This window comes from Rhodococcus sp. NPDC078407 (assembly GCF_044542515.1).
Classification (GTDB): domain Bacteria; phylum Actinomycetota; class Actinomycetes; order Mycobacteriales; family Mycobacteriaceae; genus Rhodococcoides.
In genome coordinates this window covers 1-56673 of the sequence record NZ_JBITUQ010000015.1, presented here as the reverse complement: position 1 = coordinate 56673, position 56673 = coordinate 1, and the positions used below count along the sequence as shown (strand labels likewise).

The following is a 56673-nucleotide window of genomic DNA, read 5'->3' as shown; positions in this document are numbered from 1 at the left end:
AAGATGCCGTAGGCAGCGTCGTCGGCGGTGGCGGCGTACTCGTGGCCCTGCTCGTCCCAGCGGGTCGGGATATGAGTGGCGGTTTTCGCGGTGACGGTTTCGACCTTGCCGAGTATGCCTTCGAGCACGTAATTCCAGTGGCAGAACATGTCGACGACGATGCCGCCGCCGTCCTCGGCTCGGTAGTTCCAGCTGGGGCGTTGGGCGGGCTGACCGTCGCCCTCGAAGACCCAGTAGCCGAATTCGCCTCGTAGGGAGAGGATGCGGCCGAAGAATCCCTCGTCGACGAGCCTCTTGAGCTTGACCAGTCCGGGGAGATAGAGCTTGTCGTGCACGACGCCGGCCGTGATGCCCGCGTTCTGCCCGATGCGGGCCAGTTCGATGGCTTGTGTCAGCGTTTCGGCTGTCGGCTTCTCGGTGAAGATGTGCTTGCCGGCTTTCATCGCCGACGACAGTGCCTCGGCGCGTCGCGAGGTGACCTGGGCGTCGAAGTAGATATCGATGGACGCGTCATCGATGACGGATGCGCTGTCGGTGGTGTACTCGGCGATACCGTGCCGGTTGCAGAGCTCCTGAAGCTTGGCTTCGTTGCGGCCGACCAGGATCGGCTCCACCTGGATGCGCGTGCCGTCGTCGAGGAGGAGTCCACCGGCGTCACGGATGGGCAGGATGGATCGAAGGAGATGCTGACGGTAGCCCATGCGTCCGGTGACGCCGTTCATGGCGATACGCAAGGTACGGGTTGGTGTGGGCATGAGAGATTGCCTTTTCTGTGCACTGATGACGAAGGACGTGGGACGACGGCGAGCCATGACGGATGGGGCCGTATCGACGGTGTTGCGGAAAGTCCACTACGCGTCGTGGGGGAAAATCAGCTTCGGAATGCGCTTTCCAAGCTATGCTGTCGAGGTCGATCGGTCAAGTGGTGACCGTCGATCGCAATGATTTCGCAGGGGGTGAGGGGTACATGGCCGCAGTACGACTTAGCGATGTTGCCGCGGCGGCAGGCGTCTCGCAGGCCACAGCGTCGCGGGTGCTCAACGGCTCGTCACGAGTACCCGGCGAGGGTGTGGCCGATCGCGTGCGCGCGGCAGCGGCCGATCTCGGCTACATCGCCAACGCTCAGGCCCAGGCGCTGGCCCGGTCATCGACGGGCTTGATCGGTCTCGTGGTGCACGATGTGGCCGACCCCTACTTCTCGTCCATCGTTCGCGGCGTGCAGAACGAGGCGCGCGACGCGGCCAAGCTGGTGCTCTTGGCAAGTACCGAGCGCGATTTCGCTCTCGAACGGCAGTCGGTCGCCACCTTCATCTCGCATCGCGCCGACGCCATCATCCTGGCCGGCTCGAGGCAGAGCGGCGACTTGGACCGAGCATTGGAACAGGAGTTCGCGGCATATCGCGACAACGGCGGCAGGGTAGTGGTGATCGGACAACCGGTGCCGTTCGCCTCTGCGGTCGAACCGGAGAACTTCGCCGCATCTGCGGCTTTGGCGCAGGCCCTGCACGAGCACGGCCATCGTCGCTTTGCCATCATCGGCGGCCCTGGAAACATCCGGACCTCAGCCGATCGTCGCAACGGCTTCGTCGAGACGCTGTGCACATACGGCGTTACACCGGAAATCGAAGTGGCCGGGGACTTCTCGCGAGACGGTGGCTACAGCGCCGCGCGACGCCTGGCGGCTGCACTCGAGCTCTCCCCCGGCCACGGCGTTCCACCGTGCGTATTCGCAGTCACCGACGTCATGGCCATCGGAGCAATCGCAGCCTGGCGTGAGCTGGGCCTGAGCGTGCCGGAAGACGTCTGCATAGCCGGGTTCGACGATATCCCCACGCTGCGCGATCACTCCCCGAGCCTGACCACCGTCGCTCTCTCGTTGGTTGATATCGGCGAGCGAGCCGTTCGACTCGCCCTCGATCCGGAAAGTCACCCGGGAAGCCGGGAGTGGGCACCGGGCACCGTCGTCCTGCGGCGTAGCACCGCTCTGAACAGCTGATTGTCCGAATTGCTTGACACTGTGGGCGCGATCACACTACGTTGGGCGTCAGCTTCGGAAAGCGCATTCCAGCGGGAGTAGACGGACCCGCCTCCTACTAGATCGAGGACTCCATATGACGACAACATCGTCGGTCGAAGTCCGTTCTGCCACTGCGTCGGTTCCTCAACCCGCACCGACCCGTCGTCGACGGTTCCCTTCGCTCCGCAATACCTGGTCCGGCCTCTGGCGACCCCTGGCCCTCGTGGCCGTGCTGATCGCCGCCTGGTGGGCCGTCACCGCCTCCGAACTCGTTGCGCCCTATATCCTTCCGTAACCCGGTGACACGTGGTCGACGATGGTGGACAACGCGTCCTACCTCGCCGGTCACACCTGGGTGACCACCTACGAAACCATCGCCGGCTTCGTCATCGCCTCGGTGGTCGGCATCGCCGTCGCGGTGGTGATGATCTACTCGTCCTCGATCGAGAAGACGATGTACCCGCTCATCCTGTTCGCGCAGGTGATCCCGAAGATCGCCATCGCGCCCCTGTTCGTCGTGTGGCTCGGCTTCGGCCCCAGCCCCAAGATCCTCGTGGCCGTCCTGATGGCGTTCTTCCCCATCGTCATCGCTGGAATGGCGGGATTGCGTTCCGTCGATCCCGAGATCCTCGAACTCACCTCGACGATGGGCGCAAGCAAGTGGAAGACGTTCTGCAAGGTTCGTTTTCCCGCGTCCTTGCCCCAGCTGATGTCCGGCCTGAAGATCGCCGCAACACTTGCGGTGACCGGAGCGGTGGTCGGTGAATTCGTCGGCGCCAACGAAGGTCTGGGGTACGTGATCCTCCAGGCCAACGGAAACATAGACACAGCAATGCTTTTCGCTGCACTCATCATCATGTCCCTACTGGGAATCCTCCTCTTCCTGATCATCGAAATCGCCGAGAAATTCCTCATCCCCTGGCACGCATCGCGTCGCTCCACCGCGTCCGTCGGCGCTGTATGACCCGCATGCCCTCCCTACCTCGAAGGACACATTCCATGAAGCTCAAGAACGTTCTGGTGGCGACCGTCGCGTCGTCCGCTCTGGTACTCGCCGGATGCAGCGGAGGAGGTGGCGGCGAGGAAAAGGCCCCTGGCACCGACGGTGAGACCACCGCAACCTCGCTGATGCTCAACTGGTACCCCTACGGCGAGCACGCCCCGTTCTACTACGGCGTGCAGGAGGGAATCTTCGCCGAGCACGGTATCGACCTCACCATCACCGCCGGCCAAGGATCCACCAAGACCGCCCAGGCTGCGGGCTCGAACCAAACCGATTTCGGCTGGGCCGACACCGCGGCCGTGATGTCCAACATCGACAAGGGCGTGAAGGTCAAAAGCCTCGGTGTATTCCTGCAGACGACGCCGTCGGCCGTGCAGGTCTACGCGGACGGACCGATCCAAACCACCGCCGACCTCGCAGGCAAGACCATCGCCGTGTCCGCCGGCGACGCCCCCACCACCACATTCCCCATCTTCCTCGACCGCGCCGGCGTTCCCGAGGACCAGGTTCAGCAGCAGAGTCTGGACTCCGCAGGCAAGATCGCCGCGATGCTCTCGGGTCAGGTCGACGGTCTCATCGGCTTCGCACACGACCAGGGGCCCAACATCGCGAACAAGTCCGGACGCGAGATGCGCTATCTCCGCTACTCCGATGAGGGTCTGAACTTCTACAGCAACGGCCTCATCGCCAACACGTCGACCATCGAGAACTCGCCGGAGCTCGCTCAGGCGATGGTCGACGCCACCCGCGAGTCGTTCGAGGCAGCCATCGCCAATCCCGAAGCGGCCGTAGCGTCGATGGTCGGTAAGGACCCGCAGACTCCGCCGGAGTCGGTGCTGCTGCAGCAATGGCAGGAGACGATCCCTCTGCTCACGACGGAGAACACCGAAGGAATGGCACCGGGCGTCAACAGTGACGAGGACTGGGCCAACACCATCAGCATCCTCAGCGACGCCGGACTCACCGAGACCGGAGCCGAGTCGTCGACGTACTGGGACTCCGATCTCGCGCGTAATCACCGACGATGTCTGCGCGCGAGCGGTAGGCGAGTTCGGCATCCGACCCGGCGTGGCCCATCAGCCGCACCGTGTCGAGGTGAAGCACACACGGTCGACGTTCGGCCCGCACCGCGGCGACGGCGGTATCGACCGTTCGCATCAACGCGACCGGATCCTCGCCGTCGGCCCGCACGTACTCGATCGACGGGAAACGGCGGAGTGAGTGCGCTGTCCACCCTCGCGGCGATCGGGTACTGATGCCGATTCCGTTGTCCTCACACACGAACAGGATCGGCATGGGAACGGACTGGTACGAACAGTAGGCAGCCGAGTTGAGCGCGCCCACCGTCGTCGAATGGTTGGCCGAGGCGTCACCGAAGCTGCACACCACCACGGCGCTCTCGGGCCACGGGGTTCGATGTCCCAACACCTTTGCCCGGCCGAGCGCGAAGGCCAGGCCGACCGCACGCGGAACCTGCGAACCGATGGTCGATGTCTGCGGAACAATTCCGAGGGCCGGATGCCCGAACACCTTGTGGCGACCACCGGACATGGGATCGTCGGTGGACGCGACCAGACTCGCCAGCACGTCCCGGATCGGGTTGCATCCCGGACACTGTTGTGCGCGTGCGGCATAGAAGCCACCCGAGCGGTAGTGCAGCAAGGCCGGGTCGGTGACTTCGGTTGCAGCCCCGACGGCCGAGTTCGCCTCGTGCCCGGACGACCCGATGGTGTAGTAACCGACCCCAGCGGCCTGCAGCCAGCGGGCCGCGAAGTCGAGATGCCTACTGACGAGCTGGGCATCGAAGTACCGAAGCAGACGATCCGGATCGCCGACGACCGACCCACCGCGGCGGGTGGAGCGAACCTGCGTCAGGAAGTACTCGTCGATCGCTTCGGCCACGCGCACACCCTTGCTTCCATCGAGCTTGTCTCCCCCGAGCCGATCTGCGCAATCAGCTCAGGGCGATCATATCCATCGGAGAACCGAGCAACCGGCCGACGAGAGCAAGGAATTGCGATCCCTGCTGACCGTCCACGAGACGATGATCGAACGACAGGGACAGCGTCGTCACGGACCGCAATGCAACGCCGCCCTCGTGTTCCCACGGCATTCGGCGGATCGAACCGAAGCACAGGATTGCCGCTTCGCCAGGATTGAGAATAGGCGTCCCGGCGTCGATCCCGAACACGCCGACATTGGTGATCGTGATCGTGCCGTCGGCGAGATCGGCCGGACTGCTCTTGCCTTCCTTGGCAGTACGCGTCAGGTCTGCCAGTGCCCGCGCGATGTCCACCAACGACAGTTCGTGTGCGTCCTTGATGTTCGGCACCATCAAGCCGCGCGGAGTCGCCGCAGCGATACCGAGGTTGACGTAGTGCTTGGTGACGATCTCCTGAGCCGCCTCGTCCCAGGACGAGTTGAGGGACGGATTCGATTTCAGCGCAACGAGGACGGCTTTGGCGACCAGAGCCAGCGGAGTCAGCCGAACGTCCGCGAAGTGGGACGAAGACCGGAGAGACTCCAGCAGAGTCAAGGTCTCGGTGACGTCCACGGTCACGAACTCGGTGACGTGCGGGGCGGTGAATGCACTGCGCACCATCGCATCCGCCGTGTGCTTGCGCACTCCCTTGATCGGTGTGCGCTCTTCGCGGCCGCGCCGCGGAAGCGTCTGCCCGGCCCCTGCGTTCTGCCCGGCCCTTGCGTCCTGCCCGGCTACTGCGTCCTGCCCTGCTACTGCGCCATCCCTGTGCGGTGTTGAATCGGCTTCCAGTGTCGACTCGCCCTGCAGTGTCGACTCGCCCTGCAGGTACGACTCCACGTCCGCCCGGGTGACATCGCCGCGGGCTCCGGTGGCGGGTACCTCGGACAGGTCGACGGCGTTGTCCTTGGCAATCTTCCGGACCGGCGGTGCGGCCAGCGGCTTTCCGTTCTGCCCGTTCGGTGAGGCAGTGACCGGTGGTGTTCCCCGGCCTCCGCGTCGACTCGACCCTTCCTTCGCCACGCCATAGCCGACGAGAACCGGGACGCGTTCGTCACTGTCTTCGGCCGGGCTTGCTTCCTCCACACCTGGTGCTGCTGTCTCATCTTCACTGTCGCCACCGACGCTGATGTCGATGATCGGCACTCCGACCTCGACGGTGTCGCCCTCGGCGACATGCAGCGCTGCAACAACACCCGCGAAGGGTGAGGGAAGCTCGACGGCGGCCTTGGCTGTTTCCACCTCGGCGATGTTTTGATTCAACTCGATGGTGTCACCGACCGCGACGAGCCAGGTCAGCAGGTCGGCCTCGGTGAGACCCTCCCCGAGATCGGGCAGCGGAAAGCTCTTGATGGTGGGCATCGTGGAATCCTGTTCGGTGTCGGTGTCGGTCGGCGGCGGTAGGCGCAAGGTCAGTGGGAGCGGCAGCGGTCGACCGCGTCGAGAATCCGATCGACATCGGGAAGGTAGAACTTCTCGAGCTTGGACGCGGGGTACGGGGTCCCGAACCCGCCGACGCGCAGTACCGGTGCCTCCAGGTTGTAGAAGCACCGTTCCGAAATCCGTGCGGCAATTTCGGATCCGATACCCATGAACACCGGAGCCTCGTGTGTGACGACCAACCTGCCGGTCTTGCGTACCGAAGCCTCGACGGTCTCGAAGTCGATCGGAGACAGCGAGCGCAGATCGATGACTTCGATCGAGATTCCCTCGTGGGCAGCAACTTCGGCGGCCTTGCGCGCAGTGGCGACGAGCGGGCCGTACGCGATGAGGGTGACGTCGGTGCCCTCGGAGACCACGCGTGCCCGATGCAGCGGGTACGACGCGTCGGCGTCGAGGTCGATCGGGCTCTTCTCCCAGTATCGACGCTTCGGCTCGAAGAACAGCACCGGATCGTCACTGGCGATGGCCTGCTGAATCATCGAGTAGCCGTCCGCGGCATTGCTGCAGGTGACGACGCGAAGGCCGGCAGTCTGCGCGAAATAGCCTTCAGGAGACTCGGAGTGGTGCTCGACGGCACCGATTCCGCCGCCGTAGGGCACCCGGATGGTCATCGGAATTTTCACGTTGCCACTCGTGCGGTAGTGCAACTTGGCCACTTGCGAGACGATCTGATCGAAGGCCGGGTAGATGAAGCCGTCGAATTGGATCTCGCACACCGGCCGGAATCCCCGCATCGCCAGTCCGACGGCGGTGCCGATGATGCCCGATTCGGCCAAGGGCATATCGAGCACCCGGCCGGGACCGAAGTCCTTCTGCAGCCCGTCGGTGATGCGGAAGACGCCGCCCAGCTTGCCGATGTCCTCACCCATCAGCAGCACCTTGGGGTCGTTCTCCATCGCACGACGAAGACCGGCATTGATGGCCTTGCCCAACGGAAGACTGGTGGGCCGCTGCGGCGCAACAGTGTCGACGGTGGTCATGACGTAGCTCCTTCGAATCCGGCCTGGTACGAAGCGAATTGGGTTCGTTCGTCGTCCAGGAGGGGGTGCGGATCTGCGTAGACGTTGTCGAACACCGACATCGCTTCCGGCTCGACGGTGTCGAGGCAACCGCGCCGCAACTCAGCGGCAACCTCGTCGGCGGTGCGCTTCACCGAGGCAGCGAATTCGTCGTCGAACACGCCGATTCGCCTCAGCAACTTCTCGATTCGATCGATCGGATCCTTGGCGCGCCATTCGTCGTCGGTGGCACCCGAGCGGTATCGCGTCGGATCGTCCGAGGTCGTGTGCGGCCCCATACGGTAGGTGACGGCCTCGATGAGCGTCGGGCCACTGCCCTCTCGGGCGCGCGCCAGGGCTGCTCTGGTCACGGCCAACACGGCGAGCACGTCGTTGCCGTCGACGCGGACCGACGGAATTCCGTATCCCTCACCGCGAGCGGCGATCGTCGCTTTGGTCTGCACCGTCACCGGTTCCGAGATGGCCCACTGGTTGTTCTGGCAGAAGAACACCACCGGTGCGTGGAAGCTCGCCGCGAAACCGAGCGCCTCCGAAATGTCACCCTGACTGGTCGCGCCGTCCCCGAAGTAGGTGATAGCCGCACCCTCGGCACCTTCCAACTGCATACCGATGGCGTATCCGGTCGCGTGCAGGCCCTGCGATCCGACGATGATCGCCGGTGTCGTCATGCGGTACTCGTACGGGTCCCACCCGGACAGCGTCGATCCGCGCCAGAACCTCAGCATCCGGGTGGGATCGACTCCGCGGCAGTAGGCGACGCCGTGTTCGCGGTAGCTGGCGAACACGAAGTCCTCGGTGTCCAGTGCGCGAGCCGAACCGACCTGCGCCGCTTCCTGTCCGAGCAACGGTGCCCACAGACCCAGCTCGCCCTGTCGTTGCAGTGCGGTCGCCTCGGTGTCGATGCGCCGGACGACCACGAGATCGCGGTACATCTCCATCATCGCGGCGGTGTCGATGTCCGCGACGAGAGGCGAGTAGGTCCCGTTGCGGACCACGGTTCCAGATTCTTTGATCAGTTGTACCAGCGAGGTGGTGTTCATGTTCGTGGCACTCTCCGTCGTGGTGTGATGTCTTTCACAAGCACACCACCGACATCCACCCTGCACAAGCTATGACTTCACAACTGCGCAGTGTGCACAATATTGGGTAACGACCGAGCTACAGGAAGTGCGCAATGACCGATCTGGACAAGACCGACGCCCGACTCCTTCTCGCCCTGTGCGCCAGACCACGCGCCACCGGCGTCGAACTCGCCACCACGTTGGGCCTGTCACGCAACACCGTGCAGGCGCGCCTCGGTCGATGGGACGACAAGGGGTCACTCACCCCGATCGACCACCGCATTCCCCCGAAATCGTTGGGACGGCCACTGCAGGCCTTCGTCACGGCCCGAGTCAACCAACACACTCTGGCTGCAGTCACCGAGCATCTGCGCACGATTCCGGAAGTGCTCGAGGTGTTCGGACTGTCCGGAGCTGCCGACATGCACATTCGAATAGCAGCCGTCGACGCCGACGACCTCTACCGCATCGCGGGTCTCATTCTCGATATCCCCGGAGTCGAGCGCACCAACATGTCCATCGCGATGAGCGAATTGATCCAGTACCGCACCAAGCCGTTGCTGCAACAGCTCGCCGAGGACGGTGGTCGCTGAGCAGCCCGACCATTCGGACCCGGCCGATGCGGGATGCACCGTGCACCATGCACATTCTCGACGACGGCGGTTGACCACCGTGCACCTTCGCGACACTCTGTGACGGACAAAGACTTCCGGGTGCCACCACTCTCGGGTACCGCCTACTCATCACCGAAAGAGACCGACTGTGTCCGTCGTTGCCGACCGTCCCGCCGTACCCACCCCGAACACCGTCCTACCATCGGGGGTCTTCGATCGTCCCGACATGCCGCACGGCCTCGCACACGAACGCGTCGTGTTCTGTCAGGATCCCGACACCGGTCTACGTGCGATCATCGCGGTCCACTCCACGGCGCTCGGACCGGCGTTGGGCGGAACTCGCTTCTACCCTTACGCATCCGAGCAGGACGCGTTGACCGACGTACTGCGACTTTCCCGCGGAATGACGTACAAGGCCGCCGTCGCGGGAATCGATCTCGGCGGCGGAAAAGCAGTGATCATCGGCAACCCCAATGTCATCAAGACCCCGACGCTGCTGAACGCTTACGGCCGGTTCGTCGACTCGCTCGGCGGAACCTACGTGACGGCAGGCGATGTGGGCACCAACAGCGACGATCTCGACATCATCGCCGAGGAAACAGCGCACGTCGTCGGCAAGAACACCGCGGCGGGAGGCACCGGCGACAGCGGCCCGCAGACGGCACTCGGGGTGTTTCTCTCGCTCCGGGCGGCAGCCGAATCAGTCTGGGGTTCCGATGATCTGACCGGCAAGCGCGTCGGTGTCGAGGGTGCCGGCAAAGTGGGCTACAACCTCGTCGGCCTGCTTCGTGACGCCGGTGCCGAGGTGATCGTCAGCGACTCCTACGCACCCGCACTCGATCGTATCGCCCAGGACTTCCCCGGCGTCACCATCGAATCCGACATCATCGGTGCCGCCATCGACGTGTACGCACCGTGCGCCATGGGTGCCACGCTCGACGCGTCGTCGGTGGCCCGATTGTCGGCATCCATCGTCTGCGGCGCGGCCAACAATCAACTGCTCACACCCGATGTCGAAGAGATCCTGGCTGCGCGCGGAATCGTGTGGGTACCCGACTACGTCGCCAACGCCGGTGGCCTGATTCAAGTGGAAGGTGAACTGCGCGGACGGGATTCGGCCCAGGTGATGGCCGCGATCGCCAAGATCCGCGACACCGTTGCCGGCATCTTCGCCATCGCCCGCGCCGAGGGCATCCTGCTGGGAGCGGCGGCCGATCGCATGGCCGAGAACCGAATCGCCGCCGCCCGGGGCTGAGAACAGACGGGCACGCATCGCTCCACTCCAGGCTCGACGTCCAGATTCCCACGGACCCGAGCGCGGAGTGGAGCGTCGCGTGCACTTGACTACCGAAGAGCGATGTACTTGGTCTCGAGGTATTCCTCGATGCCCTCCGACCCACCCTCGCGGCCGAAGCCCGATTCCTTGACACCGCCGAACGGCGCGGCGGCGTCGGAGATGGCACCTCGATTGACCCCGACCATTCCGGTGTCCAATGCCGCCGACACCCGCAGGGCGCGGTCGAGGCTCTCGGAATAGAAGTAGGCGACCAACCCGTATCGGGTGTCGTTCGCTGCCGCGACGGCCTCGTCCTCGGTGTCGAAACCGATGATTGCCGCGACAGGTCCGAAGATCTCGTCCTGCAACAGATGTGCGTCCGCAGGGATGCGATCGAGAACCGTGGGCGCGTAGAAGAACCCGGGACCGTCGATCGTCGTGCCTCCAGTGCGCACCCGGGCACCCTTGTCCACCGCGTCGTCGACCAGCGCGGTGACCGTTCGGCGTTGCTTGTCGTTGACGAGGGGTCCGATGTCGGTGCCGTCTGCGTCACCCGGCCCGACCGTCAGGGCCTCGATCCGCGCGGTCAACTTGTCGGTGAACTCCTCGAGAACGGAGTTCGCGACGTACAGGCGGTTGGCTGCCGTGCACGCCTCGCCGCCGTTGCGCATCTTGGCCAGCATCGCCCCGTCGACGGCCGCGTCGATGTCGGCGTCGTCGAACACGATGAAGGGAGCGTTGCCGCCGAGCTCCATCGACGTTCGCAGTAGCCGGTCGGCGGCATTGCGTACCAACAGCTTCCCCACTCCGGTCGACCCGGTGAAGGTGACCTTCCGCAGCCTCGCGTCGTTCATCAACGGTCCGGTGACTGCCGCGGCGTCGGATGCCGGGAGTATCGACAGCACGCCAGCAGGCAGACCCGCGTCGGCGAACATCTGCCCGAGCAGAAGCATCGTGAGCGGAGTGTCCTCGGCAGGCTTGACGATGACGGTGCACCCGGCAGCCAGAGCCGGCCCGATCTTGCGTGTTCCCATGGCCAACGGGAAGTTCCACGGCGTGATGGCCAGCACCGGGCCGACGGGAACCTTGGTCACCAGAATCTGGCCGTTCCCTGCCGGCGCTCGGGTGGATCTGCCACCGATCCGAACGGCTTCCTCGCTGAACCAACGTAAGAACTCGCCGCCGTAGTTCACTTCACCGCGGCTCTCCGCCAACGACTTCCCCATTTCGAGGGTCATCAACAGTGCAAAATCGTCCGAACGCTCCTGCACCAGATCGAAGGCACGTCGCAGAATCTCTGCTCGCTCCCGTGGAGGCGTCGCCGCCCACGCCGGTTGCGCCGCGGCCGCCATATCGAGCGCGGTGATTCCGTCGGCCGCCCCTGCGTCGGCGACGGTGGTCAATTCTTCACCGGTCGCCGGATTCAGCACGGCGAATCGCGCGCCCGACGCCGACGGAGCCTGCGCGCCGCCCAGCCACAGATCGGTGGGCAGCGAGGCAATCACATCATGGGCCGACATCTCAGTTGCCCTCGGCCACGCGGCGCAGCGCGTCTTCGAGGACGGTGAGCGCGTCTCCGAGCAATTCGTCGGAAATCACCAAGGGCGGCAGCAACCGGATGACGTTGCCATAGGTGCCGCACGTCAGAACGATCACGCCGGCATCGAGTGCCGCAGCGGCAACGGCTTTGGTGGCCGCGGGATTGGGCTCGCGCCCTCCCGGGACGACGAGCTCGAGCGCGAGCATGGCTCCGCGGCCACGAACCTCACCGATGATGCCGACCTCGGACGCCAGCGCGTGCATCCGTTCGAGCACGATGCGTTCGATGTCGCGCGCACGGGAGTTGAGTTGCAAGGTCTCCATCTGCTCGATGGATGCCAGCGCAGCGGCGCAGGCGACGGGGTTGCCGCCGTAGGTTCCGCCGAGCCCACCGGGATGCACCGCGTCGATGAGATCGGCGCGACCGGTGACCGCGGCCAGCGGCATCCCGCCCGCGATGCCCTTGGCCATGGTGATCAGGTCCGGAACCACGTTCTCGTGTTCGCTGGCGAACCACGCTCCGGTGCGGGTGAATCCGGACTGGACTTCGTCGGCGATGAACACCACGCCGTTCTGCCGCGCCCAGTCCGCGAGGGCCGGAAGAAATCCCTCGGCCGGAACGACGAAGCCGCCCTCGCCCTGGATCGGCTCGATCAGGATGGCCGCGAGATTATCGGCACCGACCTGCTTTTCGATGGCCGAGATCGCCCGCGCCGCGGCCTGCGCGCCGGTGACCGCGGAGCCGTCGGAATTCAGACCCTCGCGGAACGGGTAGGACATCGGAGCGCGGTAGATCTCCGGAGCGAACGGCCCGAACCCGCTCTTGTACGGCATCGACTTCGCCGTCAGTGCCATCGTCAGGTTGGTGCGGCCGTGGTACGCGTGATCGAACACGACGACCGCCGACTTTCCGGTGGCATGCCGGGCGATCTTGACCGCGTTCTCGACCGCCTCGGCACCACTGTTGAACAGGACGCTGCGCTTGTCGTGATCGCCGGGAGTCAACTCGGCCAGCTTCTCGGCGACCGCAATGTACCCCTCGTACGGTGCGATCATGAAGCACGTGTGGGTGAAGTGCGCGACCTGATCCTGCACGGCGGCAACAACAGCCGCGTTCGAGGCACCGACAGTCGTCACGGCAATTCCCGCACCGAGATCGATCAACGAGTTACCGTCCACATCGACGACCACACCGCCGTCCGCGTCGGCCACGTAGACCGGCAGGGTCGACGCCACTCCCGCACCGACGACGGCTTTGCGGCGTTCCGCCAATGCCGACGACTTGGGACCGGGGAACGCGGTGACGATCTTGCGTTCCTGCGGAAGTCGGTACTCGATCGAGGACATGGGCGCACCTTTCATCTGGACTGGTCCCGCAAGTATGCGACTGCTCGGCCCCTGGGTCTGCTGCCTTTTCGTCCATCTCGAGAAGCGATTGCACGCCGTTTCGGCCACCCGGGGATTACAGTGCAACGTGTGAGTGTGCACATGTCCTGGCTGCTGCGGCAGCGACATCTTCGACTGAGTCATCGCGGCGGACCCGAACGCAGTTCTGCGTCCATCACCTTCGCGCAGGCGACCGAGCTCACCGATCCCAGCCCGTGGCTTTCGGGTGGCGAATTGATTCTGACGACCGGGCTGGGCTTCGACTCCGACGGTCCCGCGCTCGGCACCTATGTCCGCACCCTGGCGACCGCGGGCGTCGCCTGCCTCGGATTCGGAATCGGACTGTCGCACAGCGTGATTCCCCCTCACCTTCTCGACGCAGCAAATGACGTCGGCCTTCCGGTCGTGGAGGTTCCGTACGACACACCGTTCGCTGCAGTCATTCGTGCTGTCATGAAGCGAATCTCGGAACAGGAGTACGAGGAGGTCGTTCGCGCGGCGGCTGTACAGAACCGCATCACCCGGGCAGCCCTGCACGGTGGCGTCGACGCGATAGTCCGCGAACTCGCCGTTGCCACATCGACATCGGTGGCTTTGATCGGCCGCCGCACGGATGCGTTCCACCCGACCGACGCATCCGACCTCGTAGAGCAGGCCCGCGACATCGCCCACAGCATCCGCCCGTCGGCGTCGCCGGCCACGGTCTCGGTGAGTGAACCGGGGCGAACGGTGAGCCTGCATTCCGTGCCGATCACCGGCAGCGCACCGACGTTCCTGGCCATCCGGACCGCCGGACCGATGACCGGCGTGGAGCAGATACTGCTCGGGCACGCCGTCTCACTGATCACACTCGAACTCGAGAAGCCGGCGCGCCTGCGAGCCGAACAGTCCAGGCTCAACACGGTGGCCCTCGGTCTGCTGCTCGACGGGCATCTGTCGATCCACGACGACGCAGACGTACCCAGCTATCTCAGCGATGCTGCCGACGACGATGCACACATTCGCGTTGCGGTGTTCCGCGGACTGCCCGGGCGCATCGTCGAAGCAGTCGATGCCGAATGTCGGGTTCGAGTGCGGCCCACCTTCGCCCGGACGACCGACACCGGTTGTGCACTCTTGCTGCGCGGCTCGGACGACGCCACCTTCCTGACCCGCCTGATGGATTCGCTACCTCGATCCACGTGTGCCGGCCTGAGCTCGCGTCTGCACATCACCGAGTCCCCGGCGGCGCTGCGACAGGCCTCCCTCGCGTGTGCGGCTGCCGGATCCCACGACCGCGTCGTCGAATTCACCGGGTCGATGCTGCTGGCATCGGAACCGGTACAGGAGTCGTTGCGCGCCATGGCCGCGGTGACCATCGCCGTCCTGGCCGAGTACGACCGCATCCACACCGCCGATCTGGTGGCGTCGCTCAGGGCCTTCCTCGAGGCGAACGGACATTGGGAAACCGCTGCCGCCCAGCTGTCGGTTCATCGTCACACGCTTCGAAACCGCATCACGCGCTGCGAGGAACTGCTCGCGGTGGATCTGACGTCGGCGAGAGTGCGCGCGGAGTTGCTGCTCTCCCTTCTCGCAGCGTGAGCGAAACCCCGAAGGGTCAGTCGCCCAATCGGAGTGGGGCGATGGCATCGAAGACGTCGCCCGGTCCCGGATTGCCCTCTGCCGATGCGCCGCCCAGGTGGTGCACGACGCCCCACACCGCGTTGAGGGCCGTGTGGATCGCGCCCTCTGCCCACCCCGCAGTCCACGAGATGTCGTCGCCGGCCAGGAAGATCCCCCGGTGCCGGGGGTCGAGCTCGTCCTGCACGAAGTGGGTGAACAATCTTTCCTGATACCTGTAGTGCCCCGGCAGATTCGCCTTGAACGCGCCCATGAAATCGCGTTCGGTCTCCCACGACAGCGTCACCGGGGTCGAGATGATGTGACTGCGGAAGTCGACACCTGGATAGATCTCTTCGAGTGACCGCAGAATGATGTTCATGCGCTCGGTCGGGTCGAGGGCCAGGAGCTTGAGCGAATCGTCGGACCAGGTGTAGGACAGACAGATCAGTCCCGGCTTGCCCTCGCCTTGATCGAGGAGATAGGTGCCGCGACTCATGCGGTCGGTGAGCGTCATACTCACCAGGTCTCGTCCGGTGACCGGATCCTTGTCCTTCCAGAACGGACGGTCCACGAGCGCGAACACTTTGGTCGATCCCATGTAGTGCGTGCGCTCGATGGCCGTCCAGTGATCGATGGGAAACAGATCGTCGTCGCATCTGATGTTGCTGAGCAACATCCAGCTCTGCGCAGTCACGACGGCGGCCGCGTAGGTGCGGATGTTGCCGCGGTCGTCGTGGATCGTGGTGCCGCCGTCGGTGCGCCTGATCTCGGTGACGCGCGACATCGTGGTACCGCCGTTCAGGGAGGCCACCGACGTTCCCGCGGGCCAATGCGCCATGTTCGCGGGCGAATCGTTCCACAACCGCATCGGCAATTGCTGTGAGCCTCCGACGATTCCGCGGTGGTGGTCGTCTGCCGCGGTGATGACCACGCGAAGAATTTCGAGGATGGAGTTGGGGTAGTCGGTGTCCCAGCCGCCTGTTCCGAAACCGACCTGGCCGAACAGCTCACGCATTCGGAACGACGAGAAGTGCTCGGACGCTGCGAGAAATCCGTAGAAGGTCTGATCGTCGAACTTCACGATCAGCTCGTTCCAGATGCGCTTGATCTCGGCCACGTCGCGTCTGCGAACGGCGCGTTGCAGCGGGATCAGTTCGGCGTGCTCCTCGAGTGTCCTGTTCCACGCCTGCGCCACCTCGGCGAAGATCGGCGGTAGGTCGTCGAGCTTGCGCGCATAATGACTCTCACCCTTGAGGTCGATCACCGTACTGGGAGTCACCTCGGCCAGTGGGTTCGGAAACGGTGTGGTGTCGAGCCCGACGGCGTCGAGATAGTGGAACAGAGCGGTCGAGGACGGCGGAAACCGCATCGCACCCATCTCGGCCACCACACCCGGGTAGCCGTCGAAAGGTACCGATCGCATCCGTCCGCCGATTCGATCCGATTCGTACACAACGGGTTCGAGCCCGAGCCGCAGCAGTTCGTGGGCAACGACCATGCCTGCCAATCCACCGCCGATCACCGCGACCCGGGTACCGAGGGCCGCGTCGGGGACGCTGCCCAGGCCTGCGGGGTGCGCGAGGTAGTCGTCGTACGCGAACGGGAAGTCCGGGCCGAACATCGTCAGCGGCTGTGCGTCCTCGGATTCGATCGCACTGTCCGGGGTGACGGGTGTGGTCATCGGTCGGTCTCCTGCTCGACCCGCGAGGGTCCTGTGGGATAGAGGTCGGTACGACGGTCGGCCAGGTGGGTGTTGACGGCGCGTGACCGCGCGAGCTCGGCCGGGTCCAACTTCACCGTCGCCAGTTGTTCGTCCGCGCCGAAGCGTGCGATGTCGGAGCCTCCCGGTGCCACCGCACAACTGAGCCCGCAGTACGTCAGACTCGCCTCGGTACCGCAGCGATTGACGTAGGTGATGAACAGTTGGCTCTCGTACGCACGTGTCGGAACGACGTGGGTGGCGATGATCTCGAACGGCGTCATCAGACCGGTGGGGACGATCAGCCACTGCGTGCCGGCATCGGCGTGTGCGCGCACGGTTTCGGGAAACTCGACGTCGTAGCAGGTGAGCAGGCCGCAGCGAAGACCACCGAAGTCGAACTGCACCAACAGTTCCGGACCGGGCGCGAAGTGCGTACGGTCGAGTTCACCGAACAGGTGGGTCTTGCGGTAGCGCGCGATCGAGAGCCCGGATGCGTCGACCACCTGGACCGAATTGAACACCGACGCGCCGCTGGTCTCGGGATATCCGTACACGATTGCGACATGTCGAGATCGAGCGATCGCGGCGACGCGCTCGAAGATCGGGCCGTCGAACGGCTCCGCTCGCTCCTGCACGAGATCTCCGATGTCGTAGCCACTCGCCGACATCTCCGGCGTCACCAGGATGGACGCCCCTGCCTCGGCCGCACTCGCGGCAGCGGCGTCGATCGCCGAGAGGTTGCTCTCGACGGCGCCGGAGTGTTCCGGCCCCTGGAACAGCGCCGCGGTGACGCTCACGAGGAACACCCCTGTTCTTCGACCGGTAAGTCCTCGGGCAACGCCGGGGCCAGTACCCACAACACCTGAGCGCCGCCGCTGCTCTCACTGCGAAAGCTGTGCGGTCGCCTGGGCGAGAACGTGAACGCGTCGCCTGCGCCGAGCACGACGTCGTCACCGCCGAAGCCGCCCTCGGGGTCGGCCTCGAAGGTCACTCGAATTTCCCCGGACAACACGTGCACGAACGTGACGTCCAACGGCAGGGTGTACGCCTCCGCGCCGCTCCCGCCGCCTTCCTCGATGTCCCCCAGCAGCACCTGTACTCGCCGCTCCCCCACCGGAGTCAACAGATACTCGGTCATTGCCTCGCCACCGAAGATGATGCGCGGCAACGATTGTGCCCGCACTATCTCACCGGCCGGGGCGTCGTCGAACAGGGAGCCCACCGGTACGTCGAGCGCAGCACAGACCCGCACCAACGACGCAACCGAAGCGTTCACCTGATCGCGCTCGAGCTTGGAGAGGTACCCCTTGGTCACCCCGCAGGTGTCGGCGAGCGCGTCCAGGGTCAGCCGCTTCTTCTGCCGCGCTTCCTTGAGCCGTGCGCCGATACGCGGTGCATCGCTGAAGACCGATGTAGCCAGGGACACTGCTCTCGCCTCTCAGGAAACTCGTGTTGACAAGATCGTGCATCAGAGTAACGCTTGCCGGGCGAACTGGTCGACCCAACAGTCACCGGACTCCTCGACATTCGGAAGGAATTCTCGATGAACCCGAGCGATCCCGAGCACCCACCGATCGGTCCGGTCGACGCCACCAAGGTCCCCCGATACGCCGAGCCGACCACCTTCGCGCGGCTCCCTCGTCTCGACGAGGTGTCCCGCGCGGACGTCACCATCCTCGGTGTGCCGTTCGATTCCGGCGTGAGCTATCGCCCCGGTGCACGTTTCGGCCCGGGGCATGTACGGGCGGCCTCGAAACTGTTGCGGCCCTACAACCCAGCGCTGAAGGTGTCACCCTTCGCCCGCCAACAGGTGGCGGACTTCGGCGATATCGGAGTCAATCCGTTCGACATCACCGAGGCCCTGACCACGGTGCACGACGCGGTGACAGACCTACGGGCCGACGGCTCGTCGGTTCTCACCCTCGGCGGTGACCACACCATCGCACTGCCGATTCTGCGTTCGCTCGCGCGTGACCACGGGCCGGTAGCGGTGCTGCACTTCGATGCTCACCTCGACACCTGGGACACGTATTTCGGCGCTCCCTACACTCACGGAACACCGTTTCGGCGGGCCAGCGAAGAAGGTCTCATCGACCTCGAACGCTCACAGCACATCGGCATCCGCGGCCCGCTGTACAGCGAGCAGGATCTCGAGGACGACAAGGTACTCGGCTTCCAGATCATTCGCTCCGACGACTACGAGGTCGACGGTGTGGCAAGCATCGTCGAACGCATGCGTCGTCGCCTCGACGGTGGACCGGTCTACGTCTCGGTCGACATCGATGTTCTCGACCCGGCCCACGCTCCGGGCACCGGCACTCCCGAGGCGGGAGGCATGACCTCTCGCGAATTGTTGAACACGTTGCGCGGGCTCGTCGGGCTGAACGTGGTGGGTGCCGACATCGTCGAGGTCGCGCCCGCCTACGACCACGCCGAGATCACCGGAATCGCCGCGGCTCATGTGGCCTACGAACTGCTCTCGGTGCTGGCGCTCAACCGATAGGACGTCACCGCCGCGGCAACACCAGGATCGGCACCGGTGAATGACGGATGATCTTCGTTGCCCGAGAACCCAGGAACACTCGCGCGATGGGCCCCAACGGTCCGGACGATCCGATGGTCAGCACTTCCCCCTCCTGCCAGTGCAGCTCGTCGAGGGCTTCGCGCCAACTGCCGGCCGAGGCCAACTCTGTGGTCACCTGCTCGGCCGGCATTCCCACCGCAACAGCGTCGTCCACCGCCGCGGTCAACGCCTCACTCAACCCCCGGGCGAGTTCGGCTGCAACCTCGTCCTCGGCTCGCAGTCCGATCTCGGGCGGGTACATCGTCGCTCCGCGCACGACGAACGACGCCAATCGCAGTGGGACGGCCGCTCCCCGGGCCAGCTCGGCAGTGGGTCCCACCACTCGCGAGGCCTCACTGTCGCCGGAGAACGCACAGGTGATGCGCGTCAGCGTCGCGCGGTCACGCATGCGGTAGCCGCGTGGGGACAACGCCACCGTCACCGGTGATGAATGCAGAAGTTTGTCTGCGGTGGATCCCACGACCACTTGCCCGAGGGCACCGTCCCCGGAGGACCCGAGAACCAGTACCGCGGCCCCGGTGGTGTCGGCCGCTTCGGTCAGCGCCGTCGACACCGATCTGTGCGCGAGCCGATGGAAGGATGCGGCGATGTCCGGCGCTCTCTCCTGCAGATAGTGGCGCGCCTTCGCCTCCGACTCCGCGGCGGTGGCCGTCGCCCAGTTCGCGAACTCCGCATCCACCCGGGCCATCGACGGCGTCGACCACGGCTTGGGTACCACTGTCGCCACATCGATCTCGGTGTTCAGCGATCGAGCGAGCTGGGTGCCGAGATCGAGGGCACCCACGCTGCCCTTGCCGGGAGCGAAGGCGATCAGGACGCTCATCGCGCGTCCTGTTCCGTCCCGCGCAGCGTCGAGTGATGTCGACCCCAGAAGTAGTAGAACGCCAGTACCACTGCCAGCCACAGCCCGAACCAGAACCACGTCGTCCAGTGCAGACCGGAGAGAATGTAGAGGCAGGCGAGAACCGACAACACGGGAGTCACCGGGTATCCGGGAACCTTGAACGGTCGTTCGAGATCGGGCATGGAGCGCCGAAGCACGATCACGCCGATCGATACCACGATGAACGCGACGAGGGTGCCGATCGAGACCAGGTCGGCCAGTTTGTCCAGCGGAATGAACGCAGCCAGTATCGAGATGATCACCGCGACCACGATCGTGTTGTTGACCGGGGTGTGCGTGCGTGGGCTGACGGTGGCGAAGGCTTTGGGCAGCATGCCGTCTCGGCCCATGGCGAAGAGAATGCGAGTCTGCCCGTACATCGTCACCAGGGTCACGAGAAGATCGAGATCACTGCGCCGGCGGCCAGAATCGTTGCCGGCCAGGCTTGTCCGGTGACGTTGCGAAGAATCTCGGCCAAGCCGGCCTCCTCCTGCCCGGCGAATGCGGTCCACGGCTGAGTACCGAGCGCAGCGACAGCCACCACGAGGTAGAAGACGATCACGACGATCAGCGCCGCGATGATGGCTCGGGGCATCGTCTTCTGCGGATCTTTCACTTCGTCGCCCGCAGTGGACACCGCGTCGAGTCCGATGAACGAGAAGAAGATCGTGCCGGCAGCCGCTGTCACACCTGCTGCCCCGAGCGGCATGAAGTCCGAGAAGTTGCCGGAGTCGAACGCGGTGAACCCGACGATCGCGAACAGCGCGAGCACGCCGAGTTTGATGACGACCATGACGGCATTGACGACTGCGGACTCACTCGCGCCGCGAATCAGCAGGATCGCACACAGCACGATGAGCACCACGGCGGGCAGATTCATCACACCGGGATCGGCGTCACCGGGCGCAGCGGACAGCGCATGCGGGATCGAGAAACCGAAGAGGTTGTCGAGCAGCTCGTTGAGGTACCCACTCCAGCCGACGGCAACGGCAGCGCTCGACACTCCGTATTCGAGCAACAGACAGGCCGCAACCCCCATCGCGACCACCTCACCCATGGTGACGTACGCATAGGAGTAGGTGGAACCGGAGACCGGCACGGCCGAGGCCATCTCGGCGTAGCAGATGGCCGCGAGCCCGGCCGCGATACCGGCCGCAAGAAATGACAGCACCACCGCGGGGCCGGCCTCGGGGACAGCGAGCGACAGCACGAAGAAGATGCCGGTACCGATGGTGGCACCGACGCCGAACATCGTCAGCTGGAAGGTGCCGATAGTGCGTTCCAGCCCGCCGCTGTCGTGCTGTTCGGGGGCCACGATCGGCTTCTTGCGCAGCAGTTGGGATCGAAGACTCGATGCGGGTCTGTTCGACGAAGTCATGGGCCGGCTCTCCCACCGTGGAGGCGAACGTGCGTATCGGCTGATTCTGCTACCGGACGGTGTCTTCTCGCACCTCGAACACGCCGCGACATGTCCCGATTCGCGTACCGACTCGTTCGGTGCTGCCACGGCGATGCCTACCATTGACCTTCGATCGGATGGGAGACGAGCGAACGCATGGCAACACCGGAGGACGAGGCACCGCTCGACTCGGTCGCTGCGCTGGCTGCATCGGACGCCGGCGGCCTCGACGTCGTGTTCCTCGGCGACTTTCTCGAGGTCCTCACCGACGCGGTGAACGCAGGCGTCCCGCTCAGACGGCAACAGCTGCGTGCCTTCCGGGTGCAGGGTGATGCCGCCGCGCGCGCCGGAGTCGCATTGCGTGTGCTGCTCGATCTGTACCTGTCCTCTGCATGGCGACTGTGGCGAGAGCTGCCCGCGGTGCAGGCGGCTGCCGACGATCCCGCCGGTGTCGTCACGGCAGGCGAAGTGATGCTGCGGGCCGTCGACGACGCGGTGGCCGAACTCGCCGAGGGTTACCAACTCGCCCGTCGCACGCTCGTCCGTGCCGAGGTACTCGCCCGGCGTGAGTTCGTCGACGACCTGCTCTCCGGAACGTCCGACGTCGCCGGGGTACTCGGACGTGCCCAGACATTCGGGTTGGACCTGTCCGGTCCACACGCGGTAGCGGTGGTCGCGTCCAGCAAGCCGTTCACCGACGAGAGTTCGGCGATCGGGCTGGTCGAGCGCAGCGTGCAGGGCAGCAAGGGTGATGCCGAGTTGCTCGTCGCCACCAAGCAGGGCCGGTTGATTCTGGTCTTCCCTGCACCCGACGGCGAGGCCGTCGAGCACGTTCTCACCCGGGCCGGCCGAGTTCTGGGTGGGTCGGCGCACCCGGCGAGCGCATCGGTGGATCTCCATCGCGACGGCGAGTACGGCAGGACGCAGATCGGCGTCGGTCGGCCGCGCGGCGGAGCTGCGGGCGTTGCGGCGTCCTATCGTGAGGCGCTCGACGCTCTCGAGCTGGCCTCCGCACTCGGACTGGACGCTCCTGTCGTCGATGCCCGCGACCTGCTCGTCTATCGCGTTCTTATCAGTGATCGGGCCGCCATCGCCGATCTGGTCGACACCTTGCTGACTCCGTTGTTGGCTGCCCGCGGCGGCGCAGGACCGTTGCTGGAGACGCTGCAGGTGTACTTCGACACCGGCGCGAATTCTGCGTCAACCGCGCGACGCATGCACCTGTCGGTGAGGGCGGTCACGTACAGATTGTCGCGAATACATGATTTGACCGGTCAGGATGTGGGCAACCCCGTCGAAGCATTCGCGCTGCACACGGCCGTGCTCGGCGCGGTTTTGCTCGATTGGCCGAACAGTCACCGGCCTTCGTGACGCCTGGCTGAGAGTTTTTGCCGGAACCCGGCAATCGGTTCCGGCGAAACATGTCCGCAAACCAACCGTGCCTGCACGAAACTGAACAGTCACACTGGAGTAGTTGCGAAAGCACAACCCGCATGACGACCCACGACGGTCGCGCACCACCGGATCACACAGACGAGAGCGTAAGGAGCATGTGACAGATGTCGTCGTTGACACAGAAGTTGACCGCATTCGCTCGCAGCCCACAGGGCAAGAAAATGGTCGATCAAGCACGTCGGTATGCAAGCAAGCCCGAGAACCAGGCGAAGTTGAAGCAACTCGGCAGCAAGTTCACGGGTAAGGGTGGTCGTTCATGAACGTCGTTCCGTGGTGGGCGTGGGCGGCCTTCGGTGCCGTCGTCCTCATCCTCTTGGCGATCGACCTGCTCGCGCACCGCGGCGCGCACATCATCGGCTTCAAGGAGGCTGCATGGTGGAGTGCGCTGTGGGTCGGCGTGGCCATCATCTTCGGCATCGTCGTCTTCTTCACGCTCGGTACGACGGCCGGCGTCGAATACACCACCGCGTGGTTGCTCGAGAAGAGTCTGTCCGTCGACAACCTGTTCGTCTTCGCACTGATCTTCGGCTACTTCAAGGTTCCCCGTGAGTACCAGCACCGCGTGCTGTTCTTCGGCGTGATCGGCGCGCTGGTCTTCCGCGCCATCTTCCTGGCCGCCGGTGTGGCGATCGTCAGCAAGTTCGCCGCCGTGCTGTTCGTCTTCGCAGCTATCCTGCTCTACAGCGCCTACAAGCTGATGAAGGACGAGGAGGAGTCGTACGATCCCGGCACCTCCATCGCGGTGCGCATGCTCAAGAAGATCGTCCCGGTGCAGGACGAGTACTCCGGCACCAAGTTCTTCGTCAAGGAAGCCGGCAAGCGGGTGGCCACGCCACTGCTCGCCGTCGTCGTGGCCATCGAGGCCGCCGACCTGGTGTTCGCCGTCGACAGCGTTCCTGCTGTTTTGGCGGTGACCGACGACCCGTTCATCGTCTACTCCTCGAACGCGTTCGCCATCCTCGGCCTTCGCGCCCTGTACTTCCTGCTCGCGGGGCTGCTCGAGAAGTTCCACTACCTGTCCAAGGGACTGGCGATCATCCTCGCCTTCATCGGCGTCAAGCTGATTCTGCAGGCCGGACACAAGGTGATCAGTACGTCGATCCCCGAGATCCCCTCGCTGGTCAGCCTGGTGGTCATCATCGTGGTCCTGGCAGGCTCGATCATCTTGAGCCTGAAGAATCCACCCGAGGAAGACGACAGTGCCGACGTGATCGAAGAAGTCGCTGCCGACAGCCCGATCGTCGATCCGACAGACGGAACGTCCACCGCCGGCACCTCGTCGACGGGACCGTCGGGTACCGGCACATCGAGACTCGACAAGCCCTAGTCTCGACAAGCTCTGGTCTCGACAAGTTCCGACACCGCACGACCATGCCCCGCCGACCCGTTCGGCGGGGCATGTTTGTATCCGGGAGCGTTGGGGCAAACAGTGATCATGGCTGAAAAGAACTCGTACACCGTTCCCGGACTCACCTCGGAAAAGGGCGCGCGCGTCGCCGCAATTCTGCAAGATCGATTGAACGCGTACAACGATCTGCACCTGACGCTCAAGCACATTCACTGGAACGTCGTCGGACCCAACTTCATCTCTGTCCACGAAATGCTGGACCCACAGGTCGAAGCGGTCCGCGGTTTCGCCGACGAGGTCGCCGAGCGCATCGCAACTCTCGGCTCGTCGGCCAAGGGCACGCCGGGGACCATCGTCTCCGAGCGCAGCTGGGACGACTACTCGATCGGTCGCGCAACTGCCATCGAGCATCTCGGAGCGCTCGACCTGGTCTATACCGGGGTCATCGAGACCACTCGTAAGAACATCGACGAGGTCGGCGACATCGACCCCGTCACCGAGGACATGCTCATCGGTCAGAGCGCACAGCTCGAGCTGTTCCACTGGTTCGTGCGCGCACACCTGGAGAACTCCGGCGGTCAGCTGTCCACCGCAGACGCCTCCACCGAGGTAAGTGCCGCGCAGCAAGCAGGCTAGAAACCTCGTTCGACAGCAGCGACCCCGCCTTATCGGCGGGGTCGCTGCTTTTTCGAATTGTCGTCAGTCGGCCGGCTTTGCCTCGTGACCGGGGCGGCCGTGGGTGCGGCGCTGTTCCTTCATCTCTGCCTCGAATACGTGACGGCGGCCCTCGAGCAGTTCGTCTCGCACCGCACGCTCGTGCTCACGCAGCGGACTCCAGTAGCCGTCGTCGAATTCCTCGACGAGCTGGAACGTCCATCGTCCTGGCGCGATGTTCCTACCGATCATGTCGTCGTCGATTCTCTGCGCGATCTTCTTGTGGTCTGCGTCGGCCAGTGCGTCGACGGCTTCGCCCAGCAGTAGATCGGAGTGCCCCATCAGCTGATGGAACGAATAGAGATGTCCACGCGCTCGCTCGACGCATTCGAGCGCCTCGGACATCTTTCCCACCGCGGCCACCGTTGCGTCGTCCACACCGCTGGGGCGTCGATGCGCAGGTGAGGGTGTCTCGTGTCCGGGTCTGCGCTGCATTTCTGAATCCATAGCCGAGGCTTACCCGGATCCCGTCTGCACAATCCGACCCACACGCGGATTACCGCCGCCGATCTCGGGTATGGCTACCTACGGACTGGAAGACAATCTATTTCGAGGAGTTCAGATGGCTGATTTCATCGACAAGGCAAAGCACAAGGCCGAAGAGCTGGTGGGTGAAGCCAAGGAAAAGGTCGGCCAGAAGACCGACAACGACGATCTTGCAGCCGACGGTGCCGGAGATCAGGCCTCGGGCAAGACGAAGCAGGTAGGCGACGACGTCTCGGACGCCGCCAGCGACGTCAAGAACAAGTTCACGAACTGATCGGTTCGCACACCGAAACCCCGCATCTCATGGGTGCGGGGTTTCGTGTGTTCCGGGACCGCTGCGTCAGATCGGCGGATTCGGCAGCGGCATGGGCCGGCCGAACAACCAGCCTTGTCCCAGCGTCGCACCCAGAGCAATGGCGCGACGCAGATGCCGACGAGTTTCGATTCCTTCGGCCAGCAGAATGGCGTCGCTCGTGTGCAGATACTCGCGCACTTTTCGTACGGCGGCACGCGATCGGTACGGTGACCGCACGATCGAAGCGTCGAGCTTGACGATATCCGGCCCGACCGCAGCCAACAGACCGAGCGTCGCCGGGGTCGCTCCCACGTCGTCCATCGCCACCGACATCCCGCGCGCGCGAGCACCGCGAACCAACGCCATCAGCATCGGTACGTTTCGATCGAGATCGCGCTCGGTGATCTCGAGGACCACGTCGAGGTCGTCGCCGATCGCATCGAGGTGAGTGTCGACATCCTGTTCGTCGACGAAGCAGCCCGGTTCGATGTTGAGAAAGAACCGCACCCTGCGCGAGTATGCGCGCTCACGCGCCGCTCGTAGTGCGGCCGCACGACACGCAACGTCGACGCGGCCCACCATCCCGCGTTCGCGGGCGAGCGCGAACACGGCCTCGGGAACGGCAAGACTGGGGGACGGCCACCTGGCCAACGCCTCGTATCCGACGACGGACCCGGTCGACAGTTCGACGACAGGCTGGAACATCGCAGCCACCGACTCGACCGAATCGAGAGCCGCCGATGCTGCCAGGACTGCGCCGTCCGACACGGTCACAGTAATCGCTCCTCCACCGGAGCACGACGTGCTTCCAGACGGTCGGCGATCAGAGCCGCATGTAATCGGCGCAGTCCCGAGGGCTTCATCGGATCCAGTCCGGTGAGCTGCTCCACGCGCTTGAGCCGGTAGTCGACGGTGTTGGGATGAACAGTCAGCCAGGTCGCCGTCTTCTTCCGGTTGGAGTCCGATTCGACGAAGGCCTGCAACGTCGGCAACAGATCGACCGAGTCTCGCAGCGGATCGATCAACGTCACGAGGTGCTTACGGCCCAGACCCGGCCTGCTGACCTGGTACTCGAACACCAGATCCGAGATCCGGTACGTGCCGGGTGCATACCGCAGCCGGCGAACGAGACTCAGCAGTTCGTACAGATGAGGAGCCGTTGCTGCGATGTCGTCGATCGCTGCCGACGCAGTGGTCGCGGTCACCGCGATCTGCCCGCCCTCTGCGAAACGACCCACCAGTTCGTCGACGTCGAGGCCGGGTATGTCAGGGAGCAGAACGGTTCCGCCGGTGGCGCTGACGGATGCGATAGGCGCGCAGTCCGCATCGAACGTTGCCAGAGCAGCATGGATCCGCCGGAGTTTGCGAGCGGCAATCATGCTCGCGTCGCCTCGGCGCGCTCCTTCCTCTGCCTGGAACGAGAAGTGCAGCGCGACCACGTGATAGTCCTCGGCGAGTAATGCTCCCATTCGATCCGCGATCTTGCGGGCAGTCCCGTCTCCGGTCAGTAGCGCGTCGAGCAGTTCGGCGTCGTGGCGCGGACCGTTCTGTGTCAGCGTGCGGAACTCCGCGAGGTAGGCGTCGGACACGGATTCGGTGACGGCGTCGAGCAACTCGAGGATCAGTACCGTGCCGTCGACCACCGGTGCGTCCACATCCGGGTTCGGTTTCGGGTCGACCGACCGGGGCGTCGTGCGCAATCCCAGGGCGCATCCCTCGTTGATGGCGTGCTGGATCCGACCCAGCGGGACACCGTCTCGTGCCCACCTGGTGGCGGCATCGCGGAAGACATCCATCGCCCCCGCGATCGGGAGGCGACCCGATTCCAGGACTCCCGCCGCCAGCTCGCAGCAGGTGGTCGTCATGTCGTCGAGCTCACCGCGAGCACAGTCACGCGGTGGTGGGGTGTCTTCGGGTTCTCCGATGTACTGATTCAACATCCGGGCTGCCGTCTCCCGCGGCGTCCGCAAACGATCGGATGCACGTCGCCCGCCCACGTAGTCCTCCTGTGGCACGTGCACGCTTTCTGTCGCGGTCACCCGTCTTCACCCCTCGAACTCGAAATCTGGTCCAGGTTTGTCTGTCGTATCGGCTCGGCACCCACCTGGCGGCGGCGTCGATCTCGTGCGTCGCTGCTCATGCTCCCGGCGCTGAATATTCCTGGCGCAGGATCACCGAGCGAAGAAGCAGCCGACACACGAACCGTAGATCACGAATCAAACCCAGGGATTGTTTTGAGCAATATATCCGGCAGCTCATCGTGAAAACGAGGTGCCCCACGCCACTTGTGACGCCCTCTCAGAAATGACGCAGCGGTTGCGGGCAGATTCCAAACGCCAGGCCGGAGGCCACAACGGACCGAAATCCCGGCTTACTGTTCCGACTTGTCCAACAACCCTCGTCGAAAGTCAGGCTCCATGACCACTTCTCGGTCCACTTTCCGCGCATCGCGGAAAGCCACCACGGTGCGCGCTGCAATGATCGCGGCAATGGCGTGCTCGCTTACCCTCGGTACCGGTGTTGCAGCACATGCCCAGCCCGCTACCGAACCCGCTCCGCCCGCCACCGTCCAGGGCGACGACGTCATCCCGCCGGCACCGACCGAGGCGACACCCAAGGCCGCCGACCAAGGCATCGTTCCTCCGAGCCTCGACTCAGCCCTGCCCGCGACCAGCACGTACGACCCGAGAACCGAGACGAAGGGTTACGGACCGGCATTCACCAACTTCCTCGCGGGCTTCCTGTACAGCGTCGTCAACCCCGACGTGGCACCGCAGGGTGCCAACGACTGGAACTGCAAGCCCTCGGCAGCGCATCCGCGACCGGTCGTCCTGTTGCACGGCACCTGGGAAAACGCCTTCAACAACTTCGCGCGGATGTCGCCCGCTCTGAAGAAGGAGGGCTACTGCATCTTCGCGTTGAACTACGGTGACACCGACTCCAGCGCCATCGGCAACATCAAGTCGCTGCGCGGCACGGATTCCGTCGCCTCGAGCGCCAAGGAAATCGCCACGTACATCGATGCTGTGCGCGCCGCCACCGGCTCCGCCCAGGTCGACATCGTCGGTCACTCACAGGGTGGACTCGTCACCCGTCAGTACCTTCGTTTCGAGGGCGGTGCCAACCTGACCGACCCCACGCAGAACAAGGTCAACACGGTTGTCAGCGTCGCGGGCTCGAACCACGGCACCACCCTCGTCGGCATCGGAACCCTGGGCCGCACCATCAACAACCTGGGACTGAACGTGCTCGGCGTCGTCGGTGCCATCGCCGGCCCGGCCGCATCGGATCAGGTCATCGACTCCCCGTTGGTCAAGGCACTGGCCGTCGGCGGTGACACCGACCCCGGAATCAACTACACCGTGCTCGGCACCAAGTACGACGAGGTCGTCACCCCGTACAAGACGACGTTCCTCACCGCGGGCCCCGGCGCCACGGTCAAGAACATCACCCTGCAGGACGGTTGCGGAATCGACCTGTCGGACCACCTGTCGATCTCGGTCTCGCCGCGCGCGATCGGAATCGTGAAGAACGCACTGGATCCGAAGGGCTTCCCGGCGAAGTCGATCCCGTGTGCATACAACTCCCCCATCACCGGCGGATAATCAGTACCAGGTAACCAGCTCGGTGAGGACGGTCGGCCGTACGGTCGACCGTCCTCACTGCTGTTCAGGCCTCTGGCACTGCAACCGACGTGCGCCGAATCCCGGCGTGCCCGAACTCGACGAGACCGCGGGCCGCGAAGGCGTCGAGCCAGCCCACCATCGGCCAACGACCCCACCGATCGAAGAACCTGCGCGCGTTGGCGACGATGTCGTCGAGATGCTCCACCGGAGGATCGGATACCGGATGCCACTGGTGGTACGCATGCGCCCCGCCCACCCACCGCAACCCCATGCCCGACGCCTCCGCGGTGGCCGCGAAATCGGTGTCCTCGCCGCCGTAACCGGTGTAGTCCTCGCAGAAACCGTCCAGTTCGGTCCAGGTTCGTGTGGTGACGGCGAAGGACAGCGACCAGAAGAGGTCGAAGTTGTCGCCGTGTTCGACGATCCCGGTCGGCGGATTCGGGCGCGCCGGATGCGGGCGGGTCAACGACATCAGCGCCGGGCCCTCAGTGCCGACGTGTCGTTTCTGCAGGTAGGTCACCGGGCCACAGAGCAACGACCGTTCGTTACTCGACTCGGCTGCCGCGCGAGCGTACAGCTCGACCAGGTCGGGCCCAGGAATACAGTCGACGTCGAGGAACACCAACAGTTCCGCGCCGCGGTCGATGGCCGCGGTAGCGCCGAGATTGCGCGCCTGGGCAAGCGGTAGCGCGCCGTCGACGGGGATCTCGAGACACAGGGCGGTCGAGCCTGCCTCGGTGAGTACGTCGGCGATCGCATCGTCCCCCATGGACACGACGATGTGATCGGCCTGTTCCCCCTCGGCGGCTCGCAATCCGCGCACCTGAGCACCCAGGTGCTCGTGTCGACCGGCCACCACGGTGACGACCGCGATCTTCACTGCCGAACTCGATCGGGTACGGATTGCTCGATGGCGCGCGCGGCCCGCGCGGGCGCACCGTCTGTGCGCAGTGCCGACCACCGAGCACCCCCAAGATCGAGAGCGCGGTCGGCAGCGGCATGCCACCGGGCGACGGAGGGCCACGCATCGAGCACCTCGGCGATCGACCCGTCGGCGAGAGCTCGGCCCGTGGCCGACTGCTCACCGAAAGGCCGGTCCTGCGGCACGACGATCGCGGGCGCGCCTGATGCAGCGACGTCTGCGACCGCATTCTGCCCGGCGTGTGTGACGACGAGAGCAGCCGAACACAGCACCGGCCACACGTCGTCGACCCAGTCGCCACCGGCTACTCCGAGGGCGCGAAACTCGAAGCGGTCGTCCACTGCCGACCACGAGTCCACCAGATCCCGGGTGAGCGACGTACCGCCCGCCGCCCCCAACACCACGACCGTCGGTTCGGGCGACTCCGAGGACCGCTCGCGACCCGCGAAACGGCTGATCGAGCCCGAAAACGTCGTCTTGTCGGCGAAGGGCAGTAGCCAGGCCGGCTCGTAGACCTCCCGTGACCACGGCGCGACGATATGGGTCGCTGCCCGGTAGGCGAGGCCGTGAATCGGATCCGTGCGCTCCCCCGGTATTGCCATGACGATCACCCGCACTCCCATGAGACGCAGGAACATCGCGACTTCGACCGACACGTCCACCACCACAGCCGACGGTTTCTCCTGCGCCACCCATTGCGCGATCCTGGCCATCCGCTCGGTCAGACCGTCCACGTCGTGCGGTGCCCAGTGCAGCACGCCTCCCGCCGTGCTGTCCTGTGCGAGGGCGTCCGTGGACTCGTCCACGTCCAACGGTAGCGACAGCCACTCGGCCGCCGCATGCCCCTGCGGTCGCATTCGCGAAGACAGTACGGTCATCGGTTCGGACAGCGATCGTGCAATCGCGTCGGCCCGCGTGACGTGTCCGACCCCGTGATGGTGCGCGTAATAGCCGATCATACGAACGCGAGACGCTCGCGCATCGGGTGCGTGACCGCATCGAGTGTCGAGCGGTACAGCGCCTCGTACTCGTCGACCATCCGATCCATCGAGCACACCGCTTCGGCGCGTGCCCTGACGTCGCTTCTTCTCAGCCGAGCTGCCTGCGGTATCGCCGCCGCCAGACCCTGCACGTCGTCGGCCGGCACGAGGACTCCCGACGATGCGTCGACGATCTCCGGAATGCCTCCTCGGGCGAACGCGGCGACGGGAGTGCCACATGCCAACGCTTCCGCGACCACCAGACCGTAGGGCTCGGACCACACCGGCGAGACGAGCGCTACCTCCGCACCGCCCACCAGTGCAGCGAGAGCCGGTTGGTCGAGATGGCCGACGTAGCGAACCCGGTCGTCGAGCAGAGGTTCGATGACGCCGTGGAAATATTCGAGGTTGCTGATCGGACCCGCGATCCGCAGCGAACGACCGGCGAGCTTCGCAGCGGCGATGGCCAGGTGGAGCCCTTTTTCGGGAACGAGGCGACCGGACCACACCACGTAGTCGCCACCGCTACCGAAGGGCCAGTCGTGCAACGAGATTCCGTTGCGAATCACGACCGTGCCGGTGGTGACGTCGGCCCACTGAGAGGCAGCGAACTCACTGACCGCGGCGAACGTGTTGGCCCCGGCGGGGGCAAGCGCCACCGCCGACTCCAGAAACGGCAACGGTGGTGTGTGCAGGGTGGTCACCATCGGCACCGGCAGAGTGGAGGACATCGCGAGCGGCATGTAGTGCAGGCTGTGGTTGTGCACGATGTCGAACGACTCGGCAAGCGTTCCGGCCAGTTCCAACATCACCGCCAGGTAGGCGTGGTGTTCGCGCACGGCGGTCGGAGCGATCGCGATGTCGGCGAGTGATATCGGCGTCAGATCCAAAGTCCGCACCGGCAGTAGCGTCGCGTCCAGGTCGACGCTCGAGCCGTCCGCTGCGAACAGGCTCACCTGGTGTCCGCGCTCGATGAGCGCACGCACCAGGTTGTAGACATGTGCCTCCAGACCGCCCGCGAAAGGCTGGGCCACCGGAAAACTCGATGACGCCAGCACCGCGATGCGAAGTGGGTTCTCGTTCAACGCCTCTCCTCTGTCACTGCTGAATAGATTGCTGCATGGGTATCTGCGATCGTTCGTCTCTGTGTTGCTCGAACGCCGGGGTCGAGTGCGGTTGTTCGATCGTTGTGCGATGCCCGCACGGCCGCAACGAGACCGTCGGCATCGAAGTAGTCGATCCCCATCGGGAAGCTGTGCACCGGAGCCTGGTCTGCGTAGAAACCACAGTCCGACGCCACCACGGACGTACCCAGATCTCGGCAGGCCTCCAGCCAACCCGAGTGCGTGCCGAATCGATACGGGAGCACCGACACGTCGATCTCGGTGAGATAGTCCCAGAGCGCGCGGTCGTCGAACCGCTCGTGCACCCTGACGTCGACCCCGGGAAAGGTGTTGTAGTCCAGAAGCTTTGCGCCCACCGTGGGGTTGTACCAATGGCTCGAGGACTCGAATACATCCTCGTCGATGTCCAACCGCACCGTCGCGTTCGGTAGTGACCTGGCGCCCTCGATCACCGCGTCCATCACCGCCAACGGGTCCATGTTGGGCCGCAGATTCTTGGCGTGGACACCGATGACGAACGAGTCCGATTGCGGGCGGTCGCATTTCATACGCTCGAGCGGCACCACGTGCGGATGCGGCACCACGACTGCGGTCACCCCCCACCGCTCGCGGATCGAGGCAGCCGCCCCCTCGGTCAAGGTGATCACCGCAGCGGCTCCGCGAACCAGCACGTCCAATTGCCGCACGTGTTCGGAGTTGTCGACAACGTGGGGGTTGTGCAGATCGTGGACGGTCAGAACCAACGGCTGCCGGTGAATGCGCAGGTGTTCGACAGTGCGAGCCAGCTCTTCGGGGTCGAAGGACTCGAACCCGAAATGCACGTGGAGCACGTCGAATCGGACATCGGTCTGCTCGGCGAGCCATTGTGCGTCGAGCAGCCTGGGCGGCCACCACTGACCGGGCACATCCACTCGCGCGGGCGCCGGGTCGGGCAGCAACGTGATCGGCCGGTGACCGTCCACCGGCTGCAGATGCTGGACGTAGACATGGGAGGACGGAACCGAGGCAACACGAATCATGACTTCCTTCGGGTACAGGAAAGAATCGTGCCTGGTCCCGACACGCGATACAGGTCCTGTACCCACAATCACTCGGGTTCAATCGGGGTTGGCGCAGCAGCTCCACCGGGGCTACGTTGACCAGAGAATGGTCCACAACGAACGAGCACATCACGTCGGGGCAGGCATGGACGGACGCACCCGCCACTACGGCGAATTCTACGAAGTAGCCGAACGAGAGCAGGGCCGTGTCGCCCCCGAAAACGACGATCGGCCGCTCCTTCTCGTCTGGGGTAATTGTCAGGCCGAGGCATTGCGCATCCTCCTTGATTCCGATCCAGCCATGCCGCTGCGGACCGTGCGTGTACCGCCGGTCCACGAGCTCGAATCCTCGGACCTACGCCATGTCGACCGGCTCGTGCGCCGAGCGTCGATCCTTCTCACCCAACCGGTTCGGGCCGGTTACCGTTCGCTACCGCTCGGGGTACCGGATCTCGCCGCCGCTCTGCCGCCCGACGCCACCGTCGTGCGATGGCCCGTGCTCAGATATGCAGGCCTGCATCCATTTCAGGTGATCGTTCGACATCCCAGCGATCCTGCCGCCGTTCCGAGCCTCGTGCCCTATCACGACCTGCGCACTATCCTTGCCGCCCGACGCGGACTCGGCGAGGACCGCGAGTGGGATCGACCTGTCTCGGCGGATGGTTTCCGACGTGCCGCCCGAGCGAGCCTCGAGGAGTTGCGTCGACGCGAGAGCCGGGATACCGACATTGCGGCGTCCGACCTGTTCGAGGAGGCCGGTCGCGCTGCCACCCATACGATCAACCATGCGACCAATGTGGTGTTGACCGCCTGTGCGCAAAGGATACTCGACCAGTTGCACACCGGCTGCACCGTCCGGGATCCGGGCCGTGAACTACTCGGAGGAGTGCGGGCACCCGTCGAGCAACGGGTTCTCGACGCTCTCGATCTCGGCGGAGACCCACGCCCGGAGTGGATCGTGGACGGTACGCCGCACTCGTCCGATTCGGTGCACCGCGCCCACTTGCGCTGGTACGCAGCGCATCCCGAATTCATCGGGGCCGCACTCGAGCGTCATGCGGAACTGATTCGCATTCTGGAGCTGACACCGTGACCCAACCGGTACACCATCTCGTCGTGGGCCCACCCGAGCACGGAGTTGTTCGCTGTTCCCGCGAATTGGCCCGTGCAACAGCAAGTCCGGTCATCACCGACTTTCACGATCTGCCTGCCGAGATTCCGATACACGTGCACTTCACCGATCGACTCTTCGGCCGAACAGCGGATGCGGCCGCCGACGCGTTCGTCGCCGCCGCGGGGCGGCACCGAGCGCCGATCACCGTCACGTTGCACGACGTCCCGCAGGCCTCGGACGGTCGTGCCTTCGAAGCGCGGACGAATTGCTACCGGCGGGTTGTCGACAGCGCGTCCGCCATCGTCGTCTCCAGCATGCACGAGCGGCTGCTGCTCGAGGAGATGCTGCCCCGTCCCGTCGATATCCGGGTCATTCCACTGCCCATCCACAGCGCGACTCCACAACCGGACCACACCAGCGCTGCGCGCCGTGTCGTCGGCGTGCTGGGGTTCGTGTACCCAGGTAAGGGGCACGCGGAAGTACTCGAAGCCATGCGATGCCTGGACGCCGACGTCGACTTTCTGTCGATCGGATCCGCGTCGCCGGGCCACGAGTCGATGATCGACGAACTGGCCCGTTCGGCGGCATCACACGGCCGTTCGTTCGAGTCCACCGGCTTCGTTCCCGATGCTGCACTCGACGCACTCCTTCGGTCGATCGCCGTACCCGTCGCGTTCCACCGACACCTGTCTGCATCCGGGTCGATCAACTCCTGGATCGCGGCCGGCCGTAGACCGCTCGTTCCTCGTAGTCGATATGTAGAGGAGATCGAGGCGAATTCGCCAGGCACACTATGGATTCACGAGAACTCCGTCGACGGCCTTGCTGCGGCCATGACCGATGCGCTCCGTCGTCCCGAGGACACCTGGCTGCAGCCCGACGTGGTTGCCTACCCCACACTGGACCAGGCAGCGGCCCTGTACCGCGCACTGTTCGGCGAACAACGTCTGCCGAGCGCGCTGGAGCTACCCGATGGCCGCTGGGTCGTACCGGGCAATCGTTGGGACCTGCTGCCGCCCGCCGAGCGGGCGGCCTCGGTGTCGGTGGTGATCCCGTATTTCGAACAACAACGCCGGTTGGAGTACGTGCTGACCGCGCTGACCGCGCAGACGTACCCGTCCTCGCGCATCCAGGTGATCGTGGCCGACGACGGATCCCGCGTACCACCGGACGTCGACGCCTTCGAATCCGCACTCGACGTCACCGTCGTCCGACAGTCGGATCTCGGTTTCCGCGCCGCTGCTGCCCGCAACCTCGGTGCCTCGGCCGCCCGCGGTGAGATTCTGTGCTTTCTCGACGCCGACACCGTTCCCGAGCCCGGGTACGTCGCAGATTCGGTCGGGTTGCTCTCGGCATTACCGGACGGCCTCGCCGTCGGGCGACGACGCCATGCCGATCTGTCGGGCTGGACCGCCGAGGATGTGGCCGACTGGCTCGGTGGGCGATCGGCCGGACCGCCGGAGTTGACCGAACCGCAGTGGCTTCGAGACGGGTATGCGCAGTCAGGTGACTTGCTCGACGCCGATCGCCGCTCGTACCGATACATCATCAGCGCCGTCATGTCGTGCAACCGTGCGCTCTTCGAGGAGCTCGGGGGATTCGACGAGAGCATCGTCGGATACGGCGGCGAGGACTGGGAATTCGCGCATCGCGCCTACGACTGCGGTGCCGTGCTCGCGCATCTGCCCCGCGCCGTCGCGTGGCACGACGGGCCGGAATGGGCCGAGCGGACCGGCGGAGACCGTGACCGAAAGAACCGTGAGGCCATGATGCTGGCCTCGCGCATCACCGACCCTGCGGCCCGCAACCACGGTCTCGTCCACGCCGTGTCCGAAATCGTCGTGGTCGTCGATTCCGCTGGACACACCTCGTCGTCTCTGCTGCAGACCGTCGGATCCCTTCTGGGCGAAAAGGATTGTGCCGTATGGATACACGGCGCGGAGGCAGCAGAGTTACGGCGACCGTGGGGGGACGTCGACCCGCGGGTGCAGCACGGGCAGCCGGCCGATACCGGGCGCAACCACGTCGTCGTGCACGTCCGTGGCCGAGTCCTGTTCGGCGATCGGTCCCTGCGCCGCCTGCTCGGTGCCGGGGCGGATCGGATGACGGTGGACGTGGGCGGTACGGGTGTCGTGCAGTTGTGCAGTTCTCGGTCGACTGCACGTGCGGCACGGTGGGCACTGATCCTCGGGTGCACCCCGACGGACGTGGCCGACGCGTTGTTCGGGTGCACACACCGAACAGGTGTCGAGTTCGGGTTGTCGATCGGCGAGCAAGTGCCGAACCTGGCGTGGTGACGGTTGAAACGGTGCCGAAGCGAGCATCCCGTGAAGGTCGTCGGAAAGTACTGGTCAGGGCTCGTCGGGGCGAAGTGAACAGCAAGATCGGGTGAAGATGAACAGAACACTGTATTCGATGATCTGCATGATGGCGATAATCGCCCTCGTTGCATTGCTTTGGGGCACAGTCGGTTATGTCTATGCCGACACCCATCCGTTACGTCGCGCGGCCTTCGTCGGTGGCGGAGTGCTGATCGTGGGATGGCTGCTCGTGCTCGTCGCCGCGGGCATCAAGATCTCGCGGCTCAAGGCTCGCAGACGCGAGAGCAACTCCGATTCCGATTGAAAATTTCGTCGACGGGTACTCGGCTTCGAAGTCTCGGGCACGACAGTCCTGTTCGGCCGTCCGTCCGAGTCCCTCGTAGACACGGAGCAAGGATCGTCGATGGTCAGTCAGCGCAGTGCGTCCGGGCAACGGGATGTCCCGGTTGGTCCGGCGACTCGCGACGAGTACCTGTCGACGTGGTCGACGCTGCACAACGGCATCGATCCATCCTCGTCCGTGTTGGTCAGATGGTGGCTCGGAGTGGTCTACGCGCTGAGCGCGCCGTTGGTTCGTGCATCGATATCCGCCCATGCAGTGACCTTCACCGCCGTGGCCGTGGCCGGTGCTGCGGTCGTTCTTTCTCGGCCCGGGACTTCGGCACCGCTGCTCGCTGCAGTGCTTATTGCGCTCTCGGGCCTGCTCGACAGCATCGACGGCGGCGTCGCCATGATAGGCCGAGCTCAATCGCAGTGGGGCTATCTACTCGATACCGTCGCCGATCGATGCAGCGATCTGTTGCTGCTCGCCAGTGGGCTCGCTCTGGGGGCACCCTTGCCTCTCGTCGTCGCGGTCGGGGTGACGACATTTCTGCACGAGATGGCTCGTGCCCGGGCAGTCGGCGCGAACATCCCCGACGTGGGCTTTCTGACGGTATGGGAACGGCCGTCACGGGTGATCGCTGCTGCCGTGACGGCGACTGTGGCCGGTGCCGCTCCGGCGAGTGCCGGTACATCGGCGACCATCGGTATTTCCGTGACGTGCACGCTGGCTGTTCTCGGCTTCACTCAGCTGATGTTCGGGTTGTATCGCCGGGCCGATCGAATTCCGCGGTGACCAGCCAGCCGGCGAGTGCCAACACGTGAAACACGAACATCCACAACATGACGGCCACGCCCCCGCCGATCGCGGTGAGTCCGCCGAACGGCGCACCCAGATCCACCGGAATGGCCAGAAAGAGGATGAAGCCGTGCACGAATCCGGTGACTATCGACGAGGTCACCAGTGATCCGACGATCAATGCCCGCCATCCCACCGCGCGCGGAGCGATGACACGGTAGGTCCATGCGAGTGGCACCGACAGGATCAGCCACAGGCAGTTGAAGCCGAGGAAGACGCGTAGCGCCATCGAACCGAGCCCGCCGTCGCCGGTCGTCGCATCGAGCAGTCGGCCGACGCTCAGCACGCCCATCAGCAGCACTGGGGCAGCGGCGAAGAACGGAACCATTGCGAGTCGGCCACGCCAACCGGTGAACGATTCGCGGGTTGGAGAGAACCGAACGATCGCCCGGCGCAGCCCTTCTCCGTAGAAGGTGGCGGGGAAGATCGATATCAGAACCCCGATGGGGCTCAGTTCTATTCCGGCAGTGGCCAATCCGTCGACTGCTGCCCGGGCACCGAGCGCATCGGGCAGCAGTGCCGACACCGAATCGAATCCGGTGCGAACCCATTCCGCCGACACCAGCACGACCGTGGCGCGGATGGTGAGCAGAAGCAATGGCACAACGGCAATGACCGCATAGAAGGTGAGGCCGCCGGCGATCAGCGTCGTGTCCTCCCGAGCGAACCCTGCTTTGATAGCGGCGAGGCTCTCGCGCGCCCGGGCTCGGATCGTCGTCATCGGGGAAATGTGCCACAGGATCCCGAGACGGGGTCACACCAGGGTGACATCCACTCCATCGATGGCCTTGAGGAACGGGCAGATCGATGTCGCCTGGGCAAGAACTGCTTCCGGGTCGTCCGTGCCGGGCAGCGACACCTCGAGGCCGAACGTCGCGTCGTACCCGGATGCGTCGGAGTCGGTGAGAACGACGGTGCCCTTGACTGCGAGTTCTTCGATGCTGCCGCCCACGGTTCCCAGTGCTATGCGCAGCGATTCGACCAGGCAGCTCGACAGCGCGGCGGCCATCAACTGCTCGGGGTTGGTGCGCTCCCCCGGACCACCCAGCTGTTCGGGTTCGCGCACATCCAGTGACAGGACGCCGTCGTCGGAGGTGACGCCGGTGGCAGTGGCGGAGACGGTTGCGGTGTAGAGCTCGGTGTTCATACGGTTCGGATGTCCACTGTTCGGTGGATCGAAACCGGCGCTCGTCGATACTTCCGGTCGCCTATCGCCTGGCACGTGTCGATGTTCACACATCTGCGGCAGCCGTTTGGCCGAAGCTACCCACGGGTAATGACCAGTTCAGGGCCGGGCATCACGCTGCGACCCGCAGGCATCGGCCGTACGTATCGACCACAACCGGAAGGGGAACACCATGAGCACATCCACTCTGATCGCCCAGTTGCGTGTCGCACTGCAGCTGACGAACACCGAAATTCAGATCGCGGAAACTCGCGTCGTTCAGGCACGCACCGAAGCGGTGCGCAGGGAACTCACACAGAACGCCGCAAACGGTCGCGACCGCGCTGCTGCCATCGAGGAAGCACTTCGTGGTCTGGGCGGATTGCCCGACCTCGTGTCGCCGTTCCTGGGACGCACGCTCGCGGCGGTCAAGTCCGTGGCCGAGCAGGCTCAACCGTTCGACGAGGCATTGTTGGGCGACCTTGCGCTCGAGCAGCAACTGCTGGGACGCGCTAAGTACATCAAGGCTCTCGCTACCGCAGCACACGAGCCCACTGTCGTCGCCCTGGCCAACAGGTTGGCCACCGCGCACAGCGCCACGGTCGAATGGCTCGAAACCGTGTTGGCAGAGGACGCGCTGGGTGGGCCGGCAGCACTGCGCCGCACGCCGTTCCAGGCCGCCGCGGGAACTGCGGTCAAGATCGTCAATGCACCGGCCACCTGGTCGGCACGAGGTCTCGATCGCGCATTGAACACCGCCCGCGCCACTCCGGACCGCCTTCAGGCGCTGCTCGGCCGCGGTGCCCACGCCGGCGACGTCGCAGCCAAGACGCTGACGGCAAGTAGGGACGCAGCACTCGAGGCTGCCGAGGATGTCACTCGAAGCGAGGGAGTCGATTCGGTCGCAGACGCGATCCACACCGCTCGTTCCGCCAGCGGAACCCTCGACGCAGACGAACTGCCGATCGCGGATTACGACGATCTCAACGTCACGGACGCCGTCGCCGCTATCAAAGAACTCACCGACCCGGCCGACGTTCGCACCGTCGTGACTTACGAAGAGGCCAACAAGAACCGCCAGGGCGTCGTGTCCGCAGGACAGACGCGCGTGGCAGCCATCGCCAAGGACGTCGTCTCCATCGATTGATGTAAGTCGATCCTTCTGCGAATACCGATGCGGCCCGTGATATTCCGGGCCGCATCGCTGTATTCGAACTCAGGGCTTCAGCAGAATTTTGACGGCACCGTCCTGCTTCTTCTGGAAGATGTCGTATGCGTGCGGTGCCTGATCCATCGCCAGCTCGTGCGTAGCGAACGAATCGACGCCCAGGGGGTCGTCGTCGCCGAGAAGCGGGATGATGTCGTCGACCCACCTCTTGACGTTGGCCTGACCCATGCGCACCTGAATCTGCTTGTCGAACAGGGTCATCATCGGCATCGGGTCGGCCATACCGCCGTACACGCCGCTGATCGAGATCGTGCCACCGCGGCGAACGATGTCGATGGCCGAATGCAGCGCGCCGAGGCGATCGAGTCCCGCTTTCTGCATCATGGGCGCAGCGATGGCATCGGGGAGAAGTCCGACGAACTGGTGCGCCAGCTTCCCCACCGGCGATCCGTGTGCTTCCATCCCCACCGCGTCGATCACCGAGTCGGTGCCGCGGCCGTCGGTCATATCCCGAATCGCATCACCCACGGTGCCGCTCAGGCCGCTCAGGTCGATCGTCTCGATTCCCCGGGCCGCCGCACGGGCCAGACGCTCGGGAACGAGGTCGACGGCAATGACCCTCGCGCCCTTGTGCTGCGCGATTCGCGCTGCCATGTCTCCGATCGGTCCGAGCCCGAGAACGGTGACCGACCCGCCGCTGGGAACAGCCGCGTACTCGACGGCCTGCCACGCGGTCGGCAGCACGTCGGACAAGTAGACGAAGCGTGAATCCGGTGGGCCCTCGGGGACCTTGATGTGGGTGAACTGAGCCTGCGGCACCCGCATGTACTCCGCTTGCCCGCCCGGAACTTGACCGTAGAGCTTCGAGTAGCCGAACAGTGCGGCCCCGGTCCCCTGATCGCGTACCTGCGTGGTTTCACACTGCGTGTACAGGCTCGCATCACACATGAAACAGTGTCCGCAGGCGATCTGGAACGGAATGACCACCCGGTCGCCCACTGCCAGATCGCCTGTCTCCGAACCGACTTCCTCGACGATGCCCATGGGCTCGTGACCCAGGATGTCGCCCTCGTCCATGAAGGCACCGAGGGTTTCGTACAGGTGCAGATCCGAGCCGCAGATGTTGGTGGTCGTGATTTTCACGATCGCGTCCGTCGGCTGCTCTATCCGCGGATCGGGAACGGTGTCCACGCTGACTTTTCTCTTGCCTTGCCAGGTCACTGCGCGCATGAGGTCCTTCCGATGGAACAACACCGAACTTCGATGTCGTGCGCAACGGATTGCCGGTCGATTCAGCTCACAAACACATGCACGGACCGCGATTGGTGCTCTCGATGATGGGTAGTCTCAAGTATGACCGCGCTCTTGTCAGTCACCCCGTCCGCTGCACGAACCCCTGTTCTGCCCACCCCGTGCGGGCCGATCTCGGAGGCCGTCGTGAGGTGCCTTACCGCAGGTGAACCGGTCGCCGCCGCGCCCTTGCCTACGCCCGTCGACGTCGATCCCACCTCCCGAGACGTACAGCTCGCACTTCTGATCGCATACGAGTTGCACTACCGCGGTTTCGTTGGTGTGGCAGACGCCTGGGAGTGGAATCCCGATCTGCTCCGCCTGAGAGCAACGCTCGAGTCCGCGTTTCTGGAATACGTGCGGGCGCACGTCGAACCCGGGCACGACGCGACTGCCGAGATGAATGCCCTGTCCGTCGAGGCCACCTCGGGAACCGGGCCGTCGTGGTTTCTGCGCGACGAGGGTTCGTGGGAGCAGATGCGCGAATACTTCGTCCATCGGTCCGTCTACCATCTCAAAGAAGCCGACCCGCACGCCTGGGCCATCCCTCGCTTGACCGGTCAGGCCAAAGCGTCGTACGTGGCAGTCGAATTCGACGAGTACGGCGGCGGAAACGGTGCGCGAGTGCACCAGAATCTCTGGGCAGAATCCATGGTTGCCGCCGACTTGGACTCGACTTACCTCGGCTACGTCGATCGCGTTCCGGCCCAGACCCTGGCCTGGGTGAACCTGATGTCGCTGTTCGGTTTGCACCGAGGACTTCGTGGTGCCACGGTAGGGCATTTCGCTGCCACCGAGATCACGTCGTCCCCGGGTTCACAGCGTTACGTGGATGGGTTGCGAAGATTGCAGGCACCCGCCGCGTGCATCGCGTTCTACGCGGAGCACGTCGAGGCGGACGCAGTGCACGAGCAGGTCCTGCGCCACGATGTGGTGGGCAATCTACTTCGCGACGAACCCGAGCTGGAAGCCGATGTGGTGTTCGGTATGCGCGCACTGGATTTCGTCGAGAACGAGCTTGCCGATCACGTGATGTCGCGTTGGTCCGCCGGCCGGTCGTCGCTGGACTGAACCGGCCGCCTCTTGGCGCGATGACTGGTGTCGCACAGCGGATAATTCTTGCTGCGTCGACACGCGCACAGTGCCACCGCAAACCGATCCGAGCACACTCGCGTGCCGTCGTCCAGGACTATTTCGACAGGACCGTCGACGATGATCGGCCCGCCCTTGACGACACGCACAGTAGTTCGTCTCGTCACCGATCCGGCGGGCGCGTCAGCGGCTTCGACGCCCGTCACCTCACCGTCGGTCGGCACGAACGACCACCAGATCCTCGATGTCTCGCGACTCGTCCAGCACCCCGACATCGTGCAGCCAAGCGGCTCTCTCCGTCATGACGGGTCCGAACGAGATGGATCGGCGTGCTGCCACGGTGACGGTCAAACCTGCACTGCGCAGCATTTGTTCGGTCCGCTCCGGGTCGGAGTACTCCGACTGCACCACCATCAAGGTTCCACCGGGCGCCAGCAGGTCGTACGCGGCCTCACACAGCGGATCCAGCACCACTCGGCCATCGCGGCCGCCATCCCACGCTCGATGCGGACCCTCACCGACGGGCACCGCCTCCGAGGGCACGTACGGCGGATTGCACAGCACCACGTCGAAGGGCTCGAGTGCGGCCGCGTCCGCGAAAGATCCCTGCCGGACATCGACCTCGGCATCGAGAGCCGCCGCATTACGTCGAGCGCACGCCACTGCGAGCGGAGAGATGTCGAACGCGAATACCTCCCGCGCACCCAGCGTGACCGCTGCCAGCGCGACCGCCCCGCTCCCGGTACACATATCGAGCACACGGGCACCTTGCACCACTCCGGATTGCGCCGCCATTTCGCACAGCAACCATGAGTCGTCCTGCGGTGCATAGACTCCGGGATCGGCGTGAATCACATGGGTCGAGGTGAAGGTGTCGAACTCGGCTGTCGTCATCGAGGTGTCCTCTCGGAGATCGTCGTTGGGGACCGCACCATTCCGACCGAATGGCCATCCCGAACGAATGGTCCAGCTGGGCCGAGTGGCCCATCCGGACAGATTGCCGAGCGTGGACTCCACTCGAAGGTGCTCGTTATATGCCCGATTGCGCGTGCCGCAAACCACTGCTTGAAACTCGTCGATTCGGGTAGTCCGCACACAAGCCGCGGTGAAGCAAATGCCGCCTGTCACTGCCGCGTGGCCTGTCAGGTCTACGCCGGCATCGTTGCCCTTGTGGCTCATCGAGGAGATTCTGATGTCGGTTCTGCCGTCTATCGACCCTGTTCCCACCGTCGTCGTCCCGTCGCTCCGCCAGGTGTTTTCGGCACCCACTGCTGGCGTCGGCATCACCGTGACCGTCGTCGGCGGCGCGAGCGTCGTCCGCGTCGCCGGTGCACTAGATCGCCAGGATCTCGGTGTGCTGGCCGAAACTTTGGGCGAAGCGTCGGTCGAGGGATCTCGACTGGTCCTCGATCTGACCGCGGTGGACTCGGTACCCTCCGGCACCGCGTCGATTCTCGACGCCACGTCGATGCACCTGAGCCGGTGGGGCACTCGGCTGTCGGTGGTCGGATCGGTCGAGCTCACCCGAACTCTGGGTGCGGGCGCACCCAGCCGCACCGCATTTCACTCTTCTCTCGACGCCGCTCTCGCTTACGACGAGATGTCGGCTTGACGTCGAGAAGCGTCGACGCCCACCACGATGTCCTGATCCTGGGAGGCGGTAACGCCGGTGTCAGTGCGGCCGCCCGCGCACTTCGGCTGGGGATCAGCGATGTCGCGGTGATCGAACCCCAATCGGTGCACACCTATCAGCCGCTGTTGTCGTACGTCGGCGGCGGTCAGGCTCGACTCCGCGATGCCGAGCGGACTCAACGTTCGGTGATGCCCCGCAGCAGCACCTGGATCCACGACTCGGTCGTGGAGGTGGACCCCCGAGAGAAGGTGGCCACCACCGCGTCCGGACGACGGTACGGCTATCGAGACCTGATCATCGGCACCGGGCTGGTGCCCGACGACGAGGCACTACCCGGAATCGCCGAAGCCGCGAATTCGGATGCGGTGGCGAGCAACTACCTGGGTCTTGCCGAGAAGACCTGGCGGCTGATCTCCACTTTGTCATCGACCGGGGTGGGTGAGAACGCCTCCCGCGCAGCGGCGGTCTTCACCGTGCCGCGGCTACCCGTGGGCTGCACCGGCACCACCCTCAAACCACTGTTTCTGGCCGCCGCGCACTGGCGAGCAACCGGGCAACTCGCGGACATCGACATCACTCTGGTCATCGACCGCGAGGGGCTCCTCGGCGTCCCTGCGCTCGATTCGGTCCTGCGGAGGCATCTCGACGATCTCGGCGTCCGGATAATGGACCGTAGTGCGGTGACCGCGCTGTCCCCGGAGACCGAACAGATCACTGTCACCGATCACCGTGGTGCGCAACAGATCATCGACTACCGGATGCTGCACCTGGTTCCACCGTTCCGCGGGCAGCCGTGGGTGGAGTTGTCGGGCTTGTCCGGGGACGGCCGCCACGGATTGGTCGACATCGACCCCCGAACCCTGCAACACCGCGAGCATCACGAGATCTGGGCGGCCGGTGACGGTGCCGGCATCGACACCGATTCTTCCGGCGGCGGACTGCGGAAACAGATCGCGGTACTGGTCGACAACGTCCTGGCTGCCCGGGCAGGACGAGCGCTGTCGTCCTACGACGGGTACTCGGTGGCACCGGTGACGATCGATGCCCACCGCCTCGTCGCGGCCGAGTTCGACCGGACCGGGACACTGACGCCATCGCTACCGTCGTTTCTCGATCCGCTGAAGGCACGCCGATCCGCGTGGCTCTTCGACCGCTACGGCCTACCACTGAGCTACTGGAACATGATTCTTCGCGGGCGTCTCTAGAGCGGGTCGGCCGTCATTCGCTGTCGGGCACCGACATCAGTCCGTGCGGATCGTCGATGTCCACGTCGTGCCCGTCCTCGCGCAGACCGGCAGCGGCGTCGTCGAACATGCGGCGTGCAACGTCGTCCATGGCACGAACGTGACTCAGGTCAAGGATGATTCGGCCACGGGGGTCGACACCGTCCGCCAGGGTGGCCAGGAAGGATTCGGCTCCGGCAAACCGGAGATCACCTTGCAGTCGCACGATCGTGTCGTCCTCGCTCGTCACTTCTCGAATGGCCGACGCACCACTCGGTGCGACATGCATCATGTGCAGTTCGAGATCTCGGGAGAGACGCTCGAACACGGCAACTCCCCGCACACTGTTTCCGTGTTCGTTCAACCTGGGTGAGAGCACGGCTACCCCCACTTGACCCGGAAGTACGCCGATGATGGCACCGGCGACTCCGCTCTTGGCCGGGATGCCGACTGTGGCCGTCCAACTGCCGGACCCGTCGTACATCCCGCACGTCGACATCACCGACAGCACATGCCTGTTCACCGCGCCGTCGATCAACCGCTCCTCGGTGGCAGGATCGACTCCACCGTTGGCCATCACCGAGGCGATGGTGGCCAGATCGACGCAGTTGACGTCCATCGAGCACTGGCGGGCGTATCCGTCGACCACCTCGGCCGGTTCGACGGCGAGCACTCCTACCGATTTGAGGAGGTGTGCGATCGCCGTGTTGCGATCGTCCGATTCGATCTCGGCTTCGTACACCGCGTTGTTCGTACTCAATTGTCTGCCGGCACAACGGCTGTGCAAATCCCGCACGCGGTCGGCCCGCTCCTGGGCCGAGTTTCCCCGAATCATCGAGTGCACGGCGAGTGCACCGGCATTGATCAGCGGGTTGCGTGGGCGTCCGGTGCTGCGTTCGAGTGAGATCTCGTTGAAGGAATCGCCGGATGGCTCGACGTCGGTGGCCTCGAGCATTCGTTCGAGTCCGTTGTCCTCGAGGGCCACCGCGTACGCGAGGGCCTTCGAGATGGACTGAATGGAGACCTCGGTATCGCAATCGCCTGCCGCGTAGACCGATCCACCGACTGTCGCAAGGGCCACCGCGAAGGTGTCCGGGTCTGCTCGCGCGAGTTCGGCGTTGCCCCCCGCCATCTCCCCGCCGTCGAGTTCTCGGCAATCGTCGAGGACGGATTCGAGGTAGCGGGTGATCGGTGATTGCATTTGTCCACGCTAGCTCGGCGTGGCGGGTGTTCAGTGCTCGCGTTCCGATTTCGTGGTCGATGCGCTCTGAAACATTTCCAGGAAGGATCCGAAGCTCTCGCCATTGGGTGCAGTCTCGTCGCGCGAGCTCTGTGCGGGTCCGACCGCCGCGTCGTCTGGTTCCATGACCCGAATGTTGCCGCTCGAACATGTCAGCACGCCCGGGGGTGATGTCACGATAAAGCAACGATGTATAACGAATGGATAACGCACTCGGGAGACGCTTCGGTCGTGACGCGTAACAGTCGATCGCCGCACGTCTTGGGTTCACGACCTGCCGTATCTCCACGTGCACGATCGGATCGATCGGCAGCGGTACAGTCGGGCCCGACCGAAGGGACGACGTGACGCACGCGACACCCGGACGGCGCACCGTATCGCGTCGATCCTTTCTGACCTCTGTGGTGGCCGGCTCGACGTTGATGCTCGTGACCCGGACCACCGCTGCTGCTGAGCCGGCCGGCATCGACCCCGAACACGTGCTCACCGCGCTCCCCGCCGATTCGAATCTGGTGATTCTCGAGGTGCGAGGTGACGGCACCGTGCACTGCGCGCTACCACGCGCCGAGATCGGGCAGGGTTTGACGACCTCGGTGGCGATGCTGGTGGCAGAGGAGTTGAACCTGTCGCTCGACAAAACCGTCGTAACCCTCTCACCCGGCCGTCAGGAACTCATCGGCAATCACTACACGGGCGGTTCCAACTCCATCCGATCCCTCTGGGAACCGGTTCGATTCACCGCAGCGACGGCGCGGGCTCGGCTGCTCGCCGCAGCATCGAACCGATGGAGCGTAAACGTCGCTGCGCTGAGGATCGTGGACGGTGTCGTGGCAACGCCGGACGGACGGTCGGCGCACTTCGGGGAATTGGCTCCTGCTGCCGCGGCTCCCGAATTGCGCTTCGAAGCGTCGGACCCGAAGCTGGAGGACGATCTTGCCATCGTCGGCACACCCACCACACGACGCGATGCTCGCGCGATCGTCACCGGGCGGCTCACCTACACGCTCGATCTCGACGTGCCCGATGCCTTGCCTGTTGTCGTTCGGCGCCCACCGACGATCAACGGAACCGTCGCCTCGGTGGACGAGGCGGCGTTGCGAGCGATGCCAGGGGTCATCGACGTCGCTGTCGTGCCCACCGGGGTCGCCATCATGGCGCGCACCTTCGGGTATGCACTCGCCGCGAAGGACGCTGCCGTAGTCACTTGGAACGCAAGATCGATCGATGGCGAGTCCACTCGGTCCATCCAGGACAGGCTCCGGCGCAGTACCCCGGCGTTCACCGGTTTCGGTGGGGTGGGCAGACCCGAACTGCCGAGCGAGACGAAACTGAACGTCGACTTCGATTTCGCACCGGTCTCACACGCGGCGATGGAAACTAATTCGGCGGTCGCCGACGTGCGGGCCGATCGCGCGGAGGTCTGGGCATCGATGCAATTGCCCAACTACGCCGGTCAGAAAATCGCACTGGCACTGGGGCTTCCGTTGAATCGAGTCACCACCCACGTGATGAACGGGGGCGGATCGTTCGGCCGAAGGCTGTACTTGGACGGCCCGCTCGAGGCCGCCGTCATCTCCCGCGCACTGGGCAGACCGGTGCGGTTGATGTGGTCACGAGTGGACGACATGCGGCACGGCCGGGCCAGGCCCGCGGTGCACACCAAGTTCGATGCCGTTCTCGCCCGAGGCACGGTGATCTCCTGGGAACAGCGAGTGGCGGCGGTGTGCACCGATTTCGACGGTGGGTTCGGTGACCTCGTCACCGACGCACTGGCTCCGTCCCCGGTGATCTCCCAGACCCTGTTCCACAGCACCCGCGACCCGTACTCGTTCACCGACGCCGGCATCAGGACCCTCGTCGAGGTGCCGGTCGATATGCCCACCGGCAGTTGGCGATCGGTGTTCTCCGGAACGGTGCGTACTGCGGCAGAGAATGGTGGACCGCATTGCCGGCGCTCTCGATACCGATCCGATGGAGCTGCGTGTCGGCGCGGTGGCAAGCGACCGTCACCGTAACGTGCTGCGCACTCTGGCCGCAGAAGGAAACTGGGGTGCCGACCTCGGTCCGGGCCGAGCACAAGGACTGGGTTTTCACGACGAATTCGGCTCCTATGCAGGGTATCTCGTCGAGATCGATGCGCGGGACCCGCAAGCACCCCGCGTGACGAAGGCGGTCATCGTGGTCGACGTGGGACGTGTGATCAACCCGCGCAGCCTCGAGGCACAGATGATCGGCTGCCTGATGGACGGCATTTCGACCACACTCCGGGCCGGTCTGCACTACGAGCAGGGACTGCCCCTGGAGGGCAGCTATTCGCAGTTCCACTACGCCCGCCAGCGCGACTCCCCACCTGACGTCCGCGTGGTGATCATGCCTCCGACCACCGAGACTCCTGGTGGAGCAGGAGAACTGGGAGTACCCGCTGCGGCCGCGGCGGTGGCCAACGCGTACGCACGCGCCACCGACACCGCTCCCACCAGTTTCCCAATCCTGTTCGACGTCGACTTCGACCCGTTCCCGAAATGAGCATCCATGGCTGAACAGAAGTTCGTCGTCAACGGGGCCGCGGTGTCGGTCGACCTACCGGACGACATGCCGTTGCTCTGGGCTCTGCGCGACGAGCTCGGGGTGCGCGGCCCCAAGTACGGGTGCGGCATCGGCGTCTGTCACGCCTGCACGAGCCATCTCGACGGTGAGGAGATACTCCCCTGTGTCACACCGGTGTCCGATGCTGTCGACAAGGAAGTCACGACCATCGAGGGACTGGCGGACGGCGATGTTCTCCATCCGGTCCAACAGGCGTGGATCGATGAGGACGTGTCTCAGTGCGGCTACTGTCAGCCGGGCCAGATCATGGCTGCCGTCGCGCTGTTGAAGCGAATCCCGAACCCGACGGACGCCGATATCGACACCATCGAGAATGTATGTCGGTGCGGCACATACCCGCGAATCCGACGAGCCATCAAAGCAGCCGCGACAACGATGTCGAAGCGCTGATCACGCCAGATCGGTTGTGAACAGCACGACACCCCGCGAACCACAGGTTCGCGGGGTGTCGTGTTCGTGCGTTCTACCCGATTCAGCTCAGTTCGAAGCGATCGAGCATCATGACCTTGTCCCACGCCGCGACGAAGTCCCGGACGAACTTCTCCTTGGCGTCGTCGCAGGCGTACACCTCGGCGAGAGCGCGCAGTTCGGAGTTCGAGCCGAAGACCAGATCGTTGCGGGTTCCGGTCCACTTCTTCTCACCGGTTGCCGCGTCCTTGGCCTCATAAATGCCTTCCTCCGCCGCGGGAATCCACTCGGTACCCATGTCGAGGAGGTTGACGAAGAAGTCGTTGGTGAGCGTGCCGACCTTGTCGGTCAAGACGCCGTGCGTCGACCCCTTGTAGTTCGCTCCGAGCACACGCAGACCGCCGACCAGCACGGTCATTTCCGGTGCACTGAGCGAGAGCAGATTTGCCCGGTCGACCAGGTTGAACTCGGCCGGGAGCTTCTGACCCTTGCCCAGGAAGTTGCGGAAGCCGTCGACCTTGGGCTCCAGATCGGAGAACGAGTCCACGTCGGTCTTCTCCTGCGTCGCATCCATGCGGCCCGGGGTGAACGGGACCGTGATGTCGACCCCGGCGTTCTTGGCGGCCTGCTCGACGGCTGCAACGCCGCCGAGGACGACGAGATCGGCGAACGACACGGTGCCGGAGAACGACTGCTGAATGCCTTCGAGAACGCGAATCACCTGTGCGATCTCGTCGGGCTCGTTGACCTCCCAGCCGGCCTGGGGCTGCAGGCGCAGACGGCCACCGTTGGCACCGCCGCGCTTGTCACTGACGCGGAACGACGATGCAGCCGCCCATGCAGCCGAGATCAGTTGATCCTGGCTCAGTTCGGAACCGAGAATGGCCTGCTTGAGCTCGGCGATCTGCGCCTCACCGATCAGGTCGTGATCGACGGCAGGGATCGGGTCCTGCCAGAGCAGGGGTTCCGCCGGAACCTCGGGACCGAGGTAGCGCGTCACCGGTCCCATGTCGCGGTGGGTGAGCTTGAACCACGCCTTCTGGAATTCTTCCGCCAGCTCCTCGGGATGATCGAGCCAACGACGGGTGATCTGCTCGTAGATCGGATCGACGCGCATCGCGATGTCGGAGGTGAGCATCGACGGGTGGCGACGCTTGGAGGGATCGGCGGGGTCGGGGACGAGGTCCGCGCCTTCGCCGTTCTTCGGGCGCCACTGGTGCGCACCGCCGGGACTCTTGTAGAGCTCCCACTCGAATCCGTACAGCGTCTCGAGGAAGCTGTTGTCCCACTGCGTCGGTGTGGGGGTCCAGATGACTTCGAGGCCACTGGTGATCGCGTCCGCACCGGAGCCGCTCTGGAAGCTGTTCTTCCAGCCGAGGCCCATCTGTTCGATAGGAGCGCCTTCGGGCTCGGCACCGATGTGCGCGTCGGGGTCGGCAGCGCCGTGCGTCTTGCCGAACGTGTGTCCACCGACAGCCAGAGCCGCGGTCTCGATGTCGTTCATGGCCATCCGGCCGAAGGTCTCGCGGATGTCCAGTGCGGACTGCACCGGATCCGGGTTTCCGTTCGGGCCTTCGGGATTGACGTAGATCAGACCCATCTGAACTGCGGCCAGCGGGTTCTCCAGGGTGGTGCGATCACCGTCGTAACGCTCGTCGCCCAGCCAGGTCTGCTCGGGGCCCCAGTAGACGTCCTCGTCCGGCTCCCAGGCGTCGACGCGGCCGCCGGCGAAGCCGTAGGTCGGCAGACCCATGGACTCGATGGCGACGTTACCGGTGAGCACGATGAGGTCGGCCCAGGAGAGCTTGCGGCCGTACTTCTGCTTGACGGGCCAGACCAACCGGCGGGCCTTGTCGAGCGAGGCGTTGTCGGGCCAGCTGTTCAGCGGCGCGAAACGCTGCATACCGGCGCCGGCACCGCCACGGCCGTCCTGCTTGCGGTAGGTACCTGCGGCGTGCCACGCCATGCGAATGAAGAACGGGCCGTAGTGACCGAAGTCGGCAGGCCACCACGGCTGCGAGTTCGTCATCAGGGCTTCGATGTCACGCTTGACCTCGGCGAGGTCGAGAGAGTTGAACTCGGCCGCATAGTCGAAATCCGGACCCATGGGGTCGCCGACTGCCGGGTTCTTCTTGAGGATCTTGAGATTCAGCGACTTCGGCCACCACTCACGGTTGCTACCGCCCTCGACGGGCATCGGCATCGAGTCGTGCATGACCGGACACTTGCCGCCGCCACCCTCCTGCGGCTGATCCTCGTTCATCTCTTTTTCGCGTGTTACGTGGTCTTCAGACACGTGCTTCCTTCCAAGTTATGACGATCGGGCTGTGATCGGTGGTCACGAACTCTGCTGTGTTCGAGACCGGGGAGGGAACTGAACGGGAACCGCCGGCTGCTCACGAGCTGCCGAACACTGTGCGCAAAGGCCCCAGTAGATGACCTCTGCCTCGTCGATCGTGAAACCGACGGAGTCCGATGCCGTGAGACACGGCGTTTCACCGACTGCGCAATCCACATCGGCGATGACGCCGCAGGCGCGGCACACAGCATGGTGGTGATTGTCTCCGACGCGCGATTCGTACCGAGCGGGCGAACCCGCCGGCTCGATCCGCCGAACCAGCCGTGCCACCGTCAGTGCATTGAGGACGTCGTAGACCGTCTGCCGCGACACCTCGGGCAGCATGGATCTCACGAGCCCGAGAACGGTGTCGGTGTCGGCGTGCGGGTTGGACTCGACGACCTCGAGTACCGCGACCCGGGGACGGGTCACGCGCAGGTCGGCAGCGCGCAACTGCTCCACGTGCGGCGAGGTCGGCATCACGGGAGCCAGTATCGTCCAGCTTTCTGGACTAAGTCAAGTGTTCGTTCGAATCCGTCGGGTCACGCCAACGCCAGGAACAGCTTCTCCAGTTCCGCCTCGGTCATCGGCTCCTTCCCGTCCGCGCTCTCGCCCGTCATACATTCGCGCAAGCCGGTGGCCACGATCTTGAAGCCGGCCTTGTCCAGCGCCCTGGATACTGCGGCGAGCTGCGTGACGACGTCCTTGCAATCGCGTCCGTTCTCGATCATTCCGATGACGCCGGCAAGCTGACCGTGCGCTCGCTTGAGCCGGTTCAGTACCAATGCGATGCTGTCTTCGTCGCCGATCATGTCGATCCCCTCGATGGTGGTGGCAATGAAGCCGATGGTACCCCCGGGGGCATTGGGCGGGATTCGACCCGGTACTACCCAACCTTGCGGTCGCCGCCTGCAGTCAGCGCCGACCCTTCCACTGCTTCTCGATACCCCGAAGGACCTCGAGCGTCTGAGCAGAGTCTGCATCGACTGCCATCCGCGACCGAGCACGTTCGAGCGCACGCTCGGCCCGCGCCACCGCTCGATGCCCCGAGTCGGTGGCGTCGACCAGATACTGCTGCCGATTCCGCGGATTGACACTGCGTACCAGCAAGCCCGCATCGACGAGACTGGCGGTAGTCGCGGTGATGCTGGTCCTGTGCCGCACCAACTCTCGCGACAGCGTGCTGTACGACGTCGGTCCGCTTCGGCACACCAGTTCGAGCACCTCGTACCGCGCCCAGCTCAACCCTTGCGCGTCCAGAGCCTCCGCCAACCGCACCCGCGCGGCGGACGCCATCCGCAACACCGTCGACACGATCTCGAACTCGGTCGAATGCACCGGCGAGCCGGCACCGTCGAAGGATTCAGCGAGAGCAGTCATGAGCGTTACTCCCCTATTTGATTTCGGTGAGGACGGTGCCTTGGGTGATGGCGTCGCCTGCGGTGACGGTCAGGCCGGTGATGGTGCCGGCTTTGTGGGCGGTGACGGGGTTTTCCATTTTCATCGCTTCGAGCACCGCGATGAGGTCTCCGGCGGCGACTTCCTGGCCTTCGTCGACGGCGACTTTGACCACGGTGCCCTGCATCGGTGCGGTCACCGCGTCACCGGACGCGGCTCCGGCTCCGGCACCACCACGGGTGCGGGCTTTGGGTTTACGCCGCACCGCACCGGCAGACCCGCCACCGTTGCCGCCGAGGGACAGTTCCCCGGGCAGGGACACCTCGACGCGGCGGCCCCCGACCTCGACGACCACATTCTGCCGCGGCAGCAGCTCCTCGTCGTCGATCGGCTGGCCGGCGGTGAACGGCGGGACCTGGTTGTCCCATTCGGTTTCGATCCACCGGGTGTGCACCTCGAAGGACTCCCCGTCGCCGATGAACGCGGGATCGGAGACCACCGCAGCGTGGAACGGAATCACCGTCGCCAACCCTTCGACGGTGAATTCGGCCAACGCTCGACGGGACCGAGCGAGGGCTTGTTCGCGGGTGGCGCCGGTGACGATCAGCTTGGCGAGCATCGAATCGAACTGGCCCCCGATCACGCTGCCGGATTCGACACCGGAATCGACGCGCACTCCCGGACCCGACGGCGCGGTGAAGGTGGTGACCGGGCCGGGGGCGGGCAGGAACCCACGGCCGGCGTCTTCGCCGTTGATCCGGAACTCGAACGAATGCCCCCGCGGCTCGGGATCTTCGGTGATCGACAGTTCTTCGCCGTTGGCGATGCGGAACTGCTGCAGCACCAGGTCGATGCCGGAGGTTTCCTCGGTGACGGGGTGCTCGACCTGCAGGCGGGTGTTCACTTCCAGGAACGACACCAACCCGTCTTGGCCGACGAGGTATTCCACCGTGCCGGCGCCGTAGTAGCCGGCTTCGAGGCAGATGGCTTTGGCGGAGGAGTGGATTTCTTTGCGTTGGCCCTCGGTGAGGAACGGGGCGGGGGCTTCTTCGACGAGTTTCTGGAAGCGGCGCTGCAGGGAGCAGTCGCGGGTGCCGGCGACAATGACGTTGCCGTGCTGGTCGGCGATGACCTGGGCTTCGACGTGGCGGGGTTTGTCGAGGTAGCGTTCGACGAAGCATTCCCCCCGCCCGAACGCCGCGACCGCTTCGCGGGTGGCCGAATCGAACAGTTCGGGGATCTCCTCGCGGGTGCGGGCCACTTTCATGCCGCGGCCACCGCCACCGAACGCGGCTTTGATCGCGATCGGCAGGCCGTGTTCGTCGACGAACGCCAGGATTTCGTTCGCGTCTTTCACCGGTTCGGAGGTGCCCGGGACGGAGGGGGCTTTCGCGCGGGCGGCGATGTGGCGGGCGGTGACCTTGTCGCCGAGGTCGCGGATCGACTGCGGGGACGGGCCGATCCAGATCAGGCCGGCGTCGAGCACGGCTTGGGCGAAGTCGGCGTTCTCGGAGAGGAATCCGTAGCCGGGGTGGATGGCGTCGGCCCCGGACTTGGCGGCGGCGTCCAAGATTTTGTCGATCACCAGATACGACTCCGCCGAGGATTGCCCACCGAGGGCGAATGCTTCATCGGCCAGGCGGACGAACGGGGCATCGGCGTCGGGCTCGGCGTAGACAGCGACACTGCCCAACCCGGCATCAGCAGCCGCCCGGATCACCCGCACCGCGATCTCACCACGATTGGCAACAAGAACCTTGGTGATCTTCCGATGAGAATTGGAGGTGGTCATAGTTGTCGAGTTCCTTCACTGGCCGTATCGGGCATTGACGAAAAGGGCTGGGGCACTGGCAAGTCCGTAGCGATGCAGATCCTCGGGGCGACCCCACAGATCGATCGGTGCCGAGATGTCCTCGGCCACCGACGACTGCGCGGCAGTCAGAACCGCAACGACAGCGGCGATGTCGGTGTCGGTCGGAGATCCCCGAAACAGCCAATCACCAACGGCAGCAACATGATTCGCGTTGCTCACTGCAACATGATTCGCTTCGCCGCTCATAGGGGAATGTTTCCGTGTTTCTTGGGGGGCAGGGTCACTTGTTTGCGTTCGAGCAGACGCAGCGCGGTCACGATCTGCCCGCGGGTGTGACTGGGCGGGATCACCGCATCGAGATACCCGCGTTCGGCCGCGACATACGGGTTGACGAGGGTGTCCTCGTACTCCTGCTGCAACTCGAGGCGCAACGCATCGACGTCCTCACCGTTCTTCGCGGCGTCGAGAAGTTTCTTGCGGTACACGAACCCGACCGCACCCGAGGCGCCCATCACCGCGATCTGCGCCGTCGGCCACGCCAAATTCACATCCGCACCCATGTGCTTGGACCCCATCACGTCGTACGCCCCGCCATAGGCTTTGCGGGTGATGACGGTGATCTTCCCGACCGTCGCCTCCCCGTACGCGTACAACAGTTTCGCGCCGCGCCGGATGATGCCGTTGAACTCCTGCCCCGTCCCGGGCAGGAACCCCGGCACATCGACCAGGGTGATGATCGGAACGTTGAAACAATCACACGTGCGCACGAACCGCGCCGCCTTCTCCGAGGCATCGATATCCAATGTGCCCGCGAACTGGGTGGGCTGATTGGCCACGATCCCCACCGACCGGCCATCGACCCGCCCGAACCCGACGATGATGTTGCGGGCCCGCCCCTCCTGGACTTCGAGGAATTCGTCGTCGTCGAGGATCCGGCGGATCACCTCGTGCATGTCGTAGGGGGTGTTCGGTGAATCCGGGATCAACGTGTCGAGCTCGAGGTCCTCCGCGGTCAGATTGTCCTCGATCGCCCCGACGATCGGATCCGACGCCGCCGTCCGCGGGGCATCGGCCCGATTGTTCGACGGAAGATACGACAGCAGGTCCCGCACGTAGTCGAGGGCGTCGTGCTCACCGGAGGCGACGTAATGCGCCACCCCGGACTTCTCCATGTGGGTGTGCGC

The 56673-nt window shown here is 64.8% G+C and carries 55 protein-coding genes and 2 pseudogenes (1 of these 57 only partly in view); 25 read left to right on the top strand and 32 right to left on the bottom strand.

What is annotated here, in order from left to right:
• Positions 1-755, bottom strand: the 5' portion of a protein-coding gene (locus tag ACIGGF_RS16175; RefSeq protein WP_397522255.1) for a Gfo/Idh/MocA family protein. The gene continues 403 nt to the left of window position 1, outside the view; only the first 755 of its 1158 coding nucleotides appear in the window; its start codon is at positions 753-755; its stop codon lies beyond the left edge, outside the window.
• A gap of 212 nt (positions 756-967) precedes the next feature.
• Here ACIGGF_RS16175 and ACIGGF_RS16170 point away from each other — a divergent pair, with 212 nt between their 5' ends.
• From ACIGGF_RS16170 to ACIGGF_RS16155, 4 genes and pseudogenes are all read left to right on the top strand, one after another.
• Positions 968-1996 (top strand): LacI family DNA-binding transcriptional regulator, encoded by a 1029-nt coding sequence (locus ACIGGF_RS16170; RefSeq protein WP_397522254.1) that lies wholly within the window; start codon positions 968-970, stop codon positions 1994-1996.
• Between the two features lie 115 nt (positions 1997-2111).
• The gene (locus ACIGGF_RS16165; protein WP_397522253.1) at positions 2112-2312 is read left to right on the top strand and encodes a hypothetical protein; all 201 of its coding nucleotides are present in this window, start codon (positions 2112-2114) and stop codon (positions 2310-2312) included.
• A 21-nt stretch (positions 2313-2333) separates the two neighbouring features.
• On the top strand, positions 2334-2981 hold the full coding sequence (locus ACIGGF_RS16160; RefSeq protein ID WP_397522252.1) for an ABC transporter permease: 648 nt from the start codon (positions 2334-2336) through the stop codon (positions 2979-2981).
• A pseudogene (locus ACIGGF_RS16155) lies at positions 2978-3796 on the top strand (ABC transporter substrate-binding protein); the annotation flags it as partial. The gene ACIGGF_RS16160 and the pseudogene ACIGGF_RS16155, both read left to right, overlap by 4 nt.
• Positions 3797-3980: 184 nt before the next feature.
• Here ACIGGF_RS16155 and ACIGGF_RS16150 read toward each other — a convergent pair.
• Genes ACIGGF_RS16150 through pdhA form a run of 4 tightly spaced genes read right to left on the bottom strand, consistent with a single transcriptional unit; the run spans position 3981 to position 8503 of the window.
• A complete protein-coding gene (locus tag ACIGGF_RS16150) occupies positions 3981-4922 on the bottom strand; it encodes a thiamine pyrophosphate-dependent enzyme (protein WP_397522251.1) in 942 nt (313 codons plus the stop codon).
• Between the two features lie 52 nt (positions 4923-4974).
• Positions 4975-6363 (bottom strand): dihydrolipoamide acetyltransferase family protein, encoded by a 1389-nt coding sequence (locus tag ACIGGF_RS16145; RefSeq protein ID WP_397522250.1) that lies wholly within the window; start codon positions 6361-6363, stop codon positions 4975-4977.
• A gap of 50 nt (positions 6364-6413) precedes the next feature.
• Positions 6414-7424 (bottom strand): alpha-ketoacid dehydrogenase subunit beta, encoded by a 1011-nt coding sequence (locus tag ACIGGF_RS16140; RefSeq protein WP_397522249.1) that lies wholly within the window; start codon positions 7422-7424, stop codon positions 6414-6416.
• Positions 7421-8503: a pyruvate dehydrogenase (acetyl-transferring) E1 component subunit alpha gene (pdhA, locus tag ACIGGF_RS16135; protein WP_397522248.1), complete on the bottom strand. Its 1083-nt coding sequence runs from the start codon at positions 8501-8503 to the stop codon at positions 7421-7423. The genes ACIGGF_RS16140 and pdhA overlap by 4 nt, the downstream gene beginning before the upstream one ends.
• A gap of 134 nt (positions 8504-8637) precedes the next feature.
• Between pdhA and ACIGGF_RS16130 the strand changes: the two genes are divergently transcribed.
• Together ACIGGF_RS16130 and ACIGGF_RS16125 are read left to right on the top strand one after the other, a co-directional pair.
• Positions 8638-9117 (top strand): Lrp/AsnC family transcriptional regulator, encoded by a 480-nt coding sequence (locus ACIGGF_RS16130; RefSeq protein WP_397522247.1) that lies wholly within the window; start codon positions 8638-8640, stop codon positions 9115-9117.
• A gap of 247 nt (positions 9118-9364) precedes the next feature.
• Positions 9365-10393: a Glu/Leu/Phe/Val dehydrogenase gene (locus ACIGGF_RS16125; protein WP_397522325.1), complete on the top strand. Its 1029-nt coding sequence runs from the start codon at positions 9365-9367 to the stop codon at positions 10391-10393.
• Between the two features lie 89 nt (positions 10394-10482).
• Here the strand turns inward: ACIGGF_RS16125 and ACIGGF_RS16120 are convergent, their stop codons facing one another.
• Positions 10483-11934 (bottom strand): NAD-dependent succinate-semialdehyde dehydrogenase, encoded by a 1452-nt coding sequence (locus ACIGGF_RS16120; RefSeq protein ID WP_397522246.1) that lies wholly within the window; start codon positions 11932-11934, stop codon positions 10483-10485.
• Between the two features lies 1 nt (position 11935).
• Entirely contained in the window at positions 11936-13300 is a 1365-nt protein-coding gene (gabT, locus tag ACIGGF_RS16115) for a 4-aminobutyrate--2-oxoglutarate transaminase (RefSeq protein WP_397522245.1), read from the bottom strand.
• 129 nt (positions 13301-13429) lie between these two features.
• Here gabT and ACIGGF_RS16110 point away from each other — a divergent pair, with 129 nt between their 5' ends.
• Entirely contained in the window at positions 13430-14920 is a 1491-nt protein-coding gene (locus ACIGGF_RS16110; RefSeq protein ID WP_397522244.1) for a PucR family transcriptional regulator, read from the top strand.
• A gap of 16 nt (positions 14921-14936) precedes the next feature.
• Here ACIGGF_RS16110 and ACIGGF_RS16105 read toward each other — a convergent pair whose 3' ends face one another.
• The 3 genes from ACIGGF_RS16105 to ACIGGF_RS16095 are packed head-to-tail and all read right to left on the bottom strand — an operon-like array spanning position 14937 to position 18069.
• The gene (locus ACIGGF_RS16105; protein WP_397522243.1) at positions 14937-16622 is read right to left on the bottom strand and encodes a flavin monoamine oxidase family protein; all 1686 of its coding nucleotides are present in this window, start codon (positions 16620-16622) and stop codon (positions 14937-14939) included.
• The gene (locus ACIGGF_RS16100; protein WP_397522242.1) at positions 16619-17440 is read right to left on the bottom strand and encodes a carbon-nitrogen hydrolase family protein; all 822 of its coding nucleotides are present in this window, start codon (positions 17438-17440) and stop codon (positions 16619-16621) included. Before ACIGGF_RS16100 ends, ACIGGF_RS16105 begins: the two co-directional genes overlap by 4 nt.
• Complete coding sequence (locus tag ACIGGF_RS16095) at positions 17437-18069, bottom strand: helix-turn-helix domain-containing protein (protein ID WP_397522241.1); 633 nt, start codon at positions 18067-18069, stop codon at positions 17437-17439. Before ACIGGF_RS16095 ends, ACIGGF_RS16100 begins: the two co-directional genes overlap by 4 nt.
• A 117-nt stretch (positions 18070-18186) precedes the next feature.
• Between ACIGGF_RS16095 and speB the strand changes: the two genes are divergently transcribed.
• Positions 18187-19146: an agmatinase gene (speB, locus tag ACIGGF_RS16090; RefSeq protein ID WP_397522240.1), complete on the top strand. Its 960-nt coding sequence runs from the start codon at positions 18187-18189 to the stop codon at positions 19144-19146.
• 4 nt (positions 19147-19150) lie between these two features.
• Here the strand turns inward: speB and ACIGGF_RS16085 are convergent, their stop codons facing one another.
• Together ACIGGF_RS16085 and ACIGGF_RS16080 are read right to left on the bottom strand one after the other, a co-directional pair.
• Positions 19151-20050: a universal stress protein gene (locus ACIGGF_RS16085; protein ID WP_397522239.1), complete on the bottom strand. Its 900-nt coding sequence runs from the start codon at positions 20048-20050 to the stop codon at positions 19151-19153.
• A pseudogene (locus ACIGGF_RS16080) lies at positions 20047-21488 on the bottom strand (amino acid permease). Before ACIGGF_RS16080 ends, ACIGGF_RS16085 begins: the two are co-directional and overlap by 4 nt.
• A gap of 177 nt (positions 21489-21665) precedes the next feature.
• On the opposite strand from ACIGGF_RS16080, the gene ACIGGF_RS16075 reads away from it, so the two are divergent.
• The 4 genes from ACIGGF_RS16075 (at position 21666) to ACIGGF_RS16060 (ending at position 24948) form a co-directional block, all read left to right on the top strand.
• Complete coding sequence (locus tag ACIGGF_RS16075) at positions 21666-22880, top strand: PucR family transcriptional regulator (RefSeq protein ID WP_397522238.1); 1215 nt, start codon at positions 21666-21668, stop codon at positions 22878-22880.
• 188 nt (positions 22881-23068) lie between these two features.
• The gene (locus ACIGGF_RS16070; protein WP_397522237.1) at positions 23069-23224 is read left to right on the top strand and encodes a hypothetical protein; all 156 of its coding nucleotides are present in this window, start codon (positions 23069-23071) and stop codon (positions 23222-23224) included.
• On the top strand, positions 23221-24291 hold the full coding sequence (locus tag ACIGGF_RS16065) for a TerC family protein (RefSeq protein ID WP_397522236.1): 1071 nt from the start codon (positions 23221-23223) through the stop codon (positions 24289-24291). The genes ACIGGF_RS16070 and ACIGGF_RS16065 overlap by 4 nt, the downstream gene beginning before the upstream one ends.
• Positions 24292-24399: 108 nt before the next feature.
• Positions 24400-24948, top strand: a complete 549-nt coding sequence (locus ACIGGF_RS16060) for a Dps family protein (protein WP_397522235.1) — start codon at positions 24400-24402, stop codon at positions 24946-24948.
• 63 nt (positions 24949-25011) lie between these two features.
• On the opposite strand, the gene ACIGGF_RS16055 is transcribed toward ACIGGF_RS16060, so the two are convergent.
• Positions 25012-25461, bottom strand: coding sequence for a hypothetical protein (locus tag ACIGGF_RS16055; RefSeq protein ID WP_397522234.1), 450 nt, complete (start codon positions 25459-25461; stop codon positions 25012-25014).
• Positions 25462-25588: 127 nt separating this feature from the next.
• Here ACIGGF_RS16055 and ACIGGF_RS16050 point away from each other — a divergent pair, with 127 nt between their 5' ends.
• Entirely contained in the window at positions 25589-25786 is a 198-nt protein-coding gene (locus ACIGGF_RS16050; protein WP_397522233.1) for a CsbD family protein, read from the top strand.
• A 66-nt stretch (positions 25787-25852) separates the two neighbouring features.
• Here ACIGGF_RS16050 and ACIGGF_RS16045 read toward each other — a convergent pair whose 3' ends face one another.
• Together ACIGGF_RS16045 and ACIGGF_RS16040 are read right to left on the bottom strand one after the other, a co-directional pair.
• Positions 25853-26581, bottom strand: coding sequence for an EAL domain-containing protein (locus tag ACIGGF_RS16045; protein WP_397522232.1), 729 nt, complete (start codon positions 26579-26581; stop codon positions 25853-25855).
• Entirely contained in the window at positions 26578-27846 is a 1269-nt protein-coding gene (locus ACIGGF_RS16040; RefSeq protein WP_397522231.1) for a PucR family transcriptional regulator, read from the bottom strand. Before ACIGGF_RS16040 ends, ACIGGF_RS16045 begins: the two co-directional genes overlap by 4 nt.
• Positions 27847-28224: 378 nt before the next feature.
• On the opposite strand from ACIGGF_RS16040, the gene ACIGGF_RS16035 reads away from it, so the two are divergent.
• Complete coding sequence (locus ACIGGF_RS16035) at positions 28225-29412, top strand: alpha/beta fold hydrolase (protein ID WP_397522230.1); 1188 nt, start codon at positions 28225-28227, stop codon at positions 29410-29412.
• Positions 29413-29476: 64 nt separating this feature from the next.
• Here the strand turns inward: ACIGGF_RS16035 and ACIGGF_RS16030 are convergent, their stop codons facing one another.
• From ACIGGF_RS16030 to ACIGGF_RS16015, 4 genes are read right to left on the bottom strand one after another with little or no spacing between them, the layout of a single operon-like run.
• On the bottom strand, positions 29477-30313 hold the full coding sequence (locus tag ACIGGF_RS16030; RefSeq protein ID WP_397522229.1) for a glycosyltransferase family 2 protein: 837 nt from the start codon (positions 30311-30313) through the stop codon (positions 29477-29479).
• Positions 30310-31314: a glycosyltransferase gene (locus ACIGGF_RS16025; protein ID WP_397522228.1), complete on the bottom strand. Its 1005-nt coding sequence runs from the start codon at positions 31312-31314 to the stop codon at positions 30310-30312. The genes ACIGGF_RS16030 and ACIGGF_RS16025 overlap by 4 nt, the downstream gene beginning before the upstream one ends.
• Positions 31311-32420, bottom strand: coding sequence for a glycosyltransferase family 4 protein (locus tag ACIGGF_RS16020; RefSeq protein ID WP_397522227.1), 1110 nt, complete (start codon positions 32418-32420; stop codon positions 31311-31313). Before ACIGGF_RS16020 ends, ACIGGF_RS16025 begins: the two co-directional genes overlap by 4 nt.
• Positions 32417-33478: a hypothetical protein gene (locus tag ACIGGF_RS16015; protein ID WP_397522226.1), complete on the bottom strand. Its 1062-nt coding sequence runs from the start codon at positions 33476-33478 to the stop codon at positions 32417-32419. Before ACIGGF_RS16015 ends, ACIGGF_RS16020 begins: the two co-directional genes overlap by 4 nt.
• Before the next feature lie 127 nt (positions 33479-33605).
• On the opposite strand from ACIGGF_RS16015, the gene ACIGGF_RS16010 reads away from it, so the two are divergent.
• From ACIGGF_RS16010 to ACIGGF_RS15995, 4 genes are all read left to right on the top strand, one after another.
• The gene (locus ACIGGF_RS16010; RefSeq protein WP_397522225.1) at positions 33606-34592 is read left to right on the top strand and encodes a WcbI family polysaccharide biosynthesis putative acetyltransferase; all 987 of its coding nucleotides are present in this window, start codon (positions 33606-33608) and stop codon (positions 34590-34592) included.
• A complete protein-coding gene (locus ACIGGF_RS16005) occupies positions 34589-36910 on the top strand; it encodes a glycosyltransferase (RefSeq protein ID WP_397522224.1) in 2322 nt (773 codons plus the stop codon). The genes ACIGGF_RS16010 and ACIGGF_RS16005 overlap by 4 nt, the downstream gene beginning before the upstream one ends.
• Positions 36911-37007: 97 nt before the next feature.
• A complete protein-coding gene (locus ACIGGF_RS16000; protein ID WP_397522223.1) occupies positions 37008-37238 on the top strand; it encodes a hypothetical protein in 231 nt (76 codons plus the stop codon).
• A 99-nt stretch (positions 37239-37337) separates the two neighbouring features.
• Positions 37338-38051 (top strand): CDP-alcohol phosphatidyltransferase family protein, encoded by a 714-nt coding sequence (locus ACIGGF_RS15995; protein WP_397522222.1) that lies wholly within the window; start codon positions 37338-37340, stop codon positions 38049-38051.
• Here ACIGGF_RS15995 and ACIGGF_RS15990 read toward each other — a convergent pair.
• Both ACIGGF_RS15990 and ACIGGF_RS15985 read right to left on the bottom strand, forming a co-directional pair.
• Positions 37999-38835 carry a YihY/virulence factor BrkB family protein gene (locus tag ACIGGF_RS15990; protein WP_397522221.1) on the bottom strand — a complete coding sequence of 279 codons (837 nt, stop codon included), beginning with the start codon at positions 38833-38835 and terminating at the stop codon, positions 37999-38001. The two genes, ACIGGF_RS15995 and ACIGGF_RS15990, sit on opposite strands and share 53 nt — an antisense overlap.
• Positions 38836-38868: 33 nt before the next feature.
• Entirely contained in the window at positions 38869-39261 is a 393-nt protein-coding gene (locus ACIGGF_RS15985; RefSeq protein WP_397522220.1) for an OsmC family protein, read from the bottom strand.
• A 211-nt stretch (positions 39262-39472) separates the two neighbouring features.
• Here ACIGGF_RS15985 and ACIGGF_RS15980 point away from each other — a divergent pair, with 211 nt between their 5' ends.
• Positions 39473-40426 carry a ferritin-like domain-containing protein gene (locus tag ACIGGF_RS15980; RefSeq protein ID WP_397522219.1) on the top strand — a complete coding sequence of 318 codons (954 nt, stop codon included), beginning with the start codon at positions 39473-39475 and terminating at the stop codon, positions 40424-40426.
• A gap of 69 nt (positions 40427-40495) precedes the next feature.
• Here the strand turns inward: ACIGGF_RS15980 and ACIGGF_RS15975 are convergent, their stop codons facing one another.
• On the bottom strand, positions 40496-41677 hold the full coding sequence (locus tag ACIGGF_RS15975) for a zinc-dependent alcohol dehydrogenase (RefSeq protein WP_397522218.1): 1182 nt from the start codon (positions 41675-41677) through the stop codon (positions 40496-40498).
• A gap of 123 nt (positions 41678-41800) precedes the next feature.
• Between ACIGGF_RS15975 and ACIGGF_RS15970 the strand changes: the two genes are divergently transcribed.
• A complete protein-coding gene (locus ACIGGF_RS15970; protein ID WP_397522217.1) occupies positions 41801-42808 on the top strand; it encodes an iron-containing redox enzyme family protein in 1008 nt (335 codons plus the stop codon).
• On the opposite strand, the gene ACIGGF_RS15965 is transcribed toward ACIGGF_RS15970, so the two are convergent.
• Positions 42763-43053, bottom strand: coding sequence for a CDGSH iron-sulfur domain-containing protein (locus ACIGGF_RS15965; protein ID WP_397522216.1), 291 nt, complete (start codon positions 43051-43053; stop codon positions 42763-42765). The genes ACIGGF_RS15970 and ACIGGF_RS15965 overlap by 46 nt on opposite strands.
• Positions 43037-43723: a HemK2/MTQ2 family protein methyltransferase gene (locus ACIGGF_RS15960; protein WP_397522215.1), complete on the bottom strand. Its 687-nt coding sequence runs from the start codon at positions 43721-43723 to the stop codon at positions 43037-43039. Before ACIGGF_RS15960 ends, ACIGGF_RS15965 begins: the two co-directional genes overlap by 17 nt.
• 268 nt (positions 43724-43991) lie before the next feature.
• Between ACIGGF_RS15960 and ACIGGF_RS15955 the strand changes: the two genes are divergently transcribed.
• Positions 43992-44441 (top strand): STAS domain-containing protein, encoded by a 450-nt coding sequence (locus tag ACIGGF_RS15955; protein WP_397522214.1) that lies wholly within the window; start codon positions 43992-43994, stop codon positions 44439-44441.
• On the top strand, positions 44438-45667 hold the full coding sequence (locus ACIGGF_RS15950; protein WP_397522213.1) for an NAD(P)/FAD-dependent oxidoreductase: 1230 nt from the start codon (positions 44438-44440) through the stop codon (positions 45665-45667). The genes ACIGGF_RS15955 and ACIGGF_RS15950 overlap by 4 nt, the downstream gene beginning before the upstream one ends.
• 13 nt (positions 45668-45680) lie before the next feature.
• Here the strand turns inward: ACIGGF_RS15950 and glsA are convergent, their stop codons facing one another.
• On the bottom strand, positions 45681-46886 hold the full coding sequence (gene glsA, locus ACIGGF_RS15945; protein WP_397522212.1) for a glutaminase A: 1206 nt from the start codon (positions 46884-46886) through the stop codon (positions 45681-45683).
• Positions 46887-47269: 383 nt separating this feature from the next.
• Between glsA and ACIGGF_RS15940 the strand changes: the two genes are divergently transcribed.
• Genes ACIGGF_RS15940 through ACIGGF_RS15930 form a run of 3 tightly spaced genes read left to right on the top strand, consistent with a single transcriptional unit; the run spans position 47270 to position 49922 of the window.
• A complete protein-coding gene (locus tag ACIGGF_RS15940) occupies positions 47270-48940 on the top strand; it encodes a molybdopterin cofactor-binding domain-containing protein (RefSeq protein WP_397522211.1) in 1671 nt (556 codons plus the stop codon).
• Complete coding sequence (locus ACIGGF_RS15935) at positions 48858-49451, top strand: molybdopterin cofactor-binding domain-containing protein (protein WP_397522210.1); 594 nt, start codon at positions 48858-48860, stop codon at positions 49449-49451. The genes ACIGGF_RS15940 and ACIGGF_RS15935 overlap by 83 nt, the downstream gene beginning before the upstream one ends.
• 6 nt (positions 49452-49457) lie before the next feature.
• Positions 49458-49922: a (2Fe-2S)-binding protein gene (locus ACIGGF_RS15930; RefSeq protein WP_397522209.1), complete on the top strand. Its 465-nt coding sequence runs from the start codon at positions 49458-49460 to the stop codon at positions 49920-49922.
• An 82-nt stretch (positions 49923-50004) separates the two neighbouring features.
• Here ACIGGF_RS15930 and katG read toward each other — a convergent pair whose 3' ends face one another.
• From katG to ACIGGF_RS15895, 7 genes are all read right to left on the bottom strand, one after another.
• Positions 50005-52236: a catalase/peroxidase HPI gene (gene katG, locus ACIGGF_RS15925; protein WP_397522208.1), complete on the bottom strand. Its 2232-nt coding sequence runs from the start codon at positions 52234-52236 to the stop codon at positions 50005-50007.
• A gap of 42 nt (positions 52237-52278) precedes the next feature.
• Positions 52279-52758 (bottom strand): Fur family transcriptional regulator, encoded by a 480-nt coding sequence (locus ACIGGF_RS15920; protein ID WP_397522324.1) that lies wholly within the window; start codon positions 52756-52758, stop codon positions 52279-52281.
• Positions 52759-52820: 62 nt separating this feature from the next.
• Positions 52821-53090 (bottom strand): metal-sensitive transcriptional regulator, encoded by a 270-nt coding sequence (locus ACIGGF_RS15915; RefSeq protein WP_397522207.1) that lies wholly within the window; start codon positions 53088-53090, stop codon positions 52821-52823.
• 103 nt (positions 53091-53193) lie between these two features.
• Positions 53194-53658, bottom strand: a complete 465-nt coding sequence (locus ACIGGF_RS15910; RefSeq protein WP_397522206.1) for a MarR family transcriptional regulator — start codon at positions 53656-53658, stop codon at positions 53194-53196.
• A 13-nt stretch (positions 53659-53671) separates the two neighbouring features.
• Complete coding sequence (locus ACIGGF_RS15905; RefSeq protein WP_397522205.1) at positions 53672-55468, bottom strand: acetyl/propionyl/methylcrotonyl-CoA carboxylase subunit alpha; 1797 nt, start codon at positions 55466-55468, stop codon at positions 53672-53674.
• Positions 55469-55483: 15 nt separating this feature from the next.
• Complete coding sequence (locus ACIGGF_RS15900; RefSeq protein WP_397522204.1) at positions 55484-55708, bottom strand: acyl-CoA carboxylase epsilon subunit; 225 nt, start codon at positions 55706-55708, stop codon at positions 55484-55486.
• 23 nt (positions 55709-55731) lie between these two features.
• A partial coding sequence (locus ACIGGF_RS15895) for an acyl-CoA carboxylase subunit beta (RefSeq protein ID WP_397522203.1) occupies positions 55732-56673 on the bottom strand: 942 nt, incomplete at its 5' end.

Excerpts from the sequence above, each read along its gene's own strand:
- ACIGGF_RS15990 (WP_397522221.1), bottom strand. The coding sequence starts at position 38,835 with ATGACGACGATCCGAGCCCGGGCGCGCGAGAGCCTCGCCGCTATCAAA.
- ACIGGF_RS16025 (WP_397522228.1), bottom strand. The coding sequence starts at position 31,314 with ATGATCGGCTATTACGCGCACCATCACGGGGTCGGACACGTCACGCGG.
- ACIGGF_RS15920 (WP_397522324.1), bottom strand. The coding sequence starts at position 52,758 with ATGCCGACCTCGCCGCACGTGGAGCAGTTGCGCGCTGCCGACCTGCGC.
- ACIGGF_RS16060 (WP_397522235.1), top strand. The coding sequence starts at position 24,400 with ATGGCTGAAAAGAACTCGTACACCGTTCCCGGACTCACCTCGGAAAAG.
- ACIGGF_RS16160 (WP_397522252.1), top strand. The coding sequence starts at position 2,334 with ATGGTGGACAACGCGTCCTACCTCGCCGGTCACACCTGGGTGACCACC.
- ACIGGF_RS16035 (WP_397522230.1), top strand. The coding sequence starts at position 28,225 with ATGACCACTTCTCGGTCCACTTTCCGCGCATCGCGGAAAGCCACCACG.
- ACIGGF_RS16065 (WP_397522236.1), top strand. The coding sequence starts at position 23,221 with ATGAACGTCGTTCCGTGGTGGGCGTGGGCGGCCTTCGGTGCCGTCGTC.
- ACIGGF_RS15995 (WP_397522222.1), top strand. The coding sequence starts at position 37,338 with ATGGTCAGTCAGCGCAGTGCGTCCGGGCAACGGGATGTCCCGGTTGGT.
- ACIGGF_RS15970 (WP_397522217.1), top strand. The coding sequence starts at position 41,801 with ATGACCGCGCTCTTGTCAGTCACCCCGTCCGCTGCACGAACCCCTGTT.
- ACIGGF_RS15960 (WP_397522215.1), bottom strand. The coding sequence starts at position 43,723 with ATGACGACAGCCGAGTTCGACACCTTCACCTCGACCCATGTGATTCAC.
- pdhA (WP_397522248.1), bottom strand. The coding sequence starts at position 8,503 with ATGAACACCACCTCGCTGGTACAACTGATCAAAGAATCTGGAACCGTG.
- ACIGGF_RS15905 (WP_397522205.1), bottom strand. The coding sequence starts at position 55,468 with ATGACCACCTCCAATTCTCATCGGAAGATCACCAAGGTTCTTGTTGCC.
- ACIGGF_RS16140 (WP_397522249.1), bottom strand. The coding sequence starts at position 7,424 with ATGACCACCGTCGACACTGTTGCGCCGCAGCGGCCCACCAGTCTTCCG.
- ACIGGF_RS15910 (WP_397522206.1), bottom strand. The coding sequence starts at position 53,658 with ATGACTGCTCTCGCTGAATCCTTCGACGGTGCCGGCTCGCCGGTGCAT.
- ACIGGF_RS16010 (WP_397522225.1), top strand. The coding sequence starts at position 33,606 with ATGGTCCACAACGAACGAGCACATCACGTCGGGGCAGGCATGGACGGA.
- ACIGGF_RS16165 (WP_397522253.1), top strand. The coding sequence starts at position 2,112 with ATGACGACAACATCGTCGGTCGAAGTCCGTTCTGCCACTGCGTCGGTT.
- speB (WP_397522240.1), top strand. The coding sequence starts at position 18,187 with ATGAACCCGAGCGATCCCGAGCACCCACCGATCGGTCCGGTCGACGCC.
- ACIGGF_RS16105 (WP_397522243.1), bottom strand. The coding sequence starts at position 16,622 with ATGACCACACCCGTCACCCCGGACAGTGCGATCGAATCCGAGGACGCA.
- ACIGGF_RS16000 (WP_397522223.1), top strand. The coding sequence starts at position 37,008 with ATGAACAGAACACTGTATTCGATGATCTGCATGATGGCGATAATCGCC.
- ACIGGF_RS16125 (WP_397522325.1), top strand. The coding sequence starts at position 9,365 with ATGCCGCACGGCCTCGCACACGAACGCGTCGTGTTCTGTCAGGATCCC.
- ACIGGF_RS15980 (WP_397522219.1), top strand. The coding sequence starts at position 39,473 with ATGAGCACATCCACTCTGATCGCCCAGTTGCGTGTCGCACTGCAGCTG.
- ACIGGF_RS15915 (WP_397522207.1), bottom strand. The coding sequence starts at position 53,090 with ATGATCGGCGACGAAGACAGCATCGCATTGGTACTGAACCGGCTCAAG.
- ACIGGF_RS16015 (WP_397522226.1), bottom strand. The coding sequence starts at position 33,478 with ATGATTCGTGTTGCCTCGGTTCCGTCCTCCCATGTCTACGTCCAGCAT.
- ACIGGF_RS16055 (WP_397522234.1), bottom strand. The coding sequence starts at position 25,461 with ATGCAGCGCAGACCCGGACACGAGACACCCTCACCTGCGCATCGACGC.
- ACIGGF_RS16050 (WP_397522233.1), top strand. The coding sequence starts at position 25,589 with ATGGCTGATTTCATCGACAAGGCAAAGCACAAGGCCGAAGAGCTGGTG.
- ACIGGF_RS15985 (WP_397522220.1), bottom strand. The coding sequence starts at position 39,261 with ATGAACACCGAGCTCTACACCGCAACCGTCTCCGCCACTGCCACCGGC.
- ACIGGF_RS16075 (WP_397522238.1), top strand. The coding sequence starts at position 21,666 with ATGGCAACACCGGAGGACGAGGCACCGCTCGACTCGGTCGCTGCGCTG.
- ACIGGF_RS15935 (WP_397522210.1), top strand. The coding sequence starts at position 48,858 with ATGGTGGACCGCATTGCCGGCGCTCTCGATACCGATCCGATGGAGCTG.
- glsA (WP_397522212.1), bottom strand. The coding sequence starts at position 46,886 with ATGCAATCACCGATCACCCGCTACCTCGAATCCGTCCTCGACGATTGC.
- ACIGGF_RS16170 (WP_397522254.1), top strand. The coding sequence starts at position 968 with ATGGCCGCAGTACGACTTAGCGATGTTGCCGCGGCGGCAGGCGTCTCG.
- ACIGGF_RS15975 (WP_397522218.1), bottom strand. The coding sequence starts at position 41,677 with ATGCGCGCAGTGACCTGGCAAGGCAAGAGAAAAGTCAGCGTGGACACC.
- ACIGGF_RS16085 (WP_397522239.1), bottom strand. The coding sequence starts at position 20,050 with ATGAGCGTCCTGATCGCCTTCGCTCCCGGCAAGGGCAGCGTGGGTGCC.
- ACIGGF_RS15930 (WP_397522209.1), top strand. The coding sequence starts at position 49,458 with ATGGCTGAACAGAAGTTCGTCGTCAACGGGGCCGCGGTGTCGGTCGAC.
- gabT (WP_397522245.1), bottom strand. The coding sequence starts at position 13,300 with ATGTCCTCGATCGAGTACCGACTTCCGCAGGAACGCAAGATCGTCACC.
- ACIGGF_RS16130 (WP_397522247.1), top strand. The coding sequence starts at position 8,638 with ATGACCGATCTGGACAAGACCGACGCCCGACTCCTTCTCGCCCTGTGC.
- ACIGGF_RS16145 (WP_397522250.1), bottom strand. The coding sequence starts at position 6,363 with ATGCCCACCATCAAGAGCTTTCCGCTGCCCGATCTCGGGGAGGGTCTC.
- ACIGGF_RS16120 (WP_397522246.1), bottom strand. The coding sequence starts at position 11,934 with ATGTCGGCCCATGATGTGATTGCCTCGCTGCCCACCGATCTGTGGCTG.
- ACIGGF_RS16070 (WP_397522237.1), top strand. The coding sequence starts at position 23,069 with ATGTCGTCGTTGACACAGAAGTTGACCGCATTCGCTCGCAGCCCACAG.